52 protein-coding genes, 2 tRNA genes, 1 pseudogene and 1 riboswitch (2 of these 56 running past the window's edge) are annotated in these 55,926 nt (G+C 71.1%); of the genes and pseudogenes, 32 read left to right on the top strand and 23 right to left on the bottom strand.

Going from position 1 to position 55,926, the window contains the following annotated elements:
- From Sri02f_RS20340 to Sri02f_RS20325, 4 genes are all read left to right on the top strand, one after another.
- Nucleotides 1-360, top strand: the 3' portion of a protein-coding gene (locus Sri02f_RS20340; RefSeq protein WP_109002743.1) for a M48 metallopeptidase family protein. The gene continues 237 nt to the left of window position 1, outside the view; only the last 360 of its 597 coding nucleotides appear in the window; its start codon lies beyond the left edge, outside the window; it ends in the stop codon at nt 358-360.
- 143 nt (nt 361-503) lie between these two features.
- Nucleotides 504-2,168, top strand: a complete 1,665-nt coding sequence (locus tag Sri02f_RS20335) for a TerD family protein (protein ID WP_109002742.1) — start codon at nt 504-506, stop codon at nt 2,166-2,168.
- An 11-nt stretch (nt 2,169-2,179) separates the two neighbouring features.
- On the top strand, nt 2,180-2,860 hold the full coding sequence (locus Sri02f_RS20330) for an AIM24 family protein (protein ID WP_109002741.1): 681 nt from the start codon (nt 2,180-2,182) through the stop codon (nt 2,858-2,860).
- A gap of 18 nt (nt 2,861-2,878) precedes the next feature.
- The gene (locus Sri02f_RS20325; RefSeq protein ID WP_109002740.1) at nt 2,879-3,634 is read left to right on the top strand and encodes an AIM24 family protein; all 756 of its coding nucleotides are present in this window, start codon (nt 2,879-2,881) and stop codon (nt 3,632-3,634) included.
- Between the two features lie 68 nt (nt 3,635-3,702).
- Here Sri02f_RS20325 and Sri02f_RS20320 read toward each other — a convergent pair whose 3' ends face one another.
- Both Sri02f_RS20320 and Sri02f_RS20315 read right to left on the bottom strand, forming a co-directional pair.
- Nucleotides 3,703-4,218 carry an NUDIX hydrolase gene (locus Sri02f_RS20320; protein ID WP_109002739.1) on the bottom strand — a complete coding sequence of 172 codons (516 nt, stop codon included), beginning with the start codon at nt 4,216-4,218 and terminating at the stop codon, nt 3,703-3,705.
- Entirely contained in the window at nt 4,215-5,732 is a 1,518-nt protein-coding gene (locus tag Sri02f_RS20315; RefSeq protein ID WP_109002738.1) for a zinc-dependent metalloprotease, read from the bottom strand. The genes Sri02f_RS20320 and Sri02f_RS20315 overlap by 4 nt, the downstream gene beginning before the upstream one ends.
- A 192-nt stretch (nt 5,733-5,924) precedes the next feature.
- Between Sri02f_RS20315 and Sri02f_RS20310 the strand changes: the two genes are divergently transcribed.
- The 4 genes from Sri02f_RS20310 (at nt 5,925) to Sri02f_RS20300 (ending at nt 9,123) form a co-directional block, all read left to right on the top strand.
- A complete protein-coding gene (locus Sri02f_RS20310; RefSeq protein ID WP_109002737.1) occupies nt 5,925-7,034 on the top strand; it encodes an SDR family oxidoreductase in 1,110 nt (369 codons plus the stop codon).
- A gap of 168 nt (nt 7,035-7,202) precedes the next feature.
- The gene (locus Sri02f_RS20305) at nt 7,203-7,664 is read left to right on the top strand and encodes a molybdenum cofactor biosynthesis protein MoaE (protein WP_109003182.1); all 462 of its coding nucleotides are present in this window, start codon (nt 7,203-7,205) and stop codon (nt 7,662-7,664) included.
- 148 nt (nt 7,665-7,812) lie between these two features.
- Nucleotides 7,813-7,977 carry a hypothetical protein gene (locus tag Sri02f_RS41770; protein ID WP_167467584.1) on the top strand — a complete coding sequence of 55 codons (165 nt, stop codon included), beginning with the start codon at nt 7,813-7,815 and terminating at the stop codon, nt 7,975-7,977.
- A 54-nt stretch (nt 7,978-8,031) separates the two neighbouring features.
- Nucleotides 8,032-9,123 (top strand): YlbL family protein, encoded by a 1,092-nt coding sequence (locus Sri02f_RS20300; RefSeq protein WP_109002736.1) that lies wholly within the window; start codon nt 8,032-8,034, stop codon nt 9,121-9,123.
- Between the two features lie 33 nt (nt 9,124-9,156).
- Here Sri02f_RS20300 and Sri02f_RS20295 read toward each other — a convergent pair whose 3' ends face one another.
- Nucleotides 9,157-9,699, bottom strand: coding sequence for a PPA1309 family protein (locus Sri02f_RS20295; RefSeq protein WP_245970704.1), 543 nt, complete (start codon nt 9,697-9,699; stop codon nt 9,157-9,159).
- A 164-nt stretch (nt 9,700-9,863) separates the two neighbouring features.
- On the opposite strand from Sri02f_RS20295, the gene Sri02f_RS20290 reads away from it, so the two are divergent.
- The 4 genes from Sri02f_RS20290 (at nt 9,864) to Sri02f_RS20275 (ending at nt 15,461) form a co-directional block, all read left to right on the top strand.
- A complete protein-coding gene (locus tag Sri02f_RS20290) occupies nt 9,864-12,845 on the top strand; it encodes a UPF0182 family membrane protein (protein WP_245970735.1) in 2,982 nt (993 codons plus the stop codon).
- Between the two features lie 79 nt (nt 12,846-12,924).
- Nucleotides 12,925-12,998: transfer RNA gene (locus Sri02f_RS20285), tRNA-Met, on the top strand.
- Nucleotides 12,999-13,203: 205 nt separating this feature from the next.
- Nucleotides 13,204-15,093, top strand: coding sequence for a tetratricopeptide repeat protein (locus Sri02f_RS20280; RefSeq protein ID WP_109002733.1), 1,890 nt, complete (start codon nt 13,204-13,206; stop codon nt 15,091-15,093).
- Nucleotides 15,094-15,387: 294 nt separating this feature from the next.
- Nucleotides 15,388-15,461 (top strand) — tRNA-Met (locus tag Sri02f_RS20275).
- Between the two features lie 114 nt (nt 15,462-15,575).
- Here the strand turns inward: Sri02f_RS20275 and Sri02f_RS20270 are convergent.
- The 3 genes from Sri02f_RS20270 to hisN all read right to left on the bottom strand — a co-directional run bounded on the left by Sri02f_RS20270 (nt 15,576) and on the right by hisN (nt 17,441).
- The gene (locus Sri02f_RS20270; RefSeq protein ID WP_109002732.1) at nt 15,576-15,992 is read right to left on the bottom strand and encodes a Fur family transcriptional regulator; all 417 of its coding nucleotides are present in this window, start codon (nt 15,990-15,992) and stop codon (nt 15,576-15,578) included.
- A gap of 48 nt (nt 15,993-16,040) precedes the next feature.
- Nucleotides 16,041-16,478, bottom strand: a complete 438-nt coding sequence (locus Sri02f_RS20265; RefSeq protein ID WP_109002731.1) for a CBS domain-containing protein — start codon at nt 16,476-16,478, stop codon at nt 16,041-16,043.
- A 162-nt stretch (nt 16,479-16,640) separates the two neighbouring features.
- A complete protein-coding gene (hisN, locus tag Sri02f_RS20260) occupies nt 16,641-17,441 on the bottom strand; it encodes a histidinol-phosphatase (protein ID WP_109002730.1) in 801 nt (266 codons plus the stop codon).
- Between the two features lie 180 nt (nt 17,442-17,621).
- Between hisN and Sri02f_RS20255 the strand changes: the two genes are divergently transcribed.
- Nucleotides 17,622-18,266, top strand: coding sequence for a TetR/AcrR family transcriptional regulator (locus Sri02f_RS20255; protein ID WP_109002729.1), 645 nt, complete (start codon nt 17,622-17,624; stop codon nt 18,264-18,266).
- Here the strand turns inward: Sri02f_RS20255 and Sri02f_RS20250 are convergent.
- From Sri02f_RS20250 to Sri02f_RS20235, 4 genes are all read right to left on the bottom strand, one after another.
- Complete coding sequence (locus Sri02f_RS20250; RefSeq protein WP_109002728.1) at nt 18,263-18,586, bottom strand: DMT family transporter; 324 nt, start codon at nt 18,584-18,586, stop codon at nt 18,263-18,265. The two genes, Sri02f_RS20255 and Sri02f_RS20250, sit on opposite strands and share 4 nt — an antisense overlap.
- 108 nt (nt 18,587-18,694) lie before the next feature.
- Entirely contained in the window at nt 18,695-19,705 is a 1,011-nt protein-coding gene (gene rsgA / locus Sri02f_RS20245; RefSeq protein WP_109002727.1) for a ribosome small subunit-dependent GTPase A, read from the bottom strand.
- Nucleotides 19,706-19,716: 11 nt separating this feature from the next.
- A complete protein-coding gene (aroA, locus tag Sri02f_RS20240) occupies nt 19,717-21,057 on the bottom strand; it encodes a 3-phosphoshikimate 1-carboxyvinyltransferase (RefSeq protein WP_109002726.1) in 1,341 nt (446 codons plus the stop codon).
- 128 nt (nt 21,058-21,185) lie between these two features.
- On the bottom strand, nt 21,186-21,908 hold the full coding sequence (locus tag Sri02f_RS20235; RefSeq protein ID WP_109002725.1) for a M50 family metallopeptidase: 723 nt from the start codon (nt 21,906-21,908) through the stop codon (nt 21,186-21,188).
- A 50-nt stretch (nt 21,909-21,958) separates the two neighbouring features.
- On the opposite strand from Sri02f_RS20235, the gene Sri02f_RS20230 reads away from it, so the two are divergent.
- From Sri02f_RS20230 to Sri02f_RS20185, 10 genes are all read left to right on the top strand, one after another.
- Nucleotides 21,959-22,774, top strand: a complete 816-nt coding sequence (locus Sri02f_RS20230) for an SOS response-associated peptidase (protein ID WP_109002724.1) — start codon at nt 21,959-21,961, stop codon at nt 22,772-22,774.
- Nucleotides 22,775-22,928: 154 nt separating this feature from the next.
- Entirely contained in the window at nt 22,929-23,558 is a 630-nt protein-coding gene (locus Sri02f_RS20225) for an alpha/beta hydrolase family protein (RefSeq protein ID WP_109003181.1), read from the top strand.
- Nucleotides 23,559-23,870: 312 nt separating this feature from the next.
- Nucleotides 23,871-24,566 (top strand): RNA polymerase sigma factor SigR, encoded by a 696-nt coding sequence (sigR, locus tag Sri02f_RS20220; RefSeq protein WP_218029888.1) that lies wholly within the window; start codon nt 23,871-23,873, stop codon nt 24,564-24,566.
- The gene (gene rsrA, locus Sri02f_RS20215; RefSeq protein ID WP_109002723.1) at nt 24,563-24,865 is read left to right on the top strand and encodes a mycothiol system anti-sigma-R factor; all 303 of its coding nucleotides are present in this window, start codon (nt 24,563-24,565) and stop codon (nt 24,863-24,865) included. Before sigR ends, rsrA begins: the two co-directional genes overlap by 4 nt.
- A 142-nt stretch (nt 24,866-25,007) precedes the next feature.
- Entirely contained in the window at nt 25,008-26,381 is a 1,374-nt protein-coding gene (locus Sri02f_RS20210) for an HD-GYP domain-containing protein (protein ID WP_109002722.1), read from the top strand.
- Nucleotides 26,378-27,649, top strand: coding sequence for an HD-GYP domain-containing protein (locus tag Sri02f_RS20205; RefSeq protein ID WP_109002721.1), 1,272 nt, complete (start codon nt 26,378-26,380; stop codon nt 27,647-27,649). Before Sri02f_RS20210 ends, Sri02f_RS20205 begins: the two co-directional genes overlap by 4 nt.
- 105 nt (nt 27,650-27,754) lie before the next feature.
- On the top strand, nt 27,755-28,735 hold the full coding sequence (locus Sri02f_RS20200) for a tetratricopeptide repeat protein (RefSeq protein ID WP_109002720.1): 981 nt from the start codon (nt 27,755-27,757) through the stop codon (nt 28,733-28,735).
- A 116-nt stretch (nt 28,736-28,851) separates the two neighbouring features.
- Nucleotides 28,852-29,502 carry a peptide deformylase gene (gene def, locus Sri02f_RS20195; protein ID WP_109002719.1) on the top strand — a complete coding sequence of 217 codons (651 nt, stop codon included), beginning with the start codon at nt 28,852-28,854 and terminating at the stop codon, nt 29,500-29,502.
- Between the two features lie 332 nt (nt 29,503-29,834).
- The gene (gene cyc1 / locus Sri02f_RS20190) at nt 29,835-30,887 is read left to right on the top strand and encodes an epi-isozizaene synthase (RefSeq protein WP_109002718.1); all 1,053 of its coding nucleotides are present in this window, start codon (nt 29,835-29,837) and stop codon (nt 30,885-30,887) included.
- Nucleotides 30,884-32,254: a bifunctional albaflavenone monooxygenase/terpene synthase gene (locus Sri02f_RS20185; protein ID WP_109002717.1), complete on the top strand. Its 1,371-nt coding sequence runs from the start codon at nt 30,884-30,886 to the stop codon at nt 32,252-32,254. Before cyc1 ends, Sri02f_RS20185 begins: the two co-directional genes overlap by 4 nt.
- Before the next feature lie 10 nt (nt 32,255-32,264).
- On the opposite strand, the gene Sri02f_RS20180 is transcribed toward Sri02f_RS20185, so the two are convergent.
- Nucleotides 32,265-33,230, bottom strand: a complete 966-nt coding sequence (locus Sri02f_RS20180; RefSeq protein ID WP_109003179.1) for a GlxA family transcriptional regulator — start codon at nt 33,228-33,230, stop codon at nt 32,265-32,267.
- Nucleotides 33,231-33,322: 92 nt separating this feature from the next.
- Here Sri02f_RS20180 and Sri02f_RS42250 point away from each other — a divergent pair, with 92 nt between their 5' ends.
- Nucleotides 33,323-33,595, top strand: a complete 273-nt coding sequence (locus Sri02f_RS42250; protein ID WP_109002716.1) for a hypothetical protein — start codon at nt 33,323-33,325, stop codon at nt 33,593-33,595.
- Here Sri02f_RS42250 and Sri02f_RS20170 read toward each other — a convergent pair.
- The 5 genes and pseudogenes from Sri02f_RS20170 to Sri02f_RS20150 form a co-directional block, all read right to left on the bottom strand.
- Nucleotides 33,508-34,533, bottom strand: a complete 1,026-nt coding sequence (locus tag Sri02f_RS20170; protein WP_109002715.1) for a ribonucleotide-diphosphate reductase subunit beta — start codon at nt 34,531-34,533, stop codon at nt 33,508-33,510. The genes Sri02f_RS42250 and Sri02f_RS20170 overlap by 88 nt on opposite strands.
- A complete protein-coding gene (locus tag Sri02f_RS20165; RefSeq protein ID WP_109002714.1) occupies nt 34,533-36,917 on the bottom strand; it encodes a ribonucleoside-diphosphate reductase subunit alpha in 2,385 nt (794 codons plus the stop codon). Before Sri02f_RS20165 ends, Sri02f_RS20170 begins: the two co-directional genes overlap by 1 nt.
- Nucleotides 36,918-37,041: 124 nt before the next feature.
- Nucleotides 37,042-37,177: riboswitch (cobalamin riboswitch) on the bottom strand.
- A 258-nt stretch (nt 37,178-37,435) separates the two neighbouring features.
- A complete protein-coding gene (gene mctP, locus Sri02f_RS20160; RefSeq protein ID WP_109002713.1) occupies nt 37,436-39,061 on the bottom strand; it encodes a monocarboxylate uptake permease MctP in 1,626 nt (541 codons plus the stop codon).
- A gap of 98 nt (nt 39,062-39,159) precedes the next feature.
- A pseudogene (locus tag Sri02f_RS20155) lies at nt 39,160-39,396 on the bottom strand (DUF3311 domain-containing protein); the annotation flags it as partial.
- A 100-nt stretch (nt 39,397-39,496) separates the two neighbouring features.
- Nucleotides 39,497-40,261 carry a GntR family transcriptional regulator gene (locus tag Sri02f_RS20150; protein WP_109002711.1) on the bottom strand — a complete coding sequence of 255 codons (765 nt, stop codon included), beginning with the start codon at nt 40,259-40,261 and terminating at the stop codon, nt 39,497-39,499.
- A gap of 373 nt (nt 40,262-40,634) precedes the next feature.
- Between Sri02f_RS20150 and Sri02f_RS20145 the strand changes: the two genes are divergently transcribed.
- The 4 genes from Sri02f_RS20145 (at nt 40,635) to Sri02f_RS20130 (ending at nt 45,407) form a co-directional block, all read left to right on the top strand.
- Nucleotides 40,635-41,915 carry an extracellular solute-binding protein gene (locus Sri02f_RS20145; protein WP_109002710.1) on the top strand — a complete coding sequence of 427 codons (1,281 nt, stop codon included), beginning with the start codon at nt 40,635-40,637 and terminating at the stop codon, nt 41,913-41,915.
- A 74-nt stretch (nt 41,916-41,989) separates the two neighbouring features.
- Nucleotides 41,990-42,988 (top strand): carbohydrate ABC transporter permease, encoded by a 999-nt coding sequence (locus Sri02f_RS20140; protein ID WP_109002709.1) that lies wholly within the window; start codon nt 41,990-41,992, stop codon nt 42,986-42,988.
- Nucleotides 42,985-43,851 carry a carbohydrate ABC transporter permease gene (locus Sri02f_RS20135; RefSeq protein WP_109002708.1) on the top strand — a complete coding sequence of 289 codons (867 nt, stop codon included), beginning with the start codon at nt 42,985-42,987 and terminating at the stop codon, nt 43,849-43,851. The genes Sri02f_RS20140 and Sri02f_RS20135 overlap by 4 nt, the downstream gene beginning before the upstream one ends.
- A gap of 8 nt (nt 43,852-43,859) precedes the next feature.
- Nucleotides 43,860-45,407, top strand: a complete 1,548-nt coding sequence (locus Sri02f_RS20130; protein ID WP_109002707.1) for a glycoside hydrolase family 3 protein — start codon at nt 43,860-43,862, stop codon at nt 45,405-45,407.
- Between the two features lie 75 nt (nt 45,408-45,482).
- Here Sri02f_RS20130 and nagB read toward each other — a convergent pair whose 3' ends face one another.
- The gene (gene nagB, locus Sri02f_RS20125; RefSeq protein WP_109002706.1) at nt 45,483-46,268 is read right to left on the bottom strand and encodes a glucosamine-6-phosphate deaminase; all 786 of its coding nucleotides are present in this window, start codon (nt 46,266-46,268) and stop codon (nt 45,483-45,485) included.
- A 538-nt stretch (nt 46,269-46,806) separates the two neighbouring features.
- Here nagB and Sri02f_RS20120 point away from each other — a divergent pair.
- The gene (locus Sri02f_RS20120) at nt 46,807-48,282 is read left to right on the top strand and encodes a sensor histidine kinase (protein WP_174855674.1); all 1,476 of its coding nucleotides are present in this window, start codon (nt 46,807-46,809) and stop codon (nt 48,280-48,282) included.
- Between the two features lie 296 nt (nt 48,283-48,578).
- Here the strand turns inward: Sri02f_RS20120 and Sri02f_RS20115 are convergent, their stop codons facing one another.
- Nucleotides 48,579-48,836 carry a WhiB family transcriptional regulator gene (locus tag Sri02f_RS20115; RefSeq protein ID WP_016639615.1) on the bottom strand — a complete coding sequence of 86 codons (258 nt, stop codon included), beginning with the start codon at nt 48,834-48,836 and terminating at the stop codon, nt 48,579-48,581.
- Nucleotides 48,837-49,156: 320 nt separating this feature from the next.
- Nucleotides 49,157-50,122: a diacylglycerol/lipid kinase family protein gene (locus tag Sri02f_RS20110; protein WP_109002704.1), complete on the bottom strand. Its 966-nt coding sequence runs from the start codon at nt 50,120-50,122 to the stop codon at nt 49,157-49,159.
- A 146-nt stretch (nt 50,123-50,268) separates the two neighbouring features.
- On the opposite strand from Sri02f_RS20110, the gene Sri02f_RS20105 reads away from it, so the two are divergent.
- Nucleotides 50,269-50,709 carry a hypothetical protein gene (locus Sri02f_RS20105; protein ID WP_109002703.1) on the top strand — a complete coding sequence of 147 codons (441 nt, stop codon included), beginning with the start codon at nt 50,269-50,271 and terminating at the stop codon, nt 50,707-50,709.
- A 14-nt stretch (nt 50,710-50,723) separates the two neighbouring features.
- On the opposite strand, the gene Sri02f_RS20100 is transcribed toward Sri02f_RS20105, so the two are convergent.
- The 3 genes from Sri02f_RS20100 to Sri02f_RS20090 form a co-directional block, all read right to left on the bottom strand.
- Nucleotides 50,724-51,848 (bottom strand): RNA polymerase sigma factor SigF, encoded by a 1,125-nt coding sequence (locus Sri02f_RS20100; protein ID WP_373865106.1) that lies wholly within the window; start codon nt 51,846-51,848, stop codon nt 50,724-50,726.
- 17 nt (nt 51,849-51,865) lie between these two features.
- Nucleotides 51,866-52,279, bottom strand: a complete 414-nt coding sequence (locus Sri02f_RS20095; RefSeq protein ID WP_004925829.1) for an ATP-binding protein — start codon at nt 52,277-52,279, stop codon at nt 51,866-51,868.
- Nucleotides 52,280-52,642: 363 nt separating this feature from the next.
- A complete protein-coding gene (locus Sri02f_RS20090) occupies nt 52,643-52,903 on the bottom strand; it encodes a UBP-type zinc finger domain-containing protein (protein ID WP_109002701.1) in 261 nt (86 codons plus the stop codon).
- A gap of 60 nt (nt 52,904-52,963) precedes the next feature.
- On the opposite strand from Sri02f_RS20090, the gene Sri02f_RS20085 reads away from it, so the two are divergent.
- Nucleotides 52,964-54,562: a Na+/H+ antiporter gene (locus tag Sri02f_RS20085; RefSeq protein WP_109002700.1), complete on the top strand. Its 1,599-nt coding sequence runs from the start codon at nt 52,964-52,966 to the stop codon at nt 54,560-54,562.
- Nucleotides 54,563-54,569: 7 nt separating this feature from the next.
- On the opposite strand, the gene Sri02f_RS20080 is transcribed toward Sri02f_RS20085, so the two are convergent.
- Nucleotides 54,570-55,457 (bottom strand): 1-aminocyclopropane-1-carboxylate deaminase/D-cysteine desulfhydrase, encoded by an 888-nt coding sequence (locus tag Sri02f_RS20080; protein WP_245970703.1) that lies wholly within the window; start codon nt 55,455-55,457, stop codon nt 54,570-54,572.
- Nucleotides 55,458-55,631: 174 nt separating this feature from the next.
- Between Sri02f_RS20080 and Sri02f_RS20075 the strand changes: the two genes are divergently transcribed.
- On the top strand, nt 55,632-55,926 hold the 5' end (the start) of the coding sequence (locus Sri02f_RS20075; protein ID WP_109002698.1) for a family 2B encapsulin nanocompartment shell protein. It continues 1,112 nt past the right edge of the window; the window shows 295 of its 1,407 coding nt (coding positions 1-295); its start codon is at nt 55,632-55,634; the stop codon falls past the right edge of the window.

The following is a 55,926-nucleotide window of genomic DNA, read 5'->3' as shown; positions in this document are numbered from 1 at the left end:
CGGCGGGTGCCGGGCGACGCCGAGCTGGCCGAGCGGGCGGAGCGGCTGTCGGCCCAGTGCTTCGGGGGCCGGGCCCGGCCGGCCTCGGTCCGCTGGGTGACCAACCAGAACACGCGGTGGGGGTCATGCACCCCGGCCGAGGGCAGCATCCGGCTGTCGCACCGCCTCAAGGGCATGCCCGAGTACGTCATCGACTACGTCCTCGCCCATGAGCTCGCGCACCTGCTCGTGCCCGGCCACGGCCCCGACTTCTGGCGGCTGCTGGAGGCGTACCCGCGCACCGAGCGCGCACGCGGCTATCTGGAGGGCGTCGTGGCCGCCGAGCGGCTGCCCCACCCGCCCGACGCACGCGGGGAGTGACCCGCTCCGAGCGCGCGGTGAACGCGTGTGACCTCATGTGACGCGGTTGTGTACCGGGTCTGTACCGACATCGTGCGTTGTCCGACTTTGCCGTTAGCCTGACGCGACGCACTCGCAATCGGGATGGGGGACGGTCGTTACGCATGCCCAGGGAATTCCAGCGCGGCCACAAGGCCAAGATCAGTGACCTCACCGCAGGCACCGATCTGTACGTAGGCGTGCAGATCACCGCACCCGGCCTGACCTTCGACATCAGCTGCTTCGGCCTCGACGCCGACGAGCGACTCTCGGACGACCGGTACTTCGTCTTCTTCAACCAGCCGAAGTCGCCCGAGGAGTCCATCCAGCTCCTGGGCGCCCAGGCCGGTGACACCGAGTCCTTCCGCATCACCCTGGACCGGATCCCGCCCCAGATCCAGAAGCTCTCCTTCACGGCCACCCTCGACGGCGCCGGACAGATGTCGCAGATCGGTTCCGGCCACCTCCGGATCGTCGCGGGCGGCGAGGAAGTGGCCCGCTACGCGTTCAGCGGCGCGGAGTTCACCACCGAGCGGGCCGTGATGCTGGGCGACTTCTACCTGAAGGACGTCTGGCGGTTCGCGGCCGTCGGCCAGGGCTTCGACGGCGGTCTGGACGCGCTGCTGAAGAACTTCGGCGGCGAGGTCGCCGAGGAGGAGACGCCCGCCGCGCCCGCGCAGCCCCAGGCCGGCGCCGCCGCTCCCGGCTTCGCTCCCCCCGCCTTCGGAGCCCCCTCGGCGCCGGCCCCCGCCCCGTATCAGCCGCAGCCCGCCGCGCAGGGCTTCGCGCCCCCGCCCGGCGCGACTTTGCCGCCCGCCCCGGCGCCCGCGCCCTCGGTGCACGCCGCGCCGACCATCGTCGCGCCCCTGGCCCCGCCCGGCGGCGGCCATGTCCCGCCCCCGGGCCCCGTCCCGGCGCCCTACGGCCAGCCGCCGCAGCAGCCCTACGGGCACGGCCCCGCGCCGACCGCGCCCATGCCGCCCGGCTACGGCCAGCAGCCCCAGCCGCCGCAGGCCCCGCCCGGCTACGGACAGCCGGCCCCGCCGCCCGGCTACGGCCAGCAGCCGCCGTTCGGGCAGCTCCCCGGCCAGCAGGCGTACGGCGTGCCCCAGGGCGCCCCGCAGGGCGGCGCCGGTGTGACCGCCGCCCTCCAGCAGTTCAAGGAGACGCCCACCGGGCAACGCTGGACGCAGCAGAACAAGAAGCTGATCCGCGTCGACCTCGGCATGGGCGGGCAGCCGGTGCTCGCCCGCCAGGGCAGCATGGTCCTCTACCAGGGCAAGGTCGACTTCAGCTACAAGGGCGCCGGGTTCGCCGGCCGCATCGTCGGCAACGCCACCGGCCAGGAGATGCAGCTGATGCGCTGCACCGGCCAGGGGCAGGTCTTCCTCGCCGAGAACTCCACCCATGTACACCCCATCGAACTCCAGGGCGACGCGATCTGCGTCTCCGCCGAGAACGTCCTCGCCTTCGACGAGAGCCTCCAGTACGAGGTCCGCCGCATCGAGGGGCACGGCATTCCCGGCGGCGCGCTGTTCACCATGCAGTTCCAGGGCACCGGCACGATCGTCGTCAAGACGCACGGCACCCCCGTCGTCCTGCCGGTCACGCCCACCACGTTCGCCGACTGCAACGCCGTCGTCGCCTGGTCGGCCGCCTCCCAGGTGGTCGTCTCCAGCCAGGTGCGGATGCGCCGCAACGCCTACCCCGGCGACACCGGCGAGAGCGTCAACCTCCAGTTCCGGGGAGCTCCCGGCAACTTCATCGTCGTCCAGCCGTACGAGGTCTGAGGGAGCCCGTCATGAACCAGCCGCTCGCGGGCTACGCCCCCGCACCCGTCACCGCCCGCATGGAGAACCACGGCGACCACATGCTGAAGGTCGCCATGCAGACCGGCAACGACCTCTTCGCGCGTGTGGGCTCGATGGTCGCCTACGAGGGCTTCGTGCAGTACGAGCCCAACCCGCCGGCCGTGCGCCAGATCGCGCGCGACTGGATGACCGGCGAGGGCGCGCCCCTGATGAAGTGCACCGGCGACGGTCTGCTCTATCTCGCCGACTACGGCGCGAACGTCGTCGTGATCAACCTCAACGGCGACGGCATCTCCGTCAACGCCACCAACCTGCTCGCCTTCGACGCTCACCTCACCTGGGGCGTCGAGCGCGTCAAGGGGCTCGCGAAGTTCGCCGGCCAGGGCCTGTGGAACACCAAGATCAGCGGCCAGGGCTGGGTCGCGCTGACCTCCCGGGGCAAGCCGATCGTGGTCGACTGCGGCGGCGGCGAGGACGAGACGTACGTCGACCCCGACGCGCTCGTCGCCTGGTCCCCGAACCTGAAGGTGAAGGGCAAGCGCAGCTTCAAGGCGCAGTCGCTCATCGGCCGGGGCAGCGGCGAGGCCTACCAGATGGCCTTCTCCGGCCAGGGCATCGTCGTCGTCCAGCCCAGCGAGGACAGCACCGACCGCCTCCGGGTCCGGGGCTGAGGGGGAGCCAGAAACGTCATGCAGAGCCCACTTTTCGCGCACAACGACTCGCAGACCCAGGAACGCTGGAGTCTGCAGAACAAGCAGATGCTCCGGGTCGCTCTGGAAGGCCACGACGACATCCTCGCCCGCAAGGGCACGATGGTCGCCTACCAGGGCCTGATGGAGTTCGACGCCGAGTACCTGAGCAACCAGCAGGGACGCGCGCGGGCGTACACCGGCGAGGGGCTGGACCTGATGCGCTGCCACGGGCAGGGCACGGTCTACCTCGCCAACCTCGCCCAGCACATCCACGTGATGGAGGTGGAGCAGGACGGCCTGACCGTGGACAGCAGCTATGTGCTCGCCATGGACTCCTCGCTGCACCACGAGGTCATCGCCGTCGACAGCCTCTACGGCATCTCCGGCTCCGGGAAGTACCAGCTCAACATCACCGGCCGCGGCAAGGTCGCCCTGATGACCTCGGGCGCGCCCCTGATGATGCAGGTCACCCCGGACAAGTACGTCAACTGCGACGCCGACGCCATCGTCGCCTGGTCCACCGGGCTGCGGGTGCAGATGCAGGCGCAGACCCACTCCTCCGGGGTGTGGCGCCGGCGCGGCAACACCGGTGAGGGCTGGGAGCTCAGCTTCATGGGCTCCGGCTACGCGCTCGTGCAGCCCAGCGAGCTGCTGCCGCCGCAGAACGCGGCGATCGGCTCCGGCCTGGCCGCCCAGTACGGCATGGGCCAGCACGGGGCGCGCAGTCAGAACCAGGGCAACGCCTGGAGCTGATCGCCGGGCTCGACGACGACGCGACGTAAGGGGCGACCGCCTGGAAGGCCGCCCCTTACCCGTTCGGCTCACAGCCGCGCGCGGGTGGCCTCCAGCAGCCGTACGACCGACTCGTCGGCGACGTCCGCCACCTGCGCGTACGGGAACCAGCGCAGGTCGAGGGACTCGTCGCTGATGGCCTCCACGGATCCGGCCGGGGCCAGCGCCGCGTACTGGACGTCGTAGTGCCAGGCGCACGGCGTCGGATGCCGGTCGAGCCGGACCGGGCCGCCGGGCAGCAGGGTCAGCCCCGCAACGCCCGACTCCTCGGTCCCCTCCCGCAGCGCCGCGGCCGCCAGCGTCCCGTCGACGGGCTCGCAGTGCCCGCCCATCTGCAGCCACATCCGCAGCTTCTTGTGGAGCGTCAGCAGCACCCGCTCCTGTGCCGGGTCGATCACCAGCGCGCTCGCCGTGACGTGCCCGTCCCGGCAGGCCTTCCACATGCCGTCCGGATGCGCCGAAAGATGGTCCAGGTAGGACTGGCGCAGCTCTTCTTGGCCCTCGTACCCCTTGAGGACGAGGACCGCGTCGTCGTACAGCCTCACTCGGTGTCGTCGCCCCTGGAGTCGCTCTCGTCGCCGTCCTGCTTCAGGCCGTCGTCCTTCTTGAGGCCGTCTTCCTTCTTCGTGCCGTCGTCCTTCGTCAGGTTCGGCCCGTCGCCGGGACCGCCGCCGCTCGCGGCCTCACCGAGCATCTTGTCCAGCTCGGAGAAGTCCATGTGCTCGCGGTGCACGAAGCCGTCCGGGTCGTCCAGGTCGGAGGCCGTGGGCAGCATGTCGGGGTGCGCCCACAGGGCGTCACGGCCGTCGACCCCGCGCGCGTCCGTCAGCGAGGCCCACAGGCGGGACGCGTCACGCAGGCGGCGCGGACGCAGCTCCAGGCCGATCAGCGTCGCGAACGTCTGCTCCGCGGGTCCGCCGCTGGCACGGCGCCGGCGCAGCGTCTCGCGCAGCGCGTCGGCGGACGAAAGGCGCGGCTTCGCGGCCGCGTGCACCACCGCGTCCACCCAGCCCTCGACGAGCGCCAGGGCCGTCTCCAGACGGGCCAGCGCGGCCTTCTGCTCCGGGGTGTCCTCCGGCTGGAACATGCCCTGCTGCAGGGCGTCCTGCAGCTGTTCGGGGTTCTGCGGGTCGAACTGGCCGACCACGTCCTCCAGCTTGGCGGTGTCGACCTTGATCCCGCGCGCGTAGCCCTCGACCGCGCCGAACAGATGCGAGCGCAGCCACGGAACGTGCGCGAACAGGCGCTGGTGGGCGGCCTCGCGCAGGGCGAGGTACAGCCGTACCTCTTCCTGCGGCACGCCCAGGTCCTTGCCGAACGCCGCGATGTTCACCGGCAGCAGCGCCGCGCGCCCGGCCGGACCGAGCGGAAGGCCGATGTCGGTCGAACCGACGACCTCGCCCGCGAGCACGCCGACGGCCTGTCCGATCTGCGAGCCGAACATCGCCCCGCCCATCGAGCGCATCATGCCGATCAGCGGGCCGGCCATGGCCTGCATCTCCTCCGGCAGGACGTCGCCCATGGCGGCGCCGACGCGTTCGGCGACCGGGTCGACGAGCTCCTTCCACGCGGGCAGGGTCGCCTCGACCCACTCCGCGCGCGACCACGCCACCGCGGAGCCGGCGCCGGACGGCAGGGAGGTGGCGTCGTCCAGCCACAGGTCGGCCAGGCGGACGGCCTCCTGCACGGCGGTGCGCTCGGAGGAGCCGACGCTCGCGTCCTTCACGCCGTCGGACGTGCCCTGGGAGACCGTCTGGCGGGCGATCTGCTTGGCCATGTCCCAGTTCACCGGCCCGCCCTCGTACGAGAGCATCTGACCGAGCTGCTGGAACGCGGCCCCCAGATCGTTGGGGTTCAGCGAGCCGAACATGGCGGCGAGGGGGTTGTCGGCGCCGGGACCGCCCGGAGCGCCGAAGCCTCCGGCGCCGGGCAGCCCGCCGAAACCGAACGGGTTGGCCGGTCCCTGACCACCGCCGCTCTGCGAGTTCTTCTTCTTGCCCTCGTCGCCGTCTTCCGGCTCCTCCGGCGGAAGGCCGAATCCGAATGGGGTGTCACTCACGGGGTTCCTCGGCTGGTAAGGCCACCGGTTCTCGGCCGGCGGCGACTGCCCTGCAACACCACCCAGCGTAGACACCCCGGCTCGATCGGGCCTCGGTGCTTCGCCGACTGCTGGCCTGCGGCAGGATGGATGCCACCTGGTACGTACGCGTCACTCGCGCCCGTATGCCAAGACAACCGCTGGAGACACCTGGTGAGTTCCCCAGATCCGCAGGTTCGCGCAGCGCGAAACCGATCGACCCCGGGCGGTTCGCGCGGGCCCGTCGTCGCCGTCACCGGCGCGGCGAACGGGGTGGGCGCGCTGCTCACGGAGCGCCTCGCCGCGTCGGAGGAGGTCAAGCAGGTCGTCGCCATCGACGAGCGGCGCGGCGAGTGCGACGCGGCGCAGTGGCACATCCTCGACGTCCGCGATCCTGCGATCGCCGACAAACTGCGCGGGGCGGACGTCGTGGTCCACCTCGCACTCGACCTCGACCTGGGGAGTGACGCCGCCGCCCGGACGGCCTACAACGTGCGCGGTACGCAGACCGTGCTGACGGCCGCCGCGGCGGCCGGGGTGCACCGCGTCGTGCTGTGCACCTCCGCGATGGTCTACGGAGCGCTGGAGGACAACGAGCTGCCGCTGTCCGAGGACGCCGAGCTGCGGGCGACGGCCGAGGCGACCGGCGTCGGCGACCTCCTGGAGGTCGAACGGCTCGCCCGGCGCGCGCCCCGGGCGCACCCGGGGCTCAACGTCACCGTGGTGCGGCCCGCGATCCTGGTCGGCGGCACGGACACCGCCCTGACCCGGTACTTCGAGTCGCCGCGGCTGCTCGTCGTCGCGGGGTCGCGGCCCGCCTGGCAGTTCTGCCACGTCGAGGACCTGGTGAGCGCCCTGGAGTACACCGTCCTGGAGAAGGTCGACGGGGAGCTGGCCGTCGGGTGCGACGGGTGGCTGGAACAGGAGGAGGTCGAGGAGCTCAGCGGCATCCGCCGGATGGAGCTGCCGTCGGCGGTCGCGCTGGGCGCCGCGGCCCGGCTGCACCGGATCGGGCTGACGCCGTCCCCGGCGGGCGACCTGGCCTACACGATGTACCCCTGGGTGGTGAGCGGGAGCCGGCTGCACGACGCGGGGTGGCGGCCGCGCTGGACCAACGAGGAGGTCCTCGCGGAGCTGCTGGCGGAGGTCTCCGGGCGGCACACCGTCGTCGGACGGCGGCTGGGACGCAAGGACGCGACCGCGGCGGGCGCGGCCGGCGCGACGGTCGCCCTGCTGGGCGCGGCGGCCGTGGTGCGGCGCGCCCGCAAGGCCCGGCGGAGGTGAGGGGCGGGGGCGCGCGGTCAGGATCGCTCCGCCGCCCCCCCGTAGCTCCTGCCCCGCCGGACAGGCACGCCTCGCAGGTTGTTTTGTAGGTCACTACCAGGCGGCACGCGCGTGTACCGGGCGATCACGCTGTTCCGGCTGGTCTCCCGGGTGCGGCACGATGGGGGTATGGCAGCCATCGACGACCATCCCGGCGAGCACGCAGCGCAGGACCCCATCAAGCTCATCGCCGTTCGCGACACCGCCCTCTCGCTGGACGAGGTCTTCGGGGCCGTCGGGGACGACGCGGCCGGCGGGACGGCGCTGTTCGTGGGCACCGTGCGCAACCACGACGGGGGCGCCGACGTCGACGCCCTCGGGTACTCCTGCCATCCCAGCGCCGAGGCGGAGATGCGGCGGATCGCGGAGAAGGTCGTCGCCGAGTTCCCGGTGCGGGCGCTCGCTGCCGTCCACCGAGTGGGGGACCTCGTGGTGGGAGATCTCGCGGTCGTCGTCGCCGTGTCCTGTCCGCACCGCGGCGAGGCCTTCGAGGCCTGCCGGAAGCTGATCGACGACCTCAAGCACGAAGTACCCATCTGGAAGCACCAGAGGTTCTCGGACGGCACTCAGGAGTGGGTCGGCGCCTGCTGACCCGCGGCTCACGGCGGGCACGGCTGCGACCGCGGCTCGGTCACCCGTCCGGTTGCGTAACCCCACCCCTGCCGTGAGCGTTGTCAGTGCGGACGGTTAATCTGCTGATCAGTCAGTTGTGGTGGTTCGTCGGGGTTGGGAGGTCGGCATGGCGGCGCTCGTCTGGTTGCTGATTCCACTGGTCGCCGCGATCGGCGCGGGCCTGTGGGGCAGTTGGGCCAACCGGACCCGCAAGGCCCGGAGCGACGGCCCCGAGCTGGACGGATACGCCCGCTTCCGAGAAGCCATGGAGAAGCCCCACTCGCGTACGTGACCCGGGTGGCAGCCCTGACGGTGCGCTGACAGACGCGTCCCGTAATGTCGAGGCATGCCACGCCGCACCGCGACGATGCTCGCCTCCACCCTGATGCTGATCGCGCTTTTGTGCGCGGGAGTGCTCATCCCCGTGCCGTACGCGGAGATGTCCCCGGGGCCGACGGTGAACACGCTCGGCGACCACGACGGCGAGCCCGTGCTGCAGATCGCCGGGCGCAGGACCTACGCGACCAGCGGCAACCTGAACATGACCACCGTGCGGGTCACCAGCGCCGACTACCGGATGAACCTCGTCGAGGCCGTCTACGGATGGCTCGCGCACGACACCAAGGTGGTCCCGCACGACACGCTGTACCCGGACGGCAAGACCGAGGAGCAGTCCACCCAGGAGAACGCCGAGGAGTTCAGCCAGTCCCAGGAGAGCGCCAAGGTGGCGGCCCTGAAGGAACTGAAGGTCCCCGTGACGTCCTGGGTGATCGTGTCGACCGTGGTGAAGGGCTCCCCGGCCGAGGGCAGGCTGCACGCCGGCGACGTGATCAAGGCCGTCGACGGCGCGGCGGTGAAGCAGCCGGGCGACGTCGCGAAGCTGGTGACCAAGCACAAGCCGGCCGAGAAGGTCGTCTTCACCATCGTCCCGGCCAAGGAGCAGGCGGCCGCCGAGAAGGCGCACAAAGCGGCGACCGGGACCCAGGACGTCACCGTCACCACCGCGACCTCCGACGACAGCGGCCAGAAGCGTGCCATCGTCGGGATCTCGGCCGGGACCGACCACACGTTCCCGTTCACCGTCGACATCAAGCTCGCCGACGTCGGCGGCCCCAGCGCCGGTCTGATGTTCGCCCTCGGCATCTACGACAAGCTCACCCCGGGCAGCCTCACCGGCGGCAAGTTCGTCGCCGGCACCGGGACCATCGACGACGACGGCAAGGTCGGGCCGATCGGCGGCATCGAGTTGAAGACGGTCGGCGCGCGCAGCCAGGGCGCCCAGTACTTCCTGACGCCCGCCGAGAACTGCGCGGCCGCCGCCAAGGACACCCCCTCGGGGCTCAAGCTCGTCAAGGTGAACACCATCGACGACGCCCTGGGCGCCCTCAAGGACATCCGCAGCGGCGACACCGCCGACCTGCCCAAGTGCACGAAGTAGCCGCGGGGCCACCCCGCTGAGGCCCGCGAGAGGCTACTCGGCGAACGTCGCCGACAGCGCCTCCGCGAGCCCCGGCACCAGGCCCGCGCCGGTGAGGACCTCCGTGGGGGCGTCCTTCTCCCGCAGCCGCAGGGCGGAGTCGCGGGTGCCGTCGCGCAGGACGCCGACCGTCATCCGCACCTCCTGGCGGTCGGGGTGCTCCGACACCCACTTCGCGAGCTTCGCGTCGCTCAGGCCCTGGGGGACCTGTGCCTCGGCGGACGGCGGCAGCATCAGACGCTCCACGGTGAGGGCGCAGCCGACCACCGCGTCGGGCCAGGCGATCGTGGCGAGGAACTCGTCGAGCGGCTTGTCCGTCGGCACCTCGTCCTGCTCGATGGGGGTGAGGCCGGTGATCTCGGGCTCGTCCTGAAGGCCGAGCTGGGCGGCGAGCGACGGCTCCTGGGCGCGCAGCCGAGCGGTGTCTACGAGGGCGAAAAGGCGGGCGGGCTGGTCCCAGCCGAGGCCGGAGGCGTACTCGTCGATCTCGAGCACGGCCCGGGTGAGCGGGCTCGCCGCCATGGGAGTGTTGGACATGGTCACAATCCTCTCTCGTTCCTGGCCGGAATCGGGAACCGAGTAAACGGTGAGTAAGTTGCATAGGTGTGGGCCCGCGATCACGGGGGGCCACCAACGGTCCACGAACACGCGGGCCTGACGGATCTACTGCGACTTTCGAGGTGCGCACCTTGGCTTTCCAGATGCCGGACCGCGGCGGAGGCCCCACGGGGCCGCGGATCAGAGTGGGCCGCCCGTCCCGGCGTGTCCGGACGCTGCTCACGACACTGGGCGTCCTGGCCGTCCTGGGCATGGCGTTCACCATGTTCGCCGGGTTCTGGACGGACTGGCTCTGGTACCGCTCGGTGCATTACTCGTCGGTCTTCACCACCACGCTGTGGACCAAGATCGGGCTGTTCTTCGTCTTCGGTCTGCTGATGGCCCTCGCGGTCGGCGTCAACATCTGGCTTGCGCACCGGCTGCGGCCGCCGCTGAGCGCGATGTCCATGGAGCAGCAGAGCCTCGACCGCTACCGCATGGGCATCGCGCCGTACAAGACCTGGCTGCTGCTCGGCATCACCGCCCTGGTCGGCCTGATCGCCGGCGCGTCCGCAGCGGGCCAGTGGCGGACGTGGCTGATGTGGGTCAACGGGGTGTCGTTCGGTCAGAAGGACCCCCAGTTCCACCTCGACGTGTCCTTCTTCGCCTTCGACCTGCCCTGGTACCGGTTCCTGCTCGGCTTCGGCTTCGCCGCCACGATCCTCTCCCTGATCGCCGCCGCGCTCACCCACTACCTGTACGGCGGGCTGCGGGTCACCAGTCCGGGCGCGCGCGCCACCGCCGCGGCGACCGGCCACCTGTCGGTGCTGCTGGGCATCTTCGTCGCCCTGAAGGCGGTCGCCTACTGGCTCGACCGCTACGGCCTGGCCGTGAAGTCCAGCGACTTCAAGGCCACGGACAACTGGACGGGCCTGCGCTACGTCGACGCCAACGCCTATCTCCCGGCGAAGACGATCCTGTTCTGCATCGCCGTCATCTGCGCCCTGCTCTTCTTCGCCACCCTCTGGCGGCGTACCTGGCAGCTGCCGGTGATCGGCTTCGGCCTGATGGTGCTCTCGGCGATCCTCATCGGCGGGCTGTACCCGGCGATCGTCCAGAAGTTCCAGGTCCAGCCCAACGAGCAGGCCAAGGAAGCCCCGTACGTCGAGAAGAACCTCAAGGCGACGCGCGAGGCGTACGGCATCGACGGCGCGCAGGTCACCGAGTACTCGGGCACCAGCACGACCAAGGACAAGACGACGCTGCGCGACGACGTCGACTCCACCGCGAGCATCCGCGTCCTGGACCCGAACATCGTCTCCCCGACGTACCAGCAGCTCCAGCAGATGCGGAAGTACTACGCGTTCCCGACCAACCTGGACGTGGACCGCTACAACGTGAAGGGGACCGACGAGGACACCGTCATCGGTCTGCGCGAGCTGAACCTCGCGGGCGTCGACAAGCAGAACTGGATCAACAGCCACTTCCGCTACACGCACGGCTACGGCGTCGTCGCCGCCAAGGGCACCACGGCCGACGCCGAGGGGCGCCCGGTCTTCACCGAGTCCAACCTGCCCTCCGAGGGCGAGCTCGGCACCTACGAGCAGCGGGTCTACTACGGGGAGAAGACGACCACGTACTCGATCGTGGGCGGTCCCCAGAAGGAGATCGACTACTCCGACAACCAGGGTGAGAAGACCACCAGCTACACCGGCAAGAGCGGGGTCAACCTCTCCAACCCGATCAACCGTGCCGCGTACGCGGTGGCGTTCGGCGAGCCGCAGATCCTGTACTCCGGCGCCATCGGCGACGGTTCGCGGATCCTGTACAACCGCACGCCCAAGGAGCGCGTCGAGGCGGTCGCCCCGTGGCTGACCATCGACGGCGACGCCTACCCGGCCGTGGTCAACCACAAGATCCAGTGGATCGTCGACGCGTACACGACGACGAACGGCTACCCGTACGCCTCCCGTACGACCCTCGGCGACACCACGGCCGACTCGCTGACCGCGACCAACGACAACCGCGCGGTGGTGGCCCAGCAGAACCAGGTCAACTACATCCGCAACTCGGTGAAGGCGACGGTCGACGCGTACACGGGCGAGGTCAAGCTCTACCAGTGGGACACCAAGGATCCGGTCCTGAAGACCTGGATGAAGGCGTTCCCCGGCACGGTGAAGTCCAAGTCGTCCATCTCGACCGACCTGATGGCGCATCTGCGGTACCCGCAGGACCTGTTCAAGGTCCAGCGCGAACTGCTCAGCCGCTACCACGTGAAGGACGCGACGACGTTCCTCAGCGGCAGCGAGGTCTGGCAGGTGCCGGACGACCCGTCCAACAAGTCGGGCGACGCGGTGCCGCCGTACTACCTGAGCATGAGGATGCCCGACCAGAAGGCGCAGGCGTTCTCGCTGACGACGACGTTCACGCCCAACGGCCGTGACAACCTGAGCGCGTTCATGGCGGTCGACTCCGAGGCGGGCACCCCCGACTACGGCAAGATCAGAGTCCTGAAGCTGCCGACGAGCACGACCGTCGACGGGCCCAAACAGGTGCAGAGCCAGTTCAACTCCGAACAGGACATCGCCGAGTCCATCAGACTTCTGAAGGGCGGCGACTCCGACATCGAGTACGGCAACCTGTTGACGGTTCCGCTCGACGGCGGCCTGCTCTATGTGGAACCCGTCTATGTGCGCGGCGGCGGGCTCAAGTACCCGCTGCTGAAGAAGGTGTTGGTGACCTACGGAGGCAACACCGCCTTCGAGGACACCCTGGACGAGGCCCTCAACAAGGTCTTCGGCGCGGAGGGCACGACCCCGCCGCCGACGGACGAGGGCGGGGGCACGACCCCGCCGCCCCCGACGTCGTCCAACCCGACGGTCCGCCAGGCGCTGGCCGACGCCCAGAAGGCCTTCGCGGCCGGCCAGGAGGCGCTGAAGAAGCCCGACTGGGACGCGTACGCCAAGGCGCAGAAGGATCTGGAGGCCGCGCTGAAACGGGCCGAGGACGCGCAGGCCCAGGCGGACAAGGGCGCCAAGACGAGCGCCAGTCCGAGTCCGACGGGCTCGGCGAGTCCCCGGGCCGGCAGCGGCTCGGGCGCGGGCGGCGGCAAGGCGACCAGCAGTCCGAGTCCCGGTCCGAGCTAGCGGCTGGTCAAGCCCGCTGCCGATCAAGTCCGCCGCTGGTCAAGCCCGCTCCGCGTCGTGGTACGGTTGTGGAACACGACGCGGGGTGGAGCAGCTCGGTAGCTCGCTGGGCTCATAACCCAGAGGTCGCAGGTTCAAATCCTGTCCCCGCTACTGAAGACGAAGGCCCGGATCCGGAAACGGATCCGGGCCTTCGTGGTGTGCGAACGCATGTGCCGGGGGATCGATCGCCGCGCCGCGGTGGGGAGTTGAGTGATCTGTGTTTGACTTGTCTCTCTGTGGGCATGTCGACAAAACGCTGAAGTGACCTTACGGGCCGCGGTATACCAGGTGTACCCGGGTTGCGGGTGGTGCGACGATGGACGTTATGGGGGACAAGGCAACTCTGTTCGAGACAGGGCGATTTGTGCAGCCTTCCGGTGAGGAAGCGACCCCGGACGAGAGCCGGGACGAGGCGGCGGACGCCGTCGAGACGGGGGAGGCCGTCGAGGAGATGCGCCTGCGACTCGCGGCGGAAGCCGGCGACGTCGAGGCCGTGAGCGTCCTCGGGGCCATGCTGCTGCGCCGCGGCGACCTCGACGGAGCCGAACCCCATCTTCGCGCCGCGACCGCCGAGGGCGACCGTGCCGCAGCCAACAACCTGGGCGTCCTCCTCCACCAGCGCGGCTATCCCGACGAGGCCGCCGGCTGGTGGCGGGTCGCCGCCGTCGCCGGATCCGCAGCCGCCGCGCACGCGCTGGGCCGCCACTGCCGGGAGTGCGGGGACGAGCCGGCCGCCGAGTACTGGCTCCGCCAGTCCGCCGAGCAGGGGCACGCGCTGGGCGCCTACGCGCTCGCCGACCTGCTGGAGCACCGCGGAGACGCCGGGGCCGAGCGGTGGCTGCGGGCCGCCGCCGAGCGCGGACACCGGGAAGCGGCGTACCGACTGGCCCGCGCCCTCGACCTGAAGGACCACGAGCAGGGCGGCGAGCCGGGGGAGCGCAGGAATCCCCCCGCGGGCGGCGCGTCGGACGGACGCGGACAGGACAACGGTGTCGCCGTGCGGTCGGAGGCCGAACAGTGGTATCGCCAGGCCGCCGCGCGCGGGCACCGCCGGGCCGCGCTCCACCTCGGGACGATCCTGGAGAAGCGGGGCGAACTCAAGGAGGCCGGGCGCTGGTACCTGACGTCCGCCAAGGACGGCGAGGCGCGCGCCGCCTGCGCCCTCGGGTTCCTGCTGCGCGACGCCGGCGACACCGAGAACGCCGCCATCTGGTGGCTGCGGGCCGCGCAGGAGGGCGACGGCAACGCCGCGAACGCGCTGGGCGCGCTGCACGCCGAGCGGGGCCAGACCCAGACCGCCGAGCGCTGGTACCGGGCCGCGATGGACGCCGGCGACGACAACGGCGCCTACAACCTCGCCCTGCTCTGCGCCGAGCAGGGCCGCACCGCGCAGGCCGAGCAGTGGTACCGCCGCGCCGCCTACGCCGGGCACCGGGAGGCGGCCAACGCGCTGGCCGTCCTGCTCCTCCAGGGCGGCGACACGGCCGGGGCCGAGCCCTGGTTCTCCAAGGCGGCGGAGGCGGGCAGCGTCGACGCCGCGTTCAACCTCGGCATCCTGTTCGCCGGGCGGGGCGAGGAGGCGGTCGCCCTGCGCTGGTACGAGCGGGCGGCGGCGGCCGGGCACACCGAGGCGGCGCTCCAGGTCGGCATCGCGCGGCTGCGGGACGGCGACGAACAGGAGGCCGAGCGGCATCTGCGCTGCGCCGCCGGCGGGGGCAGCGCGGAGGCGGCGTACCGGCTGGCGGCCGTGCTCGACGCGCGACGGCCGCCGCAGCCCGCGCACGAGCTCGGCGAGATCGTGCACGAGAAGACCGAGTGCGAGGAGTGGTACGAGCGGGCGGCGACGCAGGGGCACCGGCGCGCCCAGGTGCGGGTCGGGATGCTGGCCGCCGCGCGGGGCGACGTGGTGGAGGCGGCGCGGTGGTACCGGACGGCCGCGGAGGCCGGGTCGCGCAACGGCGCCTTCAACCTCGGGCTGCTTCTCGCGCGGGAGGGCAGCGAGCCCGAGGCGGCGGTGTGGTGGACGCGGGCGGCCGACGCCGGGCACGGGCGGGCGGCGTTGCGGCTGGCCCTGGTCTACGCGCGTCGCGGGGAGCTGGCGGAGGGGCAGCGGTGGGCGGATCTGGCGGTGTCGCTCGGGCCGGCGGAGGTGGCAGAGCGGGCGGCTCGGCTGCGGGACGCTCTGCGGGAGGAACTGTCCGCGTGACGGTGCCCTCGGCTGGGGCGGGGTCTTGTCGCCCTGGGCCTGGACCTTGGCCTGGCCTCGGCGGGCGTTCCGTTCGGTGTTCACTGTTCACCCCGGGTGGGGTGGGCCGGCTGGAGTCCCGTGCAGCGGTTCTCGCCCCCGCCGCCCCTTCCCGTCTCCGGGGGCGGCCGCCCCCAGACCCCCGCTGTCGGCCCTGGACGGGCCTCGTCCTCGAACGCCGGACGGGCTGGTAGCGGCTGGCGGGGTATTGATTTGCCTTCGGGCCTGGCCTTCACGTAACGTTGCGTTCATCGCCGCGGGGTGGAGCAGCTCGGTAGCTCGCTGGGCTCATAACCCAGAGGTCGCAGGTTCAAATCCTGTCCCCGCTACTGATGGCCGAGGGCCGGAATCCGAAAGGGTTCCGGCCCTCGGTCGTATGTCGTGGCGTTTCGTGGTGCCCGCGATCCCGCCGTGATGCCCGCGATGCCGACGGGACCGGTGTTCTACGCCGTCGCGCAGTCGGGGCAGAGGCCGCGGTACGTGACCTCGACGTCGGAGACCGTGAAGCCGAAGCGCTCCGAGTCCGGGAGGTCGGCCAGCGGGTTGCCGCTCGGGTGGACGTCCTTGATGGCGCCGCACCGGGCGCACACCAGGTGGTGGTGCGGGTGATGCGCGTTCGGGTCGTACCGCTTGGCGCGCCGGTCGGTGGCGACCTCGAGCACCTCGCCGAGGGAGACCAGTTCGCCGAGCGTGTTGTAGACGGTCGCCCGGGAGATCTCCGGCAGCCGGACGACGGCCCTGGCGTGCACCTCGTCGGCCGTCAGGTGGACGTGTTCGCCGTCGAGCACCTCGGCCACGACGCGCCGCTGCGCGGTCATCCGCCATCCGCGGCCACGCAGTCGGTCCAGAAGGTCACTCATGGCTTCAGCCTAACAGTCGGCGTGACCAGGTCCCGAACGGGTGTGACTTTAGATCAGGGCTTGGCTTGGACTGATTCCACTGTAGGACGGGGTACGGCTTTGGTCGAGAGGGCGGGCCGGCGCCCAGCAGCGGATGATGTCCCGCACCGAGACGATGCCGGCCGGCCCCTGGTGGTCGAGGACGATCAGATGGCGGAAGCCGCCGTGGGTCATCGCCCGGGCCGCCTCCTCCAGGGTCCAGGTCGGGGCGGCGAAGACGACGTCGTCCGTGGTGTGGGCGTGGGTGCGTTCCGCGTCCGGGTCCTGGCCGAGGCCCAGGGAGTTGAGGATGTCCCGCTCGGTGAGGATGCCGATGCCGCCGGCGTCCGGGTCCAGGACGACGGCCGCGCCGACGCGACGGGCGGACATCAGGGCGGCGGCCTGACGGAGGGTGTGTGCGGGGCCGATGGTGAGGATCACCGTGCTCATGGCGTCACGGACGAGCATGGCTGGAGCCACCTCCTAAGGAATCCACGGCACGCGTGCAGGGATTCACAAGTTCACAAGTGGGGGTGCTGTCAGCGTGACAGGTAAAGCCGGGGTCAACAAGAGGGCGCGCGCGTCCAATTGAGGGCGCGCGCGCTCATCTGTGGCGCATGGAGGCGTTCTTCAGTAACGCTGGTTGAGGTGGTCCAGCAGCTCGTCGTGGAGGAGGCCGTTGGAGGCGGCCGCGTTGCCGCTGTGCGGGCCGGGACGCCCGTCGAGGCCCGTGAACGTGCCGCCGGCCTCCGTCACCACGATCGCCGTGGCCGCCATGTCCCAGAGGGAGAGCTCGGGTTCGGCGCACATGTCGATCGCGCCCTCGGCGACCATCATGTACGGCCAGAAGTCGCCGTACGCGCGCGTGCGCCACACCGCGCGGGTGAGGTCCAGGAAGCCGTTCAGACGTCCCCGCTCCTCCCAGCCGCCGAGCGAGGAGTACGCGAAGGAGGCGTCCGACAGCTTCGAGACCTGGGAGACGCGCAGCCGGGTCGCGGCGGACAGGCTGCGGCCGCTGTAGGCGCCGTGTCCCTTCGCGGCCCACCAGCGGCGGCCCAGCGCGGGCGCCGAGACGACGCCCACGACGGGCTGGAAGCCGGTCTCCCCCGCCTCCATGAGTGAGATGAGGGTGGCCCACACGGGGACGCCCCGCACGTAGTTCTTCGTGCCGTCGATCGGGTCGATCACCCAGCGCCGGGGGCCGGTGCCCTCGACGCCGTACTCCTCGCCCAGGATCGCGTCCCGGGGCCGGGCCCGCTGCAGCTGGCCGCGGATGAGTTCCTCGGCGGCCTTGTCCGCCTCGCTCACCGGGGTCATGTCCGGTTTCGTCTCGACCTTGAGGTCGAGGGCCTTGAAACGGGCCATGGTCCCGGCGTCGGCGGCGTCCGCGAGGACGTGCGCGAGTCGGAGGTCGTCGAGGTAGTCCGGCATGGGACGAACCGTATCCGGCGGAGGCGAGCGCGGGCCACAGGGGACCGGGAGGTGGACGGCCCGCGGGGGGGGGGGGCGCGCGCGGGCCCGCGACCGCCCCGGTCCGGCCGCGAACCCTTGACACTGCATCCTCGCGCGTCAAACCTGGGGCGCAGAGCCGCTCGCTCCCGGGAGGCGACGATGCCTGCAGCGCGGGAATCCCTACTGGACGCCGCCTTCGCGGCGCTTGCGCTACGGCCGTGGGCCGCGGTGCGGATGGTGGACGTGGCCCTGGCGGCCGGGGTGTCCCGGCAGACGCTGTACAACGAGTTCGGCAGCAAGGAAGGCCTGGCGAGAGCGCTGGTCCGGCGGGAGGCCGACGCTTACCTCACCGGGGTCGACCGGGCGCTGGCCGCGCACGGCGACGCCCGGGACAGGCTCACCGCCGTCGCCGGGTGGACCGTCTCGGCCGCCCGCGACAACGTGCTCGTGCGGGCCGTCCTCACCGGCTTCTGGAGCGAACGCCTGCCCGCGCCGACGCTTGCGGCGGTCCCGTCCTCCTCCGCCGTGCCGGCGCAGCGGCGGGCGGACGGGCCGCTGCCCTCGCCCGGCGATCTGGTGGACGCCGTCCGCGACCGGGCGGTGGCCGTGTTCTCCGGGCCCGGCGCGGTCCGGGCCGATGCCGGTGAACTGTCCCGCTGCTGCGAACTCGCCATGCGCCTCGCCCTGTCCTGCGTGGCCGCGCCGCCGCCGGGCGAGGACGGGGTCGCCGACCTGGTGCGCGGGGCCCTGCACCGGCACCTCAGGGGTCAGGGGCAGACGCCGTCCGCCGGGGCCGGGTCCTAGTGGGCCGAGCCCGACAGCTGCAGCCCGATCACCCCTGTGATCACCAGGCTGATCGAGACGATCTTCAGGGTGGACACCAGGTCGCCGAGGAAGACCATGCCGTAGATCGCGGTGCCGGCCGCGCCGATGCCCGTCCACACCGCGTAGGCGGGACCGACGTCGAGCTTCTTCAGGGAGAGGGTCAGCAGGCCGAAGCTGCCCAGGGCGAAGGAGCAGAAGGCGATCGTCGGCCAGAGCCTGGTGAAACCGTGCGACAGCTTCAGGCAGACGGCGAAGCCGGTTTCGAGCACTCCGGCCACGACGACCAGCAGCCACGCCATGTGCTGTCCCTCCGTTTGACCGGCCCGGTCAGGCTCGGTGCGATTATGCACTTGCCGGACTCGGGGCGACGCAAACAACGCGGTGGTCAGTAGGCCGTTCGACGGCGGTCAGTCGCCTTCCGTGCGCTCCCGCGTGGACAGCAGCCGGCGCAGGGAGTAGAGCCGTGCCGGGTCGGCGTGCCCCTCGGCCACCCACGCGTCCAGCGCGCAGTCCGGCTCGTCGTGACTGCACGCGCGCGGGCAGCCCTCGGTCCCCGGCACCAGGTCGGGGAAGGCGAGGATCACCCGGGACGGGTCGACGTGGTGCAGACCGAAGGAGCGGATGCCCGGGGTGTCGATCACCCAGTCGTCCGTGCCGGCCAGCGGCAGGGCCAGCGCCGAGGTCGTGGTGTGGCGGCCGCGGCCGGTCACCGCGTTGACGTGGCCGGTCACCCGCCGCCGCTCCAGCGGGACCAGCGCGTTGACCAGCGTCGTCTTGCCGACGCCGGAGTGGCCGACGAACGCTGTGGTCCGCCCGGCGAGCAGCTCGCGCACCCGCTCCGCCGCGTCGCCGTTCTCCAGCTCCTCACGGCTGGTGACCACATAGGGGATGTCGAGGTCGCCGTACAGCTCCAGCAGCTTGTCCGGCGACGCGAGGTCCGACTTCGTCATGACCAGGAGCGGGGTCAGGCCGCCGTCGAACGCCGCGACGAGGCAGCGGTCGATCAGCCGGGGGCGGGGCTCCGGGTCGGCCAGGGCGGTGACGACGGCGAGCTGGTCGGCGTTGGCCACGACGACGCGCTCGTAGGGGTCGTCGTCGTCCGCGGTGCGGCGCAGCACCGAGGTGCGCTCGGCGATGCGCACGATGCGGGCGAGGGTGTCCTTCTTGCCGGACAGGTCGCCGACCAGGGCGACCCGGTCGCCCACCACCGCGGCCTTGCGGCCCAGCTCGCGGGCCTTCATCGCCAGGACGATCCGGTCGTCGACCAGACAGGTCAGCCGGCCCCGGTCGACGGTGAGGACCATGCCGTCGGCGGCGTCCTCGTGCTTGGGGCGGGTGTGCGTACGAGGCCGGTTGCCCTTGCGGTTGGGGCGGCTGCGGATGTCGTCCTCGTCGGTGTGCTTGCCGTAACGGCGCATGGCGAAAGTCCCTATACCCCGAGCATCCCGGTCCACAGTTCCGGGAAGTCCGGCAAGGTCTTCGCCGTCGTCGCGACGTTCTCGATCTGCACCCCCGGCACGGCCAGGCCGATGATCGCGCCGGCCGTCGCCATGCGGTGGTCGTCGTAGGTGTGGAAGACGCCGCCGTGCAGCCGGCGCGGACGGATGTGCAGACCGTCGGCCGACTCCGTCACGTCGCCGCCGAGCTCGTTGATCTCCTTGGTCAGCGCGGCCAGCCGGTCCGTCTCGTGCAGCCGCAGATGGGACACGCCCCGCAGGGTGGACGGGGAGTCCGCGAGGGCGGCGACCGCGGCGATGCCCGGGGTCAGCTCGCCGACGTCGCCCAGGTCGACATCGATGCCGTGGATCGAGCCCGAGCCGGTGAAGACCAGTCCGTAGTCGGCCAGTTCGCAGGAACCGCCCATCTCGGTGAAGATCTCGCGCAGCCGGTCACCCGGCTGGGTGGTGCGGGCCGGCCAGTCCGGGATCAGCACCCGGCCGCCCGTCACCAGCGCCGCGGCCAGGAACGGCTGGGCGTTGGACAGGTCCGGCTCGATCGTCAGGTCCCGGCCCAGCAGGGCGCCCGGAGTGACCCGCCAGACGTTCGGCTCGCCGCCCGACTCCGGGCTGTCCACCTGGGCGCCCACCGCGCGCAGCATGTCCACCGTCATCCGGATGTGCGGCATCGACGGCAGCGAGGAACCGGTGTGCCGGACCTCCACGCCCTGGTTGAAGCGCGGCGCGGAGAGCAGCAGGGCCGACACGAACTGCGACGACGACGAGGCGTCGATCTCCACCGTGCCGCCGTCCAGCCCGCCCGAGCCGTGCACGGTCAGCGGCAGCGCGCCGCGGTCGTCGTCGTCGATGCGCGCGCCGAGGACGCGCAGCGCGTCGATGACGCCGTTCAGCGGACGCTCGTACGCGCGCGGGTCGCCGTCGAAGCGGACCGGTCCGTCGGCGAGGGCGGCGACCGGCGGAAGGAAGCGCATCACCGTGCCGGCGTTGCCGACGTCGACGGTGGCGGGGCCGCGCAGCCCCGCGGGCAGGATGCGCCAGGCCTCGCCGGCGCGGTCCTGGCCGGCCGCCACGGAGGAGCTGGACGAGACCGTCTCCTCGATGCCGACGCCCATCTCGCGCAGGGCGGCCGCCATCAGCAGGGTGTCGCGGGAGCGGAGCGGGCGGCGCAGCCAGCCGGGCTCGGAGGCGAGCGAGGCCAGGACGAGGGCACGGTTGGTGACGGACTTGGAACCCGGCACGTGGACCGTCGCGTCGACGGCCTCGCTCGCGTGCGGGGCGGGCCAGAGGGCGGTGTGGACGGGGTTCACGGGCATGCGCCCACTTTAGTCCGCGGCCGGGATCCGGGTGCGTCGCCGTCCGGCCCGCCCGCGCCCGCGACCGGCCCCCGGACCGCCGGCCGGGCGGCCCCGCCCCGCGCCCACGGGGCCCCGCTCCGGGCCGGTCACAGCCCGAGCAGCCACCTGCCCCCGCCGAGCAGCGCGCACAGGCTCACCGCATGGAACAGGAACAGCCACAGGCCGGCCGGCACATGGGTCAGACGGGACAGCTGGTCCGCGTCCGAGTCGCCAGCGCCGCCGCGCGAGCGCTTCGCCTGCAGTTCGAAGGCCGGCCGCACGCCGCCCAGCAGCAGGAACCACACCACCGCGTACGCGAAGGCCGCCTGCACCTGGGGGCCGGCCAGCCAGGACACGAGCAGGAACGCGCCACCGGTGAGGACGACGGTCAGGGCGCCGTACGCGTTGCGGATCATCACCAGCATCACCAGCAGCAGCGCCGTCGCCGCCCAGAGCAGCAGGGTGATGCGGCCGGCGCCCAGGAGGGCCGCGCCGCCCAGGCCGAGCAGCGGGGGAGCGGTGTAGCCGGCGGCCGCGGTGAGGATCATGCCGAGGCCGTGCGGCTTGCCACGGCTGACGGTCAGGCCGCTGGTGTCGGAGTGCAGCCGTATCCCGGTCAGCTGACGCCCGGTCAACAGCGCGACCAGGCCGTGGCCGCCCTCGTGGGCGATGGTGATGGCGTTGCGGGAGAGCCGCCACAGGTTGTGCGGCACGACGACCGCGAGGGCCGCGACGGCGGTGGCGATCACCACCCACAGGTCGGGGTCGCTCTGGGTGCCGACGAGCCGGTCCCACAGGTCGGGCAGCGCGAGGGCGGCGGTGCTCTCCATAGTGTCGGGTGGCTCCCGTTCTCTCCGAGGAATCTGGCAGTGTGGCACGTATGTGCGGACGGTATGCAGCGAGTCGCAGGCCCGAGGATCTCGCAGGAACCTTTGAGATCGAGACGTGGGAGCCCGAGGAGTCCCTGGAGCCCGATTACAACGTGGCCCCGACCAAAGAGGTCTTCGCCGTCCTGGACCGCCCCTTGAAGGACGCCGACGACAAGCGCCCGGTTCGCCAGCTGCGCAGGCTGAAGTGGGGACTGGTCCCGTCCTGGTCGAAGACGCCCGAGGGCGGCGCGCGGATGATCAACGCCCGCGCCGAGACCGTGCACGAGAAGCCCTCCTACCGCCGGGCGTTCGCCGCCCGGCGCTGCATCCTGCCCGCCGACGGCTACTACGAGTGGGTCACCGGCGTCCAGGAGCGGGACCTGGAGGTGGAGGGAAGGAAGAAGCGGCCCCGCAAGCAGCCCTACTTCGTGCTCCCGGCCGACGGCTCGGTCTTCGCGATGGCGGGCCTGTACGAGTTCTGGCGGGACCGGACCCTGCCCGACGACCACCCGCAGGCGTGGTGGGCGACCTGCTCGGTGATCACCACCGAGGCCGAGACGTCCCCGCTCGCCGTGGCCCCCGCCGACGGGCCGCACGCCCTCGCCGACATCCACCCCCGGATGCCGCTGATGCTCACCCCGGACCGATGGGACGCCTGGCTCGACCCGGCGCGCACGGACGCCGACGACCTGCGCTCCCTGCTCGCTCCGCCGCCGGCCGGGCTGATGCGCGCCTACCCGGTGTCCACGGCCGTCAGCAATGTCCGCAACAACGGGCCGGAGCTGCTGAAGGAGCTGGAGGGGCCCGAGGAGGGCACACTCTTCTGATGTGACGAACGAGACGGGCGGGACCGGACAGGCCGGCGGGACCGGACAGGCCGGACAGGCCGGTGAGAACGATGTGACCGGGGTGACCCGCGGGAGCCGTGAGACCCGCGAGGCCGGTGGTACCCGGGTGAGCCGGGAGACCCAGGTCGCCCAAGTGACCCGCGAGACGGTCGAGACCGAGGCGGGCGCCGCACGCATCACCTGGCACCGCGCCGGGACGCCGCGGCTCGTCCTCGCGGTGAGCCACGGCGCCGGGGGCGGTGTCGAGGCCCGGGACCTCCAGGCACTCGCCGCAGTGCTGCCCGGGCACGGCGTCGAAGTCGCGCTCGTCGAGCAGCCCTGGCGGGTGGCCGGCAAGAAGGTCGCGCCCGCGCCGAAGACCCTCGACGCCGGCTGGCGCGGGATCTGGCCGGCCGTCGTCGCGTCCGGACTGCCGGTGATCGCGGGAGGACGGTCGGCCGGCGCACGGGTGGCCTGCCGCACCGCTGCCGAGCTCGGCGCCCACGCCGTGCTGGCCCTCAGCTTCCCCCTGCATCCGCCGGGCAGGCCGGAGCGGTCCCGCGCGGGCGAGCTGCTCGGGGCGGGACGGCCGACCCTCGTCGTCCAGGGCGGCAACGACCCGTTCGGCAGGCCCGACGAGTTTCCCGAGGACGGGTACGAACTCGTGGAAGTCCCCTACGGCGATCACGGGTTCGCCGTGCCCAAGCGGGCTCCCGTCACCCAGGCGCAGGCGCTGGAGGCCGTCACCGCCGCGGTCGTGCGGTGGGCCGGGTCACTCATGTGAACGGGTGGGAATGCGCCAGGGACGGATGCTGTTGAGCCGGACAGAAGTGCTGAGAGACAGGCACCGACGTCAGTGGGAGAGGAAGTCCGCCGCATGGGTTCGACCATCTGCCCGCCCGCCATCCACCCTCACCCGGTGGACGGGCTTCGCCCGGCAGAGTCCGATCCGGGCCGCAGCAGCCGCGCCGACCTGGACTGGACGGTTCTGCATGCGGCCAAGGCCACGCCTATTCGAGCGGCGGCCGACAGGGGTAGTCGTCTATCCTCCGATTCGAGTGGGATCGGTTTCGGTTCCGCCCGCGATCTTGAGGAGGTGGGTCCGGTCACCGGTACCGACGCAGGGACCGACAACGGCCAGGCGGAGCTGCCCGAGGGCCCGGGCATGAGCGGGGAGAGCGGCGCGGAGTCCACCGCCGAGCGCACCGCGCGCTTCGAGCGGGACGCGCTGGAGTTCCTCGACCAGATGTACTCGGCCGCGCTGCGCATGACGCGCAACCCCGCGGACGCCGAGGACCTGGTGCAGGAGACGTATGCCAAGGCGTACGCGTCCTTCCACCAGTTCCGGGAGGGCACCAACCTCAAGGCCTGGCTGTACCGGATCCTCACCAACACGTTCATCAACTCGTACCGCAAGAAGCAGCGCGAACCCCAGCGCTCCGCGGCCGAGGAGATCGAGGACTGGCAGCTGGCGCGCGCCGAGTCGCACATGTCCACCGGTCTGCGCTCCGCCGAGTCGCAGGCGCTGGACCACCTGCCCGACTCGGACGTGAAGGAAGCGCTCCAGGCCATTCCGGAGGAGTTCCGGATCGCCGTGTATCTCGCGGACGTGGAGGGCTTTGCGTACAAGGAGATCGCGGACATCATGGGGACACCCATCGGCACGGTGATGTCCCGGCTGCACCGGGGCCGCCGTCAACTGCGCGGCATGCTGGAGGACTACGCCCGTGAGCGCGGGCTGGTCCCGGCCGGTGCCGGAGAGTCGAACGAAGCGAAAGGTTCGGGCTCATGAGCTGCGGAGATCCGCACGAGACGGACTGCAGTGAGGTCCTCGACCATCTGTACGAGTATCTCGACAGCGAGATGCCGCCACTGGACCGGGACAAGTTCCAGCACCACTTCGAGGAGTGCTCCCCCTGCCTGGAGAAGTACGGGCTGGAGGAGGCCGTGAAGAAGCTGGTCAAGCGGTGCTGCGGGCATGACGACGTGCCGAGCGACCTGCGCGCCAAGGTCCTCGGGCGACTGGATCTCATCCGCACCGGCCAGGCCGTCCCCGAGCACGACGTGACCGCCGCGCCGCAGGAGTCCTGACCCCGCCCGCAACCCGCCTCTCCGGGGCCCGGACACCGTCGGCGTCACCCGAATGTGCTAATCCGCTGGTGATACGCCCGCGAAGCCACCCCCCGCCGTCCTAGGCTCCTGAGCCCGGACAGGCACGGCTGGGGGAGGCGTCATGGAGGGGATTCCGGCGCGGGCACGCGGATACGTCGCCTGCGCCGCCCTCGGCGCCCTGCTCTGCCTCCTCCCGCTGCCGGGCGGGCGGACCCCCTGGTGGGCCGTCGCCCTGCTCGCCGCCCTGTACGCCGGGGGCGAGCAGATCGCCCGGCGCAGGTTCGCCGGCACGTTCCACCCCTTGCTGCTCGCCGGCGCGTTCCTGCTCGCGCCGCCCGCGGCCGCCCTGGTGCCGTTGCTCGGGGCGCTGTTCTCGCACGTCGAGCAGCCCCCCGCCCTGCTGCGCCGCATCTGGCGGGCCGCCCAGTCGGCGCTCGCCGTATGGGCGGCGTCCCGGGTGCACGGGGCGCTCGGCGGCCGGGAGGCCGTCGCCGGCTCGGACGTGCCCTTCGCCCTCGCACCGGCCGGCGCGGCCGTGCTGGTCTTCTGCGCCGCGCTCGCCCTCCTGGACGGCGGGATGCTCGCGCTCGCCGAAGGACTGCCGCTGCGGCAGTCCTGCCGCGGGCTGTTCCTGCGCTCCCTCGCACCCCTCGCCGTGCACGGACTGGCCGGGCTGATGACGGCCGTGCTGTGGCGCAGCCCCTACGGCCCGGTGGCCGCGCTGCTCGTGCTGTTCCCGATGGGCGTGTCCTGGTGGGTGTTCGCGCAGTACCACCGCGAGCGCGCCGCCCACCAGGCGACGATCCGGGCGCTGGTGCAGGCCGTCGACATCAAGGACGGCTACACCCGCGGACACAGTGAACGCGTCGGACAGGCCTCGATGATGATCGGCCGTGAACTCGGCATGGACGAGGCCCGGATCGAAATGCTCCGCTTCGCCGGCATCCTGCACGACGTCGGCAAACTCGGCGTGCCCACCCGCCTGTTGCGCAAGAACGGGCCACTGACGCCCGAGGAACGGCGGGTGATCGAGCTGCACCCCGAGTACGGGCACGAGATCACCCGGGGCATCTCGTTCCTCGGCGAGGCCCGCTCGGCGATCCTCCACCACCACGAACGCATCGACGGCACCGGCTATCCGTACGGCCTGGCGGGCGCCCAGATCCCGGAGCCCGCGCGCGTGGTCGCCGTCGCGGACGCCTTCGACGCGATGACGTCCACCCGGTCCTACAGCCGCGCCCGGCCGGTCGAGACGGCCCTGGAGGAGCTGCGCCGGTGCGCCGGAGCCCACTTCGACCCCCGGATGGTCACGGCGCTGACCCGGGTCGTCGAACGGGACGGCTGGCGTCCCGTGGTGACCGCCGAGGAGACCCGGCCCCCCCTCCCCTCGCCCGCGCAGTCCACCGACACCCCCGCGCAGGCCGTCGACACCCCCGCGCAGGCCGTCGACACCCCCGCGCAGGCCGTCGACGACCGGTCCGAGGCGCGCCGATGACCGGTCGCCGCACCCTCATCGCCCTGCGCACCGCCGCCGGCGTTCTCGTCGTCGCCGGCCTCCTCGTCACGTGCCTGACCGGCGTGGACCAGCGGCCCATGGCGCTCGCCTTCGGCGTCCTGGTCGCCGTCGGGGAGCTGCCCCTCCTGGACCCCCGGCTCCTCCCGGTCGAGACGCCGGCCGACGGGCCCGGACCGCGTGAGCGCGCGCCGCTCGGCGCGGCCGGCGCGCTGGCGTACGCGCTGGTCGGGGAGCAGGCCGGACACCCCACCCACCACGGGGTCGCGCAGGTCGTCGTGGTCGTCGCCGCCGCCTCCCTGCTGGGCAGCGTGCCGTATCTGGCACGCGGGGAAGGCCCCGTCCTCGACCACCTGGTCCGGCGCGTCCTGGCCGTCGGGTTCGCCGCCGTCTGCTTCCAGCCCCTCTACAACCGCGGGGCGTTCGACGGCTGGAGCGGTCCCGCCTACGCGCTGCTGCTGCTGGCGCTGCTGGTCCTGACCGTCCTGTGCGACGCCGTGGTCGCCGCCGCCCTCGCCTGCTCCCGCACCGGCTGGCCGTTGGCCCCGCTGCTGCGGGACGAACTGCGGGCGGTGCCCGGGATCGGCTCGGCGGTGTGCGCGACGGGCGCGGTGATGGCGCTCGCGGTCGCCGTGGTCGGACTGTGGGCGCTGCCCGTGTTCTCGGTGCCGCTGCTGCTCACCCAGCTGTCCCTGCGCCGGTACGCGGCCGTGCGGGCCACCTACCGGCAGACCATCGCCTCCCTGGCCCGCGCCACCGAGATCGCCGGATACACCCCGGCCGGGCACGCCCGCCGGGTCGCGGTCCTGAGCCAGGCCGTGGGCCGCGATCTGAGACTGCCGGAGCCCGAGCTGACCGTCCTGGAGTACGCGGCGCTGATGCACGACATCGGACAGCTCAGCCTCGTCGACCCGGTCCCGGCCGGGGCCACCGCGGGCCTGCCGGCGGCGGAGCAGCGGCGGATCGCGCTGCTCGGCGGGGCCGTCGTCCGCCAGACCGGGGCGAGCGCCCAGGTGGCGACGGTGGTGGAACGGCAGGCCGACCCCTACCCGGAGCAACCGGTGGCGGCCCGCATAGTCCGGGTGGTGAACGCATACGACGAGAAGGTTCGGGGCAGCGGTCCGGGCGGGGCCTTGTGCGCCCTGGAGGAGCTGCGTCTGGGCACCGGCGGGGAGTACGCGCCCGAGGTCGTCGAGGCGCTGGCCAGGGTGCTGTCCACAGGCCGTCTGACCTTGCCCGCGGGTGGGTAACCCATGGGTAATGAGCGGCCCTGCGGCCACACGTGGTTGGATGCGAGGGAGAGAGTGTCCGGGGGCACTGGCCAGCCCACAGAACGGAACTGGCAGGCGGGAATCGTGAGGATCTTCGGCAAGGGACGGCACCGGCCCTCCGCCTCCTGGCGGCAGGCCACCGATCGCGCGTTCACGCTGATCGGCGACGGGCGGTACGAGGACGCGGGCGCGCTGCTGACACGTGCCGCCGACCTGGAGCCGTGGCTGTCCGAGTCCTGGTTCAACCTCGCCCTGCTGCACAAGTTCCGGCACGACTGGGAGCAGGCCCGCACGGCGGGTCTGCGGGCCGTCGCGCTGCTCGACCGCGGGGCCGGGGCCCCCGACTGGTGGAACGTCGGCATCGCCGCCACCGCGCTGCAGGACTGGCCGCTGGCCCGCCGCGCCTGGCAGGCGTACGGACTGCACGTGCCCGGCGAGGCCACCGGCGCGGGCGAGCCCCTCGGAATGGACCTGGGCAGCGCGGCCGTGCGGCTCTCGCCCGAGGGCGAGGCCGAGGTGGTGTGGGGGCGGCGGCTGGACCCCGCCCGCATCGAGGTGCTGTCGATCCCGCTGCCCTCCTCCGGGCGGCGCTGGGGCGAGGTCGTGCTGCACGACGGCGTGCCGCACGGCGAGCGGACCACCTCGACCGGCCACTCCTACCCGGTCTTCGACGAGATCGAGCTGTGGGCCCCGTCCCCGGTGCCGACCTGGGTGGTCCTGCTGGAGGCGGCCACCGAGTCGGACCGGGACGCGCTGGAGCAGCTGGCCGCCGACGCGGGGTTCGCCGCGGAGGACTGGTCCTCGTCGGTCCGGCTGCTGTGCCGGATGTGCTCGGAGTCCCGGATGCCCTCCGACGAGGGCGACGGCGAGCATCTCGACCCGCACGACCACAGCGAGCCGGGGCATCCGGGCCCGCTCGGCCATCGCACCGACGGCCAGCTGTGGGTCCCCGAGCGGGAGTGCGGGGTGGCCGCGCCGGCTTCGCTCGTCCGCGGGCTGCTGGACGGATGGGTCGCCGACAGCCCCGATTCGAGGGGCTGGCGGGATCTCGAAGAGGTGTGCTGACCCGTCTCGCGGCCCGGTCGCACATCGGTACGGCCCGCGTCTGCGAGGGGGGCGCTGCCCGTACCCTGTATCGAGCATTCACCCCCCCCGTCTGTTTGAGGAAGGCATCGTCGGTCATGGCGCAGCAGGACACCGATCAGCAGCACGCGGGCGTGCTCCCCGTGGACGACGAGGGCTTCGTCATCGACACCGAGAAGGCGCAGGAGCGCGAGCTGGCCTGGCGTGAGGCCGGCGTCTCGCGGCCGATCACCGTCGTCGGGAACCCGGTGCTGCACAAGGAGTGCAGGGACGTCACCGAGTTCGACGAGGAGCTGCGGCAGCTGGTCGCGGACATGTTCGCCTCGCAGCACACCGCCGAGGGCGTGGGCCTGGCCGCCAACCAGATCGGCGTCGGCCTGAAGGTCTTCGTCTACGACTGCCCCGACGACGACGGCGTCCGGCACACCGGCGTCGTCTGCAACCCCAAGCTGGTGGAACTGCCCGCGGACCGGCGGCGGCTGGACGACAGCAACGAGGGCTGTCTGTCGGTGCCCACCGCCTACGCGCCGCTCGCCCGTCCCGACTACGCCGAGGTCACCGGGCAGGACGAGCACGGCAACCCGATCAAGGTGCGCGGCACCGGGTACTTCGCACGGTGTTTGCAGCACGAGACCGATCACCTGTACGGGTATCTCTACATCGACCGGCTGTCCAAGCGGGAGCGCAAGGACGCCCTGCGGCAGATGGCCGAGAACGAGCCCCGCTACCCCGTGGTCGCCAACGACTGACTTCACCCCGCACACACGAACGACGCCTGGCCGGGATGCCCCGGTCAGGCGTCGTTCGTGTGTCCGTCGGACGTTCGACCGTTTACGCACATCTGCTGATCCGTAACCAGTCACGCGGGGGCGGATTCTCGGCATGTTGGGGTAGTGAATGAAGCAAATCCGTTCCCAGAACGGTCAGTTGTAGGGCTGAATGGGGAAGTGCGGGGATACGCAACGGCGCACGCCCGGCACGGCGGGAGGGGCGTGCGCCCACTGGCGGCTGAGAGGGGTTGTTCGTGCCAGCTTTCCCATACAGCACCACATACAGCACCGCATACAGCACCACGGCGACGGTGGCCGCGCCCGCGGTCCCTCCCTCGCTCTCTCTTCCGGTCATCGAGGCGGCGTTTCCCCGGCAACTGCATCCGTATTGGCCCCGGTTGCAGGAGAAGACCCGCTCCTGGCTCCTGGAAAAGCGGTTGATGCCGGCGGACAAGGTCGCCGAATATGCCGATGGTCTGTGCTATACGGACTTGATGGCGGGCTACTACCTCGGCGCACCCGACGAGGTCATGCAGGCCATCGCGGACTTCAGCGCGTGGTTCTTTGTCTGGGACGACCGGCACGACCGTGACGTCGTGCACGACCGGGCCTCGTCCTGGCGGCGACTCAGGTTCCGCTTGCACGCGGCTCTGGACTCCCCGGCGGCTCATCTGCGCCATCCGGACCCGCTGGTCGCCGGGCTCGCGGACGGAGCGGCCCGGCTGTACTCCTTCCTTCCCGACACCTGGAACGCGCGGTTCGCCCGTCACTTCCACACCGTGATCGAGGCGTACGACCGCGAATTCCACAACCGAGTCGAAGGGCGCATTCCCGGTGTCGAGGAATACCTCGCGCTGCGACGGCTGACCTTCGCGCACTGGATCTGGACCGATCTGCTGGAGGCGAGTGCGGGCTGCGAACTCCCGACCTCGGTACGGAAACACCCGGCTTATCGGCGGGCGGCCCTGCTGAGTCAGGAATTCGCCGCCTGGTACAACGACCTCTGCTCGCTGCCCAAGGAATTGGCGGGCGACGAGGTGCACAATCTCGGAATCAGCCTCATCACCCATGAGGGGATGACCCTGGAAGAGGCGGTCGAAGATCTCCGCCGACGTATCGAGGAATGCATATCCGAGTTCCTCGTGGTCGAGACGGAAGTCCTGCGGCTCGCCGACCGGCTCGACGACGGGACGGTGCGCGGAAGGGAACTCGGCACCGCCGTCAGGGCTTGCCTCGGCAATATGCGCAACTGGTTCAGTTCCGTCTACTGGTTCCACCACGAGTCCGGCCGTTACATGGTCGACAACTGGGACGACCGGTCCACGCCCCCGTACGTCAACAACGAAGCGGCAGGTGAGAAATGACCGTCGAGTCGGTGAAGCCCGTGACCCCCGGGACCGGGGAACCGAGTGAGCCACCGGTGGCCGGTGGCGGAGTCCCGCTCCTCGGGCACGGCTGGAAGATGGCCCGCGATCCGCTGGCCTTCATGGCCCGGCTGCGCGACCACGGCGACGTCGTAGGCCTCAAACTGGGCCCCAAGACGGTGTACGCCGTCACCGCGCCGGAGCTCACCGGGGCCCTGGCGCTCAGCCCGGACTACATCGTCTCCGGGCCCCTGTGGGAGTCCCTGGAGAGCCTGCTCGGCAAGGAGGGCGTGGCCACGGCCAACGGGCCGCTCCACCGCCGCCAGCGGCGCACCATCCAGCCCGCGTTCCGGCTCGACGCCATCCCCGGCTACGGGCCGATCATGGAGGAGGAGGCGTACGCGCTCATCGAGCGCTGGACGCGGGGCGAGATCCTCGACGTCACCGCGGAGGCCTTCCGGGTGTCCGTGCGCATCTCGGCCCGCTGTCTGATGCGCGGCAGCTATATGGACGCCCGGTCCGAGCGCATCACCTCCGCGCTCGCCACGCTGTTCGCCGGTATGTACCAGCGCATGGTGGTGCCCCTCGGGCCGCTTTATCGGGTACCGGTTCCGGCCAACCGAAAATTCAACCGGGCGCTGGCCGATCTGCATCGGCTGGTGGACGAGATCGTCGCCGACCGCAGGGCATCCGGTCAAAAACCGAACGATTTGCTGACGGCTTTGCTGGAGGCGAAGGACGAGAATGGCGAACCGATCGGGGAACAGGAGATCCACGACCAGGTCGTCGCGATACTCACCCCGGGCAGCGAAACCGCCGGCTCAGTGGTCATGTCGTTGCTCCACGTGCTCACCGAGCACCCGGATCAGGTGGACAAGATCCGCGAAGAGGTGAAAAACGTTGTCGGCGACCGACCGGTCGCATTCGCCGACGTCCGAAAGCTGCAGCACACCGCCAATGTCGTCGTCGAGACCATGCGGCTGTATCCCGCCGTATGGATATTGACCCGGCGCGCGGTGACCGACACGGAGCTCGGCGGATACCGCATTCCCGCCGGAGCCGACATCGTCTACAGCCCGTACGCGGTTCAGCGCGATCCGCGGTCGTACGAGCGGCACACGGAGTTCGACCCCGACCGCTGGCTGCCCGGCCGCTCCCCGAACCTGCCGAAATACGCCATGACGCCGTTCGGCGTCGGCAATCGCAAGTGCCCGAGTGACCACTTCTCGATGGCCGAGCTGACGCTGATCACGGCGGTGGTGGCGAACGCGTTCCGCTTCGAGCCGGCGCCCGGCTCCGACAACCGCACGCACATCGGCATCACGCTCCGGCCGCGCCGGCTGCTGCTGCGCGCGATACCGGGGTGAGAGCCGCGGCTCAGGCCACGGCCCGCGGACCGCGGAACGTGCGTCGGTAGGCGTGGGGGGTCGTCCCCAGCGCCTGCACGAACTGGTGGCGCAGCGCGCCCGCCGTGCCGAACCCGGCGCGCCAGGCGATCGCGTCCACCGTCTCGTCCGTCGCCTCCAGCAGCTGCTGCGCCAGCAGCACCCGCTGGCGCAGCAGCCACCGATAGGGGGTCGTGCCCGTCTCCTGCTGGAAGCGCCGGGCGAAGGTGCGCGGGGACATGTGGGCCCGTCCGGCGAGCTGCTCGACGGTGACCTCCTCGTCGAGGTGCTGCTCCATCCAGGCGAGCACCTCGCCGACGGTGTCGCACCGCGACCGGGGCAACGGCCGCTCGATGTACTGGGCCTGGCCGCCGTCCCGGTGCGGCGGCACCACCATCCGCCGGGCGATCCGGTTGGCGATCTCGGGGCCCTGCTCCTTGCGGACGATGTGCAGACAGGCGTCGATGCCGGCGGCCGTCCCGGCCGAGGTGATCACCGGGTCCTCGTCGACGTAGAGCACGTCGGGTTCGACCGTCGTGCGCGGATACTGCCGGGCCAGCTGCTCGGCGTGCCGCCAGTGCACCGCGCAGCGCCGCCCGTCCAGCAGGCCCGCCGCGGCCAGCACGAACGCCCCGGAGCAGACGCTGAGCACGCGCGTGCCCCGGTCCACGGCCCGGCGCAGCGCGTCGAGCAGCTCCGGCGGGAACGCGCGGCTGCCGTACGTCTCCCCGGCGGGGACGGCGATCAGGTCGGCGCTCTCCAGCCGTTCGAGCCCGTGCTCGGTGCCCAGGGTGAAGCCCGCGTGAGTGCTCAGCGTCCGGCCCTCCGCGGAGGCGACGGCGAAGTCGTAGACCGGCAGCCCCTCGTCGCTGCGGTCGATCCCGAAGACCTCGCAGACGACGCCCAGTTCGAAGGGGTGCACACCGTCCAGCAGGATCGCGGCCACGTTGTTCAGCATGCCGCCAGTGTGCACCGGAAGTGGCAGTAATTCGAAGGTGTGCGGCAGTCCTGCCACTGTCAGGAGCGTCTGCCGCGTACGACGCTTACCTCATGAACGCACTCAGTGAGTACCTCACCGTCCTGGTCCTCTTCCTCCTCCTCGCGGGTCCGGCGCTCGTGGGACTTCGCCACGAGCGCCGGATCGGCCGTCAGTTGAAGGCCGCGCAGGCCGCGCAGGCCGCGCAGGCCGCGCAGGCCGCGCACGCCGCTCGGTCCGCTCGGTCGGCGAGCCGGACTCAGAAGTCCTCGTCCAGGTCGACGGTGCCCTCCACCGCGACCTGGTACGCCGACGGACGGCGCTCGAAGAAGTTGGTCAGCTCCTGAACGCCCTGCAGCTCCATGAAGGAGAACGGGTTCTCCGACCCGTACACCGGGGCGAAGCCGAGCCGCGTCAGGCGCTGGTCGGCGACGCACTCCAGGTACTGCCGCATGGAGTCGGTGTTCATGCCCGGCAGGCCCTCGCCGCACAGGTCGCGCGCGAACTGCAGCTCGGCCTCGACGGCCTCCCGGAGCATGTCGACGACCTGCTCCCGGAGCCGGTCGTCGAAGAGCTCCGGCTCCTCCTTGCGGACGGTGTCGACCACCTCGAAGGCGAAGCTCATGTGCATCGTCTCGTCGCGGAACACCCAGTTGGTGCCGGTCGCCAGGCCGTGCAGCAGACCGCGGCTGCGGAACCAGTAGACGTACGCGAAGGCCCCGTAGAAGAACAGGCCCTCGATGCACGCGGCGAAGCAGATCAGGTTGAGCAGGAAGCGGCGGCGGTCGGCCTGGGACTCCAGCCGCTCCAGCTTCTCGACCTCGTTGATCCACTTGAAGCAGAACCCGGCCTTCTCGCGGATGGAGGGGATGTTCTCCACCGCGTCGAAGGCGGCCGCCCGGTCCGCCGGATCGGGCAGGTAGGTGTCCAGCAGGGTCAGATAGAACTGGACGTGCACGGCCTCCTCGAACAGCTGCCTGGACAGGTACAGGCGAGCCTCGGGGGAGTTGATGTGCTTGTACAGCGTCAGCACGAGGTTGTTCGCCACGATCGAGTCGCCCGTCGCGAAGAACGCGACCAGCCGGCCGATCATGTGCTGCTCGCCCTCGGACAGCTTCGCGAGGTCCGCGACGTCCGAGTGGAGGTCGACCTCCTCGACGGTCCAGGTGTTCTTGATCGCGTCCCGGTAGCGCTCGTAGAAGTCGGGGTAGCGCATCGGGCGCAGGGTCAGCTCGAAGCCCGGGTCGAGCAGGTTCTTCTCGGTCTTCTCGGGTGCGGTGGTCATTACTGGCAGGCCTCGCAGGACTCGGGGTTCTCAAGGGAGCAGGCGACGGCGTCGGGATCGGCCGCCTGCTGCACGGGGACGGTGGTCTCGGGCTGCGCCTGGGCCCGGGCGGCGCGGGCGATGCGGGTCGCCGGGCGCGAGCGCAGGTAGTACGTCGTCTTCAGGCCCGACTTCCAGGCGTACGCGTACATCGAGGAGAGCTTGCCGATGGTCGGCGTCTCCAGGAACAGGTTCAGGGACTGGGCCTGGTCCAGGAACGGGGTGCGGGCGGCGGCCATGTCGATCAGGCCGCGCTGCGGGATCTCCCACGCCGTGCGGTACAGCGCCCGCACCTCCGCCGGGATCCATGCGAAGCCCTGCACCGAGCCGTTCGCGTCGCGCAGCGCCTCACGGGTGCGCGCGTCCCATACGCCGAGCTCCTTGAGTTCCTGCACCAGGTACGAGTTGACCTGGAGGAACTCGCCGGACAGCGTCTCGCGCTTGAACAGGTTGGACACCTGCGGCTCGATGCACTCGTACACGCCTGCGATGGAGGCGATGGTGGCGGTGGGCGCGATGGCGAGCAGCAGCGAGTTGCGCAGACCGGTCGCGGCGATCCGCTCGCGCAGGGCGGCCCAGCGCTCCGGCCAGGCGAACTCGACGCCGTAGTGGTCGGGGTGCAGCACACCCCTGGCCGTACGGGTCTTCTCCCAGGCGGGAAGGGGGCCGTTGCGCTCGGCCAGGTCGGCGGACGCCTCGTACGCGGCGAGCATCACGCGCTCGGCGATGCGGGTGGACAGGGCCTTGGCCTCGGGCGAGTCGAAGGGGACGCGCAGCTTGAAGAAGACGTCCTGCAGGCCCATCGCGCCCAGCCCGACCGGACGCCAGCGGGCGTTGGAGCGGCCCGCCTGCTCGGTCGGATAGAAGTTGATGTCGACGACGCGGTCCAGGAAGGTGACGGCCGTGCGGACGGTCTCGTCCAGCCGCTCCCAGTCGATGTCGCCGCCCGCCGTGTCGACGAACGCGCCCAGGTTCACCGAGCCCAGGTTGCACACGGCCGTCTCGCCGTCGTCCGTGACCTCCAGGATCTCCGTGCAGAGGTTGGAGGAGTGGACGACATGGCCCGGCTCGGCCGTCTGGTTGGCGGTGCGGTTGGCCGCGTCCTTGAAGGTCATCCAGCCGTTGCCGGTCTGCGCGAGGGTGCGCATCATGCGGCCGTACAGGTCACGGGCCGGGATGGTCTTCCTGGCCAGGCCGGCGGCCTCGGCCCTGCGGTAGGCCGCGTCGAACTCGTCGCCCCACAGGTCGACCAGCTCGGGCACGTCGGCGGGCGAGAACAGCGACCACGGCTCGTCGGCGTTGACCCGGCGCATGAACTCGTCCGGGATCCAGTGCGCGAGGTTCAGGTTGTGCGTACGCCGGGCGTCCTCGCCGGTGTTGTCGCGCAGTTCCAGGAACTCCTCGATGTCGGAGTGCCAGGTCTCCAGGTAGACGGCGGCCGCGCCCTTGCGCCGGCCGCCCTGGTTCACCGCGGCGACCGAGGCGTCCAGCGTCTTCAGGAACGGCACGATGCCGTTGGAGTGGCCGTTGGTGCCGCGGATCAGCGAACCGCGGCTGCGGATGCGGGAGTACGACAGGCCGATGCCGCCGGCGTGCTTCGAGAGCCGGGCCACCTGGTGGTAGCGGTCGTAGATGGAGTCCAGCTCGTCCAGCGGGGAGTCGAGGAGGTAGCAGGACGACATCTGGGGGTGCCGGGTGCCGGAGTTGAAGAGGGTGGGGGAGGACGGGAGGTAGTCCAGCCGGCTCATCAGCCCGTAGAGCGCGGCGACCTCGTCCACGGCGCGGACCGTGTCGTCCTCGGCGAGGCCGGAGGCGACGCGCAGCAGGAAGTGCTGGGGCGTCTCGACGACCTTGCGGGTGATCGGGTGCCGCAGGAGGTAGCGGCTGTGCAGGGTGCGCAGTCCGAAGTAGCCGAAGCGGTCGTCGGCCCGCTCGTCGATCAGCGCGTCGAGGCGGCCCGCGTGGACGCGCACGAACTCGGCGGTGCGGTCCGCGATCAGACCCTCGCGGTGGCCGACGGCGACCGACTCGGTGAACGACGTGACGCCCTGGGAGGCGGCCTCCGCGGCGATGCTGATCGTCAGCAGCCGGGCGGCCAGCTTCGAGTAGGCCGGGTCCTCGGAGATCAGACCGGCCGCCGCCTCCGTGGCCAGCTCGCGCAGCTCCGCGGTGATCTCGGAGGCAGCCCGTGCAGACCGGCCGCGCAGGGCCGCGGCGGCGACCCGGCCGGGGTCGGCGTCGGGCAGGTCGGCGGTCAGCTCGGTCAGGGTACGCAGCAACGCGGTCCCGGGACCGTCGGTCTCCAGTTCGGCGACTGAAACCGGTTCGGCTGGCGCGATGGTCACGTGGGGCTCTCCCTCGCTCGGCGGGGGGCCTTGTGCAGGGCAGGGGGCAGCACACGAGCGCGCGGGGGCGTCGCGTCCACCGGCCCACTCCGCGAGGCCCGGACGTCAGGGCGCCCGGACCGGACGGCCGGGCACGCTGTCGGCAGGACCTCGGACTGAACAGGCGTGCGCATATGGGTATGGATGCACGCGAGTACACCGTTGCGGGACAGTTCCGGATTCGCACCGGATTCCCCTGCGGCGACAGCGAGCATGAGCATACATCTTGTGCTCACCCGTCACGCCACCACCAGATGTAGTGTCGCGGTGGTTTCAGAGCGTCAACTGACAGGTGAGCAGAGTGATGTCGGCCGACTCCGGCGGGAGCTCCGGTCCCGCACGGGTGTGCGGTCCGGATGCCGCCCATGGCGGCCAGTGTGCGGCACACGTGCGAGGGCGGGCCGCCGGATGCCTCCGACGACCCGCCCTGCGCCTGACGGGCGAACCCGCGTGTCCCGCCTCGGCCGTGTCCGTCCGCCTCAGTGGGACGCGCCCGCGGTCGCCGGTGGCAGTTCGACCTGGACGCCCGGGTCGCCCGCGTCCGCCGTGTAGTCCTCCGGCTTCGTCTCGTCGATCCCGTCGGGCGCCTTGGCCGCCTTCAGGGCGAACGTCAGGACCACCGCGACGACGACGTTGAGGACGAACGCCGTGAGGCCGATGTAGCCGATCTCCCCGATGCCCGGGATCTCCTTCGAGGAGCCGCCGAAGTGCGCTTGCGTCGGGGAGGCGACCCCGTAGGCGGCGAAGGTGCCGTAGAGCATGCCGACCGCCCAGCCGGCCAGCAGGGCCCAGCGGTGGAACCAGCGGGTGAACAGGCCGCCGACCAGGGCCGGGAAGGTCTGCAGGATCCAGATGCCGCCCAGCAGCTGGAAGTTGATGGCCACCGTCTTGTCCATGGTGAGGACGAAGACCAGGGCGCCCACCTTCACCAGCAGCGAGACCAGCTTGGAGACCTTCGTCTCCTGGGCGGGCGTCGCGTCCGGCTTGATGAAGTCCTTGTAGATGTTGCGGGTGAAGAGGTTCGCGGCCGCGATCGACATGATGGCCGCAGGCACCAGCGCGCCGATGCCGATCGCCGCGAACGCCACCCCGGCGAACCAGGACGGGAACATGTCCTCGAACAGCTGCGGGATCGCGAGCTGGCCGTTGGTGACCTTGACCCCGGCCGCGATCGCCATGAAGCCCAGCAGGGCGAGCAGGCCCAGCATCAGCGAGTACAGCGGCAGGATCGTGGTGTTGCGGCGGATCACCTCACGGCTGCGCGACGACAGCGTCGCGGTGATGGAGTGCGGGTACATGAACAGCGCGAGCGCCGAGCCCAGTGCGAGCGTCGCGTACGTCCACTGGCCCGGTTCCGCCGGTGCGAGCGCGCCGCGCGGCTTGCCCGTCGCCGGGTTGGTCTGGCTGAACGCGTGGGCAGCCTTGGCGAAGATGTCGTCGAAGCCGCCCAGCTTGATCGGGATGTAGATGATCGCCACCGCGATGACGATGTAGATCAGCGTGTCCTTCACGAACGCGATCAGCGCGGGGGCCCGCAGACCCGAGGAGTACGTGTAGGCCGCCAGCACGCCGAAGGCGATCAGCAGCGGCAGGTCCTTCACGAACCAGTTGGTGTCCTCGCCGCCGCCGACGCCCATCACGTCGAGCACGGCCTGGATGCCGACCAGTTGGAGTGCGATGTAGGGCATCGTCGCCAGGATGCCGGTGACGGCGACCGCCAGCGACAGGCCCTTCGAGCCGAAGCGGCCCCGCACGAAGTCCGAGGTCGTCACATAGCCGTGCTTGTGGGACACCGACCACAGGCGGGGCAGGAACGTGAAGATCAGCGGGTACACGAGGATCGTGTAGGGCACCGCGAAGAAGCCGGCCGCGCCGGCCGCGTAGATCGCCGCCGGCACCGCGACGAAGGTGTACGCGGTGTACAGGTCCCCGCCGAGCAGGAACCAGGTCACCCAGGTGCCGAACGACCGGCCGCCCAGGCCCCATTCGTCGAGGCTGTCGCTGTCGGCCCTGCGCCAGCGCGCGGCCAGGAAGCCCATGACCGTGACGGCCAGGAAGAAGAAGATGAAGACGGCGAGCGCCACGCCGTTCACGCCGTCCTTCACTCCGACGCACCGCCCTTCGGGGAAGAGGCCTTCGGCGAAGAGGTCTTCGGGGAAGAGGTCTTCGGGGAGGGGCCGAAGGACGCCGGGACGGCGGCCGCGCGGCCGCGCTGGTCACGCTGCCACAGCTTGTACGCCGTCACGGTCAGTGCGGCGGAGAGGGGCACCCACAGCATCTGGTACCAGTAGAAGAAGGGGATCCCGATGAACGCCGGGTCCACCTTCGCGTACGAACCCACCCACAGCATCGCCGCGAAGGGCGCGAGCAGACAGAGGGCGATGACGACGCGCACAGGCGTCACCACCGGCCCCCTGGTCACTTCCGGGGTCTCTGACATCGGCGGCTCCGTCCCCTCATCCGATCGCCTTGATCACAGGTGTAATGCGCAGGCAATGTAAGTGACGGATAAGCCCAGCGGAAGGCCCTCCACAGACCCTCTACTCGGCGGGCCTCTTCAGCCTGGCCACGAACTTGTACCGGTCGCCCCGGTAGACCGACCGCACCCACTCCACCGGCCGGCCCTGCCGGTCCAGCGAGTGGCGGGAGAGCATCAGCATGGGCAGGCCCACGTCGGTGCCGAGCAGACCGGCCTCGCGGGGCGTGGCAAGGGAGGTCTCGATGGTCTCCTCGGCCTCGGCGAGATGGATGTCGTAGACCTCGGCCAAAGCGGTGTAGAGCGAGGTGTACTTGGCCAGCGACCGGCGCAGGGCCGGGAAGCGCTTCGCCGACAGATGGGTCGTCTCGATCGCCATCGGCTCGCCGTTGGCCATGCGCAGACGTTCGATGCGCAGCACCCGGCCGCCGGCCGTGATGTCGAGCAGCCCGGCGAGGCGGTCGTCGGCGGTGATGTAGCCGACGTCCAGCAGCTGTGAGGTCGGTTCGAGCCCCTGCGCGCGCATGTCCTCGGTGTACGAGGTGAGTTGCAGCGCCTGCGACACCTTCGGCTTGGCGACGAAGGTGCCCTTGCCCTGGATGCGCTCCAGCCGCCCCTCGACCACGAGTTCCTGCAGGGCCTGGCGGACGGTCGTGCGCGAGGTGTCGAACTCGGCTGCCAGGGTGCGCTCCGGCGGGACCGGGGTGCCGGGCGACTGCGTCTCCGTCATGTCGAGCAGGTGCTTCTTGAGGCGGTAGTACTTGGGCACACGCGCGGTACGGACGGTCGCCCCACCCTCGTTCTCCGCACTGCTGACGTCGGTGCTCATGGCCTGCCTTCCCGGCTGCGGGTGCCGAAACGGCCGACACACCGTCGGCCGCGGCTCACATCGTGGCACGGACGCGGCGATGCGCGCGCCATCGTTCCGTGATCCCTCTGTATACCGTCGCAGCCCTTGCTGGTCTAGTCCACCAGGGCAAATGGTCTACCGGCCCGACCGTATCCGAGGCCGATGTTTTCGACGGCTTCTTACTTAAAGGTTCCTGCATATGTAGGTCCCATAACGGCTGGTCGGAGGGGGTTCGGCCACCCTTGACAGGCTTATGGGCCTGAGCCAAGCTCTGCGCACTGGTCTACACCATTGGTCCAGATCGAGGTCCCGGCCCGTGGGCGGGGGGTGTGGCATCCCTGAGGAGGATGGCGTGAAGCGCAAGCTGATAGCCGCGATCGGTATCGCGGGCATGATGGTCTCCATCGCGGCGTGCGGGGACGACAGTGGCAGCGGGGACTCGAAGGGCACGGACGCCAAGGAGCTGACCGTCTGGCTCACCGTCGACGCGCAGAACAACTGGCCCGAGCTGGTGAAGGCCGCCGACGCCGCCGTGCAGAAGAAGCACCCCGGCGTCAAGATCAACCACGAGTACTACGGCTGGCCGGACAAGAACGCCAAGCTCGACGCGGTCCTCGCCACGGACAAGGCCCCCGACGTCGTCGAGATGGGCAACACCGAGATGCTCGGCTACATGGTCAAGGGCGCCTTCGCTCCCCTGGACACCGCCAAGTTCGACAACTCCTCCGCCTGGCTCGACGGCCTCAAGGCCTCGGTGACCTACGACGGCAAGACCTACGGCGTGCCGTACTACGCCGGCGGCCGCGTCGGCAACTGGCGCAAGGACGTCTTCGCCGCGGTCGGCGTGAAGTCCACGCCCAAGACGTACGCGGAGCTGACCGCCGCCCTGGACAAGGTCCAGCAGAAGGAGGGCGACAAGTTCTCCGCCTGGTACCAGCCCACCCGCGACTGGTACGCGGCCATGTCCTTCGTCTACGACGCGGGCGGCTCCATCGCCAAGGAGGACGGCGGCCAGTGGAAGGCCGACCTCTCCTCGCCCGAGTCGCTCAAGGGCCTGAACGAGTTCAAGACGGTCGTCGACAAGTACATGCACGGCGACAAGACCAAGGACGAGTCCGACCGCTACATCGTCTACGGCCAGGGCAAGTCCGGCATGATCTTCGGCGCGGCCTGGGAGGGCGCGACCTCCGCCGACCCGAAGAACGACAAGACCGGCAAGCTCAAGGACAACCTCGAGAACTTCGTGATGCCCGGCCCGTCCGGCAAGAACCTCCCCGTCTTCCTGGGCGGTTCCGACCTCGCCGTCCCGGTCAAGTCGCACGCGCAGGGCCTCGCCGCCGAGTGGATCAACGCGTTCACCGGCCCCGCAGGCCAGAAGGGCCTGATGGCCAAGGGCAACCTGCCCAACAACAAGACCGACCTCGCGACCCTCAAGAACGACCCGGCGACGGTCGTCCCGGCCACCGCGGCCGAGTCCAACTGGTTCGTCCCCATGGCCCCCGGCTGGGGCCAGGTCGAGAAGGCCCAGGTCCTGCAGACCATGCTGCAGAGCATCGGCACCGGCAAGAAGTCGGTCGAGGCCGCCGCGAAGGACGCGGACGCCGCGATCGACAAGGTCATCAACAACAAGTGACCTGAGGGCAGGGCCCCGCAGCGAGCAGGGCCCTGCTCCCCGTACGACCCGAGGGACCGCTGAGGAGCGCGCGGATGAGTGCCGCAGACACGACCACTGCCGAAGTGCCGCCGACGCGGCAGTCGCCACCGCCGCCGCCGGCCGGCGAACCGGACGCCAGGAGACCACGCGGCGGCCGCGGTTCCGGCGGGACCACGACCCCCTGGCTGCTCCTGGCCCCCTGCCTGCTGGTCCTCGCCCTGGTGATGGGCTATCCGCTGGTCCGGCTGGTCACCCTCTCCTTCCAGAAGTTCGGGCAGTCCCAGCTGTGGGGCTTCCAGCCGGCCGAGTCGGTCGGGTTCGGCAACTTCGCGGGCGTGCTGGGCGACGGCGAGTTCTGGCAGGTCGTCCTGCGCACGATCGTCTTCGCGGCCGGCTGCGTGATCGTCACCATGGTCCTCGGCATGCTGATCGCGCTGCTCCTCCAGCGCGTCTCCGGCTGGGTGAAGACCCTCGTCAACATCGCGCTCGTGGCCGGCTGGGGCATGCCGGTCATCGTCGCCACCACCGTCTTCAAATGGCTGTTCGACTCCGACTACGGCATCCTCAACGCGGTCCTGAGCAGGCTGCCCGGCGTCGACCTGATCGGCCACAACTGGTTCGCCAGCGGCCCGCAGGGCCTCGCGGTGATCATGCTGCTGGTGATCTGGGGCGCGGTGCCCTTCGTGGTGATCACCCTCAGCGCCGGTCTCACCCAGGTCCCGGCCGAGCTGGAGGAGGCGGCCCGCCTCGACGGCGCCGGCGCCTGGGGCGTCTTCCGGTACGTCACCCTGCCCATCCTCAAGCCGGTGATCGTGATGCTCACGACCCTGTCGGTCATCTGGGACATGGGCGTCTTCCCCCAGGTCTTCGTGATGCGCAACGGCCATCCGGAGGCGGAGTTCCAGCTCCTGACCACGTACTCCTACGACCGCGCGTTCGTCGTCAACGACTACGGCCAGGGCTCGGCGATCGCCCTGGTCACCGTGGTGCTGCTGCTCGGGGTGGTCGCCGTCTACATGCGCCAGATGCTGAAGATCGGAGAGGTCGAATGAGCGCCATCGCCTCCGGGGCGGACCCGGCGACGGACCGGCCCCGGCGCCGGAGGTCCAAGGCCGGCTGGAACCTCCTCGGCCTGTTCGTCTTCGCCGTCGCCGGCTTCCCCGTCTACTGGATGCTCAACACGGCGTTCAAACCGGCGAAGGACGCCATCGACCCCGACCCGAGCCTGCTGCCGACGGGGCTCACCCTGTCCAACTTCAGCCGCGCGCTGCACATCGCCGACTTCTGGGGCCCGGTGGGCCGCAGCCTGATCGTCTCCCTGGCGGTCGTCGCGATCGGCGTGGTCGTCGGACTGCTGGCCGCCCTCGCCATCTCCCGGTTCGCCTTCCGCGGCCGCAAGATCGTGATCGTCGGCATCCTGGCCGTCCAGATGATCCCGCTCGTCGCCATGATCATCCCGGTCTTCCTGCTCCTGAACGACCTGGACCAGTACGACAAGCTCTCCGGCCTGATCATCACGTACCTGACCTTCATCCTCCCCTTCACGGTGTGGACACTGCGTGGCTTCATCGTCAACATCCCGAAGGAGCTGGAGGAGGCCGCGATGGTGGACGGCTGCAGCCGCACCGGGGCCTTCGTCCGCGTCGTCTTCCCGCTGCTGGCCCCCGGCATGGTCGCCACCTCGGTCTACGGCTTCATCCAGGCCTGGAACGAGTACCTGTACGCCCTGATGCTGCTCAGCCAGAAGAACCAGACCGCGACCGTGTGGCTCAGCAACTTCTCCACCAAGCACGGCACCGAGTACGCCCCCATGATGGCCGGCGCCACGATGATGGCCCTACCGATCGTCGCCCTGTTCCTCCTCGTCCAGCGCAAGATGGCCGCGGGGCTGACCGCGGGCGCCGTGAAGGGATGACGCCCCCGATGACGACAATCGCCCGTGGCACCGACACGCTCACCCGTGACGCCCTGACGGTCCTGCAACCCGGATTCCCCGGCACCACCGCCCCCGACTGGCTGCTGCGCCGGCTCGGCGAGGGTCTGGCGTCGGTGGGACTGTTCGGCAGGAACATCGCCTCACCCGAGCAACTCGCCGCACTGACCGCCCAGTTGCGCACCGAACGGGACGACGTCCTGGTCGCGGTCGACGAGGAGGGAGGAGACGTCACGCGCCTGGAGGTGCGCACCGGCTCCAGCTTCCCCGGCAACCACGCGCTGGGCGCGGTGGACGACGTCTCGCTCACCCTGGAGGTCGCCGCCGAGCTGGGCCGCCGCCTCGCCGAATGCGGCGTCAACCTCAACTGGGCGCCCTCCGCCGACGTCAACTCCAACGCCGCGAACCCGGTGATCGGCGTGCGCTCCTTCGGCGCCGACCCCGACCTGGTCGCCCGGCACACCGCCGCCTACGTCACCGGCCTGCAGTCGGCGGGCGTGGCGGCCTGCACCAAGCACTTCCCGGGCCATGGCGACACGGCCGTCGACTCCCACCACGCGCTCCCGCGCATCGACGCCGCCCCGGCCCTTCTGTCCGAGCGCGAGCTGACGCCGTTCCGCGCGGCCATCGCCGCCGGCACCCGCGCCGTGATGAGCGCGCACATCCTGGTCCCGGCCCTGGACCCGGCCCGTCCGGCGACGCTGTCGCCCCGCATCCTCACCACGCTCCTGCGCGACGAGCTCGGCTACGACGGCCTGATCGTCACCGACGGCATGGAGATGCAGGCGGTCGCCGCGACCTACGGCATCGAGCGCGGCAGCGTCCTCGCGATCGCCGCCGGCGCGGACGCCATCTGCGTGGGCGGCGGCCTCGCGGACGACGACACCGTGCGCCGGCTGCGCGACGCGCTGGTCACCGCCGTCCGCTCGGGCGACCTGCCCGAGGAACGCCTCGCGGACGCGGCGCGACGGGTCCGGGAACTGGCGCGCTGGACGGCGACGGGCCAAGGGCGGACGGCCGCGCGCGGAGCCGTGGTGGACGGCCGGCCCGGACGGATCCAGCCTCTCGACGGCACCGCCGTGCGCGCCGACGTCGGCCTGATCGCCGCCCGCCGCGCGCTCCGGCTCACCGGCGACGAGGTCTTCGCGCCGCTCGCCGACCCTCCGTTCGTCGCCTCGCTCACTCCGGTCGCGAACATCGCCGTCGGCGACGAGACCCCGTGGGGTGTGGCCGCGGAACTGGTCCGCCTGCTGCCGGGGACGCGGACGGACGGCTTCACGGGCGCGGACGCCGGACATGCGGCGCTGGCCGCGGCGGGGGAGCGGCGGATCGTCGCCGTGGTCCGCGACGAGCACCGGCACGCCTGGATGGGGGCGGCCCTCGACGTGATCCTTACGGCCCGCCCGGACACGGTCGTCGTCGAGATGGGCGTCCCCCAGGCCCCGCCCCGGGGCGCCCTGCACATCGCCACCCACGGCGCGGCCCGGGTGTGCGGCCGCGCGGCGGCGGAGGTCATCGCGACCGGCCCGCACGGCTGAGCGCCACGACGGCGAAGGCGCCCGGCTCCTGGACCAGGAGCCGGGCGCCTTCGCCGTCGTTCGGGGCGGTCGCCCTCAGATGCCCTGCCACTGCGGCTTGTTGGCGAACGTGTGACGGAAGTAGTCCGCGAGCTTCAGCTCGGACGCGGCGGCCTCGTCGACGACGACGGTCGCGTGCGGGTGCAGCTGCAGCGCGGAGGCCGGGCACACCGCGGCGACCGGCCCCTCCACGGTGGCCGCGACGGCCTCCGCCTTGCCCTCCCCGGTGGCCAGCAGCACCAGATGCCGCGCCTCCAGGATCGTCCCGATGCCCTGGGTGATGACGTGGTGCGGGACCTGGTCGATGTCGCCGTCGAAGAAGCGCGCGTTGTCCACCCGGGTCTGCTCGGTCAGCGTCTTGATCCGGGTGCGCGAGGCGAGGGACGAGCACGGCTCGTTGAACCCGATGTGCCCGTCGGTGCCGATCCCGAGCAGCTGGACGTCCACACCGCCGGCCGCGGCGAGCGCGCGGTCGTACGCCTCGCAGGCGGCCTGCACGTCCTCCGCCGTGCCGTCCGGACCGAGGAAGGACTCCATGCCGAGGCCCAGCGGCTCCAGCACCTCCCGGCGCAGCACCGAGCGGTAGGACTCCGGGTGGTCGGCGGGCAGGCCCACGTACTCGTCGAGCTGGGCTATCCGCGCCCGCGCGATGTCCACGGCGCCGGAGCGCACCTTGGCCGCCAGGGCCTCGTAGACGGGCAGCGGGGTGGAGCCGGTGGCCACGCCGAGCAGAGCGTCCGGCTTGCGCCGCAGGAGCTGTGCCATGGCCTCGGCGATGAGTTCGCCGCCCGACCGGGCGTCCGGAACGATGACAACTTCCACGCTGGCCCGCCGTTCTCATAACCGTCTGTTAACCGACTGTGGTTTAGACCAATCTGTGGGCTCAATCTAACAGAATCAGGTGTCCCGGCCCAGGCCGGCGGGCGTCCGGGATCCGTACGGCAGGCCGCGGATCGGCTGCGGCGACGCCCGGCCGCGGAAATTGGCCTCGCCGTCTGGCCCCGCGCGGGAACCCGCACAGGCTAGGCTGCGTTGTGAATGACGGGGCCTGGCGAATACCACATCAACGAACAAGCCCGCCCGCATGGACACACCTAGTGGTCTAGTCCACAATGGCGGGGGCGAGTGACACAGCCAGCGACACACTGAGCCTCCGTCTTCCCCGCACAGGAAGGCGGACCGAGGATCCGGGCTCTCTGCCCTGACTGCCCCGGCTCCTCACCTTCGGCCGACGGGACCGCACACCCCGCGGCCGATATTGCTCCGGGCTGCGGTGCCGGGAGGGTTGAGGGTCCCTCTCAGGCGCCGCGGCCCGCGGGTGTTTCCCGCCCCGCGCATACCCCCAGGTACGCTCGCAGACGTGCCCTCCATGAACGAACTCGTACGCCAGCACACCGCACTCGACGACTCCGACCTCGAGTGGCTGCATCTGCTGGTCTCGGAGTGGCAGCTGCTCTCCGACCTCTCCTTCGCCGACCTGGTCCTGTGGGTCCCCACCCGCGACGGCGCCCGCTACGTCTCCGTGGCCCAGATGCGCCCCAACACCGGCCCCACCTCGTACCAGGACGACATGGTCGGCCATCTCGTCCCCCGTGGCCGCCGTCCCCTGCTGGACGCCGCCCTGGACGAGGGCCGGATCGTGCTCGAGGGCGACCCGGAGTGGCGCGAGGAGGTCCCGGTCCGGGTCGAGTCCATCCCCGTCCGGCGCGACGGCCGCGTCCTGGGCGTCATCGCCCGCAACACCAACCTGCTCACCGTGCGCACCCCGAGCCGGCTGGAGCTCACCTACCTGCAGAGCGCCTCCGACCTCGCGCAGATGATCGCGGCCGGCTCCTTCCCGTTCCCGAACCAGCAGATGGACATGGACGCGGCCCCGCGGGTCGGTGACGGCCTGATCCGCGTCGACGCCGACGGGATCGTCCAGTACGCCTCCCCGAACGGGCTCTCCGCCTTTCACCGCATGGGCCTGGCCTCCGACCTGGTCGGCCAGCACCTCGGCCTGACCACCGCCGAACTGGCCCCGACCCGCGGACCGGTGGACGAGGCGCTCGCCAAGGTCGCCAGCGGCTGGGCGCCCCGCGAGTTCGAGATCGAGGCCCGCGACGGGGTCATCCAGTTCCGCACGATCCCGCTCAAGCCGAAGGGCACCCGGATCGGCGCGCTGGTCCTGCTGCGCGACGTGACCGAACTGCGCCGCCGCGAACGTGAGTTGATCACCAAGGACGCGACCATCCGGGAGATCCACCACCGGGTGAAGAACAACCTCCAGACGGTGGCGGCCCTGTTGCGGCTCCAGGCCCGGCGCATCGAGTCCGAGCGGGGCCGGGAGGCCCTCGAAGAGGCCGTCCGCCGGGTCGGCTCGATCGCCATCGTGCACGAGACCCTGTCCCAGAACCTCGACGAGCGCGTGGAGTTCGACGAGATCGCCGACCGCGTGCTGGCGATGGTCGCCGAGATCTCGCCGGGCAAGGTCGCCGGCCGGCGCAGCGGACGCTTCGGCATCCTGGACGCCGAGGTCGCCACCCCGTTGTCCATGGTCCTCACCGAGATTTTGCAGAACGCCCTGGAGCACGGCTTCGCCGAGGGTGAGACAGGGACCGTCGAGGTCTCGGCGGTCCGCGGAGGCACCAGCAAGGAGGCCCGTCTGCTGGTCACCGTCCAGGACGACGGCGTCGGTCTGCCCGCCGGCTTCGACCCGCACACCTCCGGCAACCTCGGCCTGCAGATCGTACGGACGCTGGTGGAGGGCGAGTTGAGCGGCACCTTCGACATGGTCCCGGCGCCGGAGCGCGGGACGCAGGTGATCCTGGACATCCCGGTGCGCTCGCAGAAGTAGCCCGCGAGGCGGCGACGGAGGGCGGCACGGTCGGTGGCGACGGTCGGCGGCGACGGACGGCGGTGCGGCCGGCGGTGCGGCCGGCGGGGAGGCCCGTGCGGAGCAGCGTCGTGCGGAGCGGGTGCGCACAGCACGATGAGCACAGCAAGAAGCCCCGGACCGTTCAGGGGTCCGGGGCTCGAATGCTCGTTGCCAGCTTGTGCTGCGCATCGGGGGTACTGCGCGCTGCGGCTCGGGGGCGGGAGAAGCGTACTCGCTGTACGCGCCGCCAAGCTCAGGCTGCGGGGCGGGTGTCGTCAGGCAGAGGCCTGACGGGCCCGGTTGCGGGCGGCGCGGCGCTTCATCGCACGACGCTCGTCCTCGCTGAGGCCACCCCAGACGCCGGAGTCCTGGCCGGACTCGAGCGCCCACTGCAGACACTGCTCCATAACCGGGCAGCGACGACAGACGGCCTTGGCTTCCTCGATCTGCAGCAGCGCAGGACCGGTGTTGCCGATGGGGAAGAAGAGCTCGGGGTCTTCCTCGCGGCAAACGGCGTTGTGACGCCAGTCCATGGCTGCTACCTCTCCTTGGTATTACATGCAGGTTGCTTGTGAATGTGAACGCTTTCACGAATCCCTCAACAGATGAAGGGCCACCAGCAAGGTTTCCCCGGCGTGGTCCTGGAGTTTGTTGAGGGGTTCCGGTGATCAGTGGATGCCGATGTTGCGGGCTGTCCCGATCGCCATGTAGAGACTCGCAAACCTCAGCGGCGGATACAACCCCTTCCGGAAAGTTTTTTTTGATTCCTCGGTGTCGACTAGGTCACAGCCGTACTTCCATGGGGTGGATCCTGGCCTAAACGTTCGAGTGAAAGGACTTCAGCCCTTTCTGCTCACACAATCACACGCAGTGCATGGCGTACGCCTGTGAACGTCACGCTGGTTCGCAGGCCCAGGTGGTCGCCGTCCATCTGGAGGGGCAGCGGGGCCTTCGAATGCAAGGTGAACCCGTCCAGGTCGTGCAGGGAGACGACATGCTTGCCATGCGGTCCCCGCTCGGGGGACGAAGTGAGCAACTGGGTGCCATATCGGGCAACCGAGACGGTCGACAGGCGGCTGAGACCGAGCACGTCGAGCCCTGTATCGAACGAGGCCTTAGGTGACGCGTACACCGGGCGATTGCCCAGATAGGTCCACGGAGCCGTGTTGCAGACTATGGACAGCACCAAACCGGTCACCGGATCCGCGCCCGGCCGCTCCAGGGTGATGGTTCCGTGCCGACGCTGTGACTCGCCCAACAGCTGACGCGCCGCCTGGCGAATGTAGAGAGCGTGCGTGGATTTCCTGCCGAGTTCACGCTGTTGCTCCACGCGGCCCACCACTCCGGCGTCGAAGCCGAGGCCGGCGTTGAAGGTGAACCAGCGCGACGGCACGGACTCGTCCTCCGTGCCGGGCGTGCCGGCGGCGAGACCGAGGCCGACCGTGCGCTCGCGGCCCTCACGCAACGCGTCCAGCAGCGCGCCGGTGGCCTCGACGGGATGGTTGGGCAGATCCAGGGCGCGTGCGAAGACGTTGGTCGAACCGCCCGGGACCACCGCGAGACCGGGCAGGTGCGGGTCGGGGCCGGCGTGCAGCAGACCGTTGACGACCTCGTTCACCGTGCCGTCGCCGCCGAGGGCCACCACCAGGTCGACGTTCCCGCTCTCCGCCGCCTGGCGGCCCAGGTCGCGCGCGTGCCCGCGGTACTCGGTGGTGACCGCCTCCAGCTTCATCTCGCTCGCGAGGGCGTGGATGAGGACGTCGCGGGTCCGTGCACTGGTGGTGGTTGCCGCCGGATTGACCACGAGAAGTGCACGCATGAGTTGCAGCGTACCTACTGGGTGGTACCGGGCACAGGCCGAGGTGGGGATCGGGTAAGAGATCACGCAGTGAGCCTCGACACGGGCGCCGCAGGGGCCTACGGGAGGTCCGAGGACGGGCCCCGTGTGCGGGCTACCCTTCAGGGGTGAGCAGTGAGCAGACCCCCGCCGCCCCGGAAACCGCAGCGTCCCGCCCGCGCCGGGTGACGTACGCCGCCGCCCTCTGCGCGCTGGAGGGGCTGGCGCTGGTCGCCGGCGGAGTGTGGATGCTCGTCCTGGGCGTCACCGGTGGCCCGGACGACCGTCAGCAGGCCGTCACCGGCGCAGTCACCCTGATCGTGCTGGCGCTGCTGCCGCTGCTGGCCGCCCGCGGACTGCTCGGCCTGCGCAGCTGGAGCCGGGGGCCCGCCGTCATCACCCAGGTCATGGCGGTGCCGGTGGCCTACAACCTGCTCCAGGCCGACAGCGTGGCCATCCCGGCGGGCATCGCCCTGATGGCCGTGGCCGTCGCCGCGCTCGTACTGCTGGTCAACGGGGAGACGACCAGGGCCCTCGGGATCCGGGGACCCGGCCGTAACGCGGAGTAACCGCCCCTGCTCGCCTACTCCTCGACGAGCAGTTTCTCCCGCAGCTGCGCGAGCGTGCGCGCCAGCAGCCGGGAGACGTGCATCTGCGAGATGCCGACCTCCTGCGCGATCTGCGACTGCGTCATGTTGCCGAAGAACCTCAGCAGCAGGATCCGCTTCTCGCGCGGCGGGAGATCCTCCAGGAGCGGCTTGAGCGACTCCCGGTACTCGACGCCTTCCAGCGCCTCGTCCTCCGCGCCGAGCGTGTCGGCGACCGCCGGGGACTCGTCGTCGGTGTCGGGGACGTCCAGCGACAGCGTGGAGTACGCGTTGGCCGACTCCAGGCCCTCCAGGACCTCCTCCTCCGAGATCGCCAGCTTCTCGGCGAGCTCGTGGACCGTGGGGGAGCGGCCGTGCTGCTGCGACAGCTCGGCCGTCGCCGTGGTCAGCGCCAGGCGCAGCTCCTGGAGCCTGCGCGGCACCCGCACCGCCCAGCCCTTGTCCCGGAAGTGCCGCTTGATCTCGCCGACGACCGTCGGCGTCGCGTACGTGGAGAACTCCACGCCGCGCTCCGGGTCGAAGCGGTCGACCGACTTGATGAGACCGATCGTGGCGACCTGGGTGAGGTCGTCCAACGGCTCGCCGCGGTTGCGGAACCGGCGCGCGAGATGCTCGACCAGCGGCAGATGCATGCGGACCAGCTGGTTGCGCATCTCCGCGTACTCGGGGCTGCCGTCCTGCAGCTTGCGCAGCTCCACGAACATCGCCCGCGCCCCGCTGCGGTCCCCCGGCGCCGGCATCGGCACCGGCATCGGCGCCTGGGGCGCGGGGGGCGCCGGTGGTTCGTGCTGCGTGCCCGGCACACTGTGTTCGCCGTCTCGCTCGTGCTCGCTCATTGTCCCGCCCGTCGCCCTCTGTCGAGCCCTCGCCGCTGCTCGGACCGGGGGCTCGCCCCCGGTCCGCCTCTCCCTGGGCGAGCCCTGCACGGCCGTGTCCGGCAGGCCCGCCTGCGCGGAGGCCGAGTCGTCCTCCGGATGCGGCCGGGCCTGCTCGGGAATGCCGTCGATGCCGTCGGCCATGCGTCGGGAACCGTCCGGAGGGAGCGGCGTCCCGGCGTCGTCGGCCGGCAGCTCCCGTGTGCCGCGCTCTTCGTCCCGCACCGGCCCGTCCCCGTTCCTCACGCCGGCCCGGGTCCCGCGCCGCGCTGTTTGTAGAGGCTGATCGACACGGTCTTGTCCTCGTCGACGGCGGAGGACACCTTGCCCGCGAGGGCGGACAGGACGGTCCAGGCGAAGGTGTCGCGCGAGGGGGCGTGACCGTCCGTGGTCGGCGCCGAGACGGTGACTTCGAGCGAGTCGTCGACGAGCCGGAACACGCAACTGAGTACCGAGCCGGGCACGGCCTGCTGGAGCAGGATCGCGCAGGCCTCGTCCACCGCGATGCGCAGGTCCTCGATCTCGTCCAGGGTGAAGTCCAAACGGGCCGCGAGGCCGGCCGTGGCCGTCCGCAGCACCGACAGGTAGGCACCCGCAGCCGGCAGCCGGACTTCTACGAAGTCCTGGGTCGCGGGCTCGCCTGCGATCTGGGACACCCTCACCTCCAAGGTGGTACAAGCTTTTCGGGGCCGAGGGTCGCCCCCCGGGTAACGCGTGTGTGGTGCAGCGGTGACGCTATCGCGCTCTCACGTTTTCTGTCCCCGGACCCCAACCCCCCGACGTCACTCACAGTAAAGCTGTGAACACGCTCCGTGTCTAGGGGTCTGCGGACCCAAATGGGAAGAGGGCGCGCCGGGTTGACGTACCCAGGCGTCAGATGGTCGAACCGTACCCGCCGGACGGCCGAGGCGTCTCATGAGTTCAACGCTCACACCGCCCCAGAAGTTCGCGCGGGGCCGCGACGCCCGGGGCGGGGGGGCAGGGCCGGGCCCGGCCGGGCCGCGACGTGCCGGGGCGCGTCATACGAGGACATGGTCGACGAAGCACCAGCGCCAGTTCTCACCGGGCTCGAACGTCCGCATCACCGGGTGGCCGGACTCCTTGTGGTGCACGGTCGCGTGCCGGCTCGGCGAGGAGTCGCAGCAGCCGACGTGGCCGCACGTCAGGCACAGTCGCAGTTGCACCGGGTGGGTGCCGTCCCGCAGGCACTCCGGACATGTCTCGCCCAGCGGGACGGGCTCGGGGTGGGGCAGCGCGTCGGCGTGCGTGCACTGTTTCATGATTGCCAGATTACGACGGGCGTGCGGACGACCGCGCGGAAAAAAGAGGGCGGGCCAGACATGGACGTGATGCCACTGCTGTTGCTGGTGGCCGGCAGTGCGGCGATCGCGGCGGCGGCCCGGCGCACCCCGGTGCCCGCGCCGCTGCTGCTGGTGGCGGTCGGCCTGGTGGTCTCCTACGTGCCCGGCGTGCCGGACTACACCCTGAACCCCGACGTCGTGCTGCCGCTGCTGCTGCCTCCGCTGCTGTACACCTCGGCCACCGACAGCTCCTACCTCGACCTGCGCGCCCAGCTGCGGCCGGTGGCGCTGCTGTCCGTCGGCTACGTGCTCTTCGCGACCATCGCCGTCGGCTGGGCCGCCTACCTGCTCGTGCCGGGGCTGCCGCTGACGGCCGCCCTGGTGCTGGGCGCGGTGGTCGCGCCGCCGGACGCGGTCGCGGCGACGGCGGTGGCCCGCCGGGTCGGCCTGCCCTCCCGGATCACCACGATCCTCCAGGGCGAGTCCCTGCTGAACGACGCCACCGCGATCACCGCCTACAAAGTGGCCCTCGCGGTCGTCGTCGGCGAAGGCGCGTCCTGGGCCGGGGGCATCGAGGAGTTCCTGGTGGCGGCGGTCGGCGGGACCGCCGTCGGCCTGATCCTCATGGTGCCGCTGCACTGGCTGCGCACGCACCTCAAGGAACCCCTCCTCCAGAACACGCTGTCCCTGCTGATCCCCTTCGTCGCGTACGCGGCCGCCGAGCAGTTCCACGCCTCCGGCGTCATCGCCGTGGTCGTCGTCGCGCTCTACCTCGGCCACCGCGCGTGGGAGGTCGACTTCGCGACCCGCCTCCAGGAGGAGGCCGTGTGGAAGATGGTCGCCTTCGTGCTGGAGTCGGCGGTGTTCGCGCTGATCGGCCTGCAGCTCCCGGTCGTCCTGAAAGGCCTCGGCGCCTACGAGGGCCTGGACGCCGCCTGGTACGCCGTCGTGCTCTTCCTCGTGGTCGTCGCGGCCCGCTTCCTGTGGGTGTACCCGGCGACCTTCCTGCCGCGGCTCCTGTCGGCCCGCATCCGCGCGCGGGAGGAGAACCCCACCTGGCGCGGGCCCATAGTCATCGCCTGGGCCGGGATGCGGGGCGTGGTCTCGCTCGCCATCGCCTTCTCCATCCCGCTCACCGTGGACGACGGGAACGTGCCCTTCCCGCACCGCAACCTCATCCTCTTCCTCACCTTCACCACCGTCATCGGCACCCTCGTGCTGCAGGGTCTGACCCTGCCGCCGCTGATCAGGCTGCTCAGATTCCCCGAGCCCGACCCCCAGGCCGCGACGCTCGCCGAGGCCAACGCCCAGGCGCAGGCCTCCCGGGTCGCCGAGGAGCGCCTCGACGCCCTGCTGTCCGACGAGCGCAACGCCCTGCCGCCGCCGCTCGCGGACCGCCTCCGCGATGTCCTGGAGCGCCGCCGCAACGCCGTCTGGGAGCGTCTGGGCCAGGTCAACCCGGTCACCGGCGAGACCGTCGACGACACCTACCGGCGCCTGTCGCGCGAGATGATCAGCGCCGAGCGCGACGTGTTCGTCCGGCTGCGCGACGGCCGCTACATCGACGACGAGATGCTGCGCACGCTCCTGCGCCGGCTGGACCTGGAGGAGGCCGCGGCCTACCGCGAGGCGACCTGAGCGGGCCTCACCCGTCGAACGGCGCGCCCGTCACCACGGCCGCCAGGCGGGTTCCGGGCGGGAAGGCGCCCTCCTCGGCGAGGGCGACGAGGGCGTAGAGCGACTTGGCGACATAAAGACGTTCGACGGCCACTGCGTGACGACGCTCGAAGTCCGCCGCGAAGGCCTCCAGCTCCGGGGTGACCTGCGCGTACCCCCCGAAATGGAAGCGCTCGTCGAGGCGCCACTCGCCCCGCCGACCCCCGAAGGTTTCCTCCTGGAGAGCGAGTATCGCCCCGCCCAGGAAGCCGCCCTTGAGGACCGGTATCCCCAGGGCCCGCTGACCGGGCGCGAGACCGGCGGCCAGGCCCGCGAGCGTGCCGCCGGTGCCGCAGGCGAGGGCGACCACGTCGGCCCGGCCGCGCAGCTCCTCGCCGAGCGCGCGGCAGCCGCGCACGGCAGCCGCGTTGCTGCCGCCCTCGGGGACGACGTAGGCGCCCTCGGCGCCGGCTCCGCCCAGGATCTCCGTCAGCGTCTCCGGCTCGGACTTGCGCCGGTAGACCGAGCGGTCCACGAAGTGCAGGCGCATGCCGTCGGCGGCGCAGCGGGCCAGGGAGGGGTTGAGGGGCCGGCCGGCCAGCTCGTCGCCGCGCACCACGCCCACCGTGGGCAGTCCCAGCAGACGGCCGGCCGCGGCCGTGGCCCGCAGGTGGTTGGAGTAGGCGCCGCCGAAGGTCAGCAGCGTCCGCCCCGCCGCGCGCTCCAGGTTGGGCACGAGCTTGCGCCACTTGTTGCCGATCAGCTCGGGATGGATCAGGTCGTCCCGCTTCAGCAGCAGCCGTACGCCGTGCCGTGCGAACCGGTCGTCGGCGACCTCCTGGAGCGGGGAGGGCAGGGTGGGGCGCAGATCGGTCACCCGCTCATTGTCGAACACCGTTCGGGTGAGCGTGCCGCTTCCCAGGCACGCGATGATCCATTCCCGCTCTTTCGGGTAATAGCACGAGCACACTCCGTGATGGAAGGCTTGCCGACGTGAACAGTGCATCGGTGCAGTTCGGCGCCCGTGCATGAATCGGGAGGGCAATTTCTCATGTCGGTAGGCGAAGAGGTCCGCTCGGAGTCGGGCAAGCCGCAGCAGAGTCTCGGCACCGCGGCCGCGCGGAACCTGGCCACCACGACCAAGTCCGCACCGCAGATGCAGGAGATCAGCTCCCGCTGGCTGCTGCGGAATCTGCCCTGGGTCGATGTGCAGGGCGGCACGTACCGCGTCAACCGGCGTCTGACGTACGCGGTCGGCGACGGCCGCATCACGTTCGTCAAGACCGGCGACCGGGTCGAGGTCATCCCGGCCGAGCTGGGTGAACTGCCCGCGCTCCGCTCCTACG

Origin of the sequence: Streptomyces rishiriensis (assembly GCF_003112535.1) — a bacterium.
Taxonomy (GTDB): Bacteria; Actinomycetota; Actinomycetes; order Streptomycetales; family Streptomycetaceae; genus Streptomyces; species Streptomyces rishiriensis.
The sequence above is the reverse complement of the archived record's forward strand: the minus strand, read 5'-3'. Positions and strand labels throughout refer to the sequence as shown.

Coding starts and splice junctions, on each gene's coding strand:
- def (WP_109002719.1), top strand. CDS start 28,852: ATGGCGCAGCAGGACACCGATCAGCAGCACGCGGGCGTGCTCCCCGTG.
- Sri02f_RS20150 (WP_109002711.1), bottom strand. CDS start 40,261: ATGAGCACCGACGTCAGCAGTGCGGAGAACGAGGGTGGGGCGACCGTC.
- Sri02f_RS20335 (WP_109002742.1), top strand. CDS start 504: ATGCCCAGGGAATTCCAGCGCGGCCACAAGGCCAAGATCAGTGACCTC.
- Sri02f_RS20305 (WP_109003182.1), top strand. CDS start 7,203: ATGGCAGCCATCGACGACCATCCCGGCGAGCACGCAGCGCAGGACCCC.
- Sri02f_RS20250 (WP_109002728.1), bottom strand. CDS start 18,586: ATGGCGTGGCTGCTGGTCGTCGTGGCCGGAGTGCTCGAAACCGGCTTC.
- Sri02f_RS41770 (WP_167467584.1), top strand. CDS start 7,813: ATGGCGGCGCTCGTCTGGTTGCTGATTCCACTGGTCGCCGCGATCGGC.
- Sri02f_RS20270 (WP_109002732.1), bottom strand. CDS start 15,992: ATGAGTGACCTTCTGGACCGACTGCGTGGCCGCGGATGGCGGATGACC.
- Sri02f_RS20210 (WP_109002722.1), top strand. CDS start 25,008: ATGGAGGGGATTCCGGCGCGGGCACGCGGATACGTCGCCTGCGCCGCC.
- Sri02f_RS42250 (WP_109002716.1), top strand. CDS start 33,323: ATGAACGCACTCAGTGAGTACCTCACCGTCCTGGTCCTCTTCCTCCTC.
- Sri02f_RS20300 (WP_109002736.1), top strand. CDS start 8,032: ATGCCACGCCGCACCGCGACGATGCTCGCCTCCACCCTGATGCTGATC.
- Sri02f_RS20090 (WP_109002701.1), bottom strand. CDS start 52,903: ATGAAACAGTGCACGCACGCCGACGCGCTGCCCCACCCCGAGCCCGTC.
- Sri02f_RS20135 (WP_109002708.1), top strand. CDS start 42,985: ATGAGCGCCATCGCCTCCGGGGCGGACCCGGCGACGGACCGGCCCCGG.
- Sri02f_RS20140 (WP_109002709.1), top strand. CDS start 41,990: ATGAGTGCCGCAGACACGACCACTGCCGAAGTGCCGCCGACGCGGCAG.
- Sri02f_RS20330 (WP_109002741.1), top strand. CDS start 2,180: ATGAACCAGCCGCTCGCGGGCTACGCCCCCGCACCCGTCACCGCCCGC.
- rsrA (WP_109002723.1), top strand. CDS start 24,563: ATGAGCTGCGGAGATCCGCACGAGACGGACTGCAGTGAGGTCCTCGAC.
- Sri02f_RS20290 (WP_245970735.1), top strand. CDS start 9,864: ATGCCGGACCGCGGCGGAGGCCCCACGGGGCCGCGGATCAGAGTGGGC.
- rsgA (WP_109002727.1), bottom strand. CDS start 19,705: ATGCGCCGTTACGGCAAGCACACCGACGAGGACGACATCCGCAGCCGC.
- Sri02f_RS20265 (WP_109002731.1), bottom strand. CDS start 16,478: ATGCTCGTCCGTGACGCCATGAGCACGGTGATCCTCACCATCGGCCCC.
- Sri02f_RS20085 (WP_109002700.1), top strand. CDS start 52,964: ATGGACGTGATGCCACTGCTGTTGCTGGTGGCCGGCAGTGCGGCGATC.
- Sri02f_RS20230 (WP_109002724.1), top strand. CDS start 21,959: ATGTGCGGACGGTATGCAGCGAGTCGCAGGCCCGAGGATCTCGCAGGA.
- Sri02f_RS20130 (WP_109002707.1), top strand. CDS start 43,860: ATGACGACAATCGCCCGTGGCACCGACACGCTCACCCGTGACGCCCTG.
- Sri02f_RS20180 (WP_109003179.1), bottom strand. CDS start 33,230: ATGCTGAACAACGTGGCCGCGATCCTGCTGGACGGTGTGCACCCCTTC.
- Sri02f_RS20110 (WP_109002704.1), bottom strand. CDS start 50,122: ATGCGTGCACTTCTCGTGGTCAATCCGGCGGCAACCACCACCAGTGCA.
- Sri02f_RS20185 (WP_109002717.1), top strand. CDS start 30,884: ATGACCGTCGAGTCGGTGAAGCCCGTGACCCCCGGGACCGGGGAACCG.
- aroA (WP_109002726.1), bottom strand. CDS start 21,057: ATGCCCGTGAACCCCGTCCACACCGCCCTCTGGCCCGCCCCGCACGCG.
- Sri02f_RS20115 (WP_016639615.1), bottom strand. CDS start 48,836: ATGGACTGGCGTCACAACGCCGTTTGCCGCGAGGAAGACCCCGAGCTC.
- hisN (WP_109002730.1), bottom strand. CDS start 17,441: ATGCCGGACTACCTCGACGACCTCCGACTCGCGCACGTCCTCGCGGAC.
- Sri02f_RS20295 (WP_245970704.1), bottom strand. CDS start 9,699: ATGTCCAACACTCCCATGGCGGCGAGCCCGCTCACCCGGGCCGTGCTC.
- Sri02f_RS20280 (WP_109002733.1), top strand. CDS start 13,204: ATGGACGTTATGGGGGACAAGGCAACTCTGTTCGAGACAGGGCGATTT.
- Sri02f_RS20205 (WP_109002721.1), top strand. CDS start 26,378: ATGACCGGTCGCCGCACCCTCATCGCCCTGCGCACCGCCGCCGGCGTT.
- Sri02f_RS20255 (WP_109002729.1), top strand. CDS start 17,622: ATGCCTGCAGCGCGGGAATCCCTACTGGACGCCGCCTTCGCGGCGCTT.
- Sri02f_RS20170 (WP_109002715.1), bottom strand. CDS start 34,533: ATGACCACCGCACCCGAGAAGACCGAGAAGAACCTGCTCGACCCGGGC.
- Sri02f_RS20325 (WP_109002740.1), top strand. CDS start 2,879: ATGCAGAGCCCACTTTTCGCGCACAACGACTCGCAGACCCAGGAACGC.
- Sri02f_RS20235 (WP_109002725.1), bottom strand. CDS start 21,908: ATGGAGAGCACCGCCGCCCTCGCGCTGCCCGACCTGTGGGACCGGCTC.